At 66.1% G+C, this 55824-nt stretch carries 56 protein-coding genes, 1 tRNA gene and 2 pseudogenes (1 of these 59 only partly in view); 45 read left to right on the top strand and 14 right to left on the bottom strand.

The features are described from left to right. The 5 genes and pseudogenes from ACMVY4_RS16870 to ACMVY4_RS16850 all read left to right on the top strand — a co-directional run. A protein-coding gene (locus ACMVY4_RS16870) for a PQQ-binding-like beta-propeller repeat protein (RefSeq protein ID WP_416897150.1) crosses the window boundary here: on the top strand, positions 1 to 776 show its 3' portion. 517 nt of this gene lie to the left of the window's left edge; the window shows 776 of its 1293 coding nt (coding positions 518–1293); its start codon lies off the left edge, out of view; it ends in the stop codon at positions 774 to 776. Between the two features lie 10 nt (positions 777 to 786). Then, on the top strand, positions 787 to 2142 hold the full coding sequence (gene der / locus ACMVY4_RS16865) for a ribosome biogenesis GTPase Der (protein WP_416897149.1): 1356 nt from the start codon (positions 787 to 789) through the stop codon (positions 2140 to 2142). Next, positions 2139 to 3518 carry a cytochrome P450 gene (locus tag ACMVY4_RS16860; protein WP_416897148.1) on the top strand — a complete coding sequence of 460 codons (1380 nt, stop codon included), beginning with the start codon at positions 2139 to 2141 and terminating at the stop codon, positions 3516 to 3518. The genes der and ACMVY4_RS16860 overlap by 4 nt, the downstream gene beginning before the upstream one ends. Positions 3519 to 3546: 28 nt before the next feature. After that, positions 3547 to 4320 (top strand): annotated as a pseudogene (locus ACMVY4_RS16855) (CoA transferase); the annotation flags it as partial. Further along, on the top strand, positions 4217 to 4732 hold the full coding sequence (locus ACMVY4_RS16850; RefSeq protein ID WP_416897147.1) for a CoA transferase: 516 nt from the start codon (positions 4217 to 4219) through the stop codon (positions 4730 to 4732). The pseudogene ACMVY4_RS16855 and the gene ACMVY4_RS16850, both read left to right, overlap by 104 nt. 64 nt (positions 4733 to 4796) lie before the next feature. Here ACMVY4_RS16850 and ACMVY4_RS16845 read toward each other — a convergent pair whose 3' ends face one another. From ACMVY4_RS16845 to ACMVY4_RS16835, 3 genes and pseudogenes are all read right to left on the bottom strand, one after another. Continuing rightward, a complete protein-coding gene (locus ACMVY4_RS16845; RefSeq protein WP_416900338.1) occupies positions 4797 to 5900 on the bottom strand; it encodes a M48 family metallopeptidase in 1104 nt (367 codons plus the stop codon). A 2-nt stretch (positions 5901 to 5902) separates the two neighbouring features. Continuing rightward, positions 5903 to 6604 (bottom strand): DUF898 family protein, encoded by a 702-nt coding sequence (locus ACMVY4_RS16840; RefSeq protein WP_416900337.1) that lies wholly within the window; start codon positions 6602 to 6604, stop codon positions 5903 to 5905. Positions 6605 to 6674: 70 nt separating this feature from the next. Continuing rightward, positions 6675 to 7178: pseudogene (locus tag ACMVY4_RS16835) on the bottom strand (DUF898 family protein); the annotation flags it as partial. Between the two features lie 169 nt (positions 7179 to 7347). Between ACMVY4_RS16835 and ACMVY4_RS16830 the strand changes: the two are divergent. The 8 genes from ACMVY4_RS16830 (at position 7348) to ACMVY4_RS16795 (ending at position 14661) form a co-directional block, all read left to right on the top strand. Then, a complete protein-coding gene (locus tag ACMVY4_RS16830; protein ID WP_416897146.1) occupies positions 7348 to 8718 on the top strand; it encodes an aspartate aminotransferase family protein in 1371 nt (456 codons plus the stop codon). Beyond that, on the top strand, positions 8715 to 9425 hold the full coding sequence (locus ACMVY4_RS16825; protein ID WP_416897145.1) for an SDR family NAD(P)-dependent oxidoreductase: 711 nt from the start codon (positions 8715 to 8717) through the stop codon (positions 9423 to 9425). Before ACMVY4_RS16830 ends, ACMVY4_RS16825 begins: the two co-directional genes overlap by 4 nt. A 12-nt stretch (positions 9426 to 9437) precedes the next feature. Beyond that, entirely contained in the window at positions 9438 to 9677 is a 240-nt protein-coding gene (locus ACMVY4_RS16820; RefSeq protein WP_416897144.1) for a DUF6868 family protein, read from the top strand. 21 nt (positions 9678 to 9698) lie between these two features. Then, on the top strand, positions 9699 to 10142 hold the full coding sequence (locus tag ACMVY4_RS16815) for a nuclear transport factor 2 family protein (RefSeq protein WP_416897143.1): 444 nt from the start codon (positions 9699 to 9701) through the stop codon (positions 10140 to 10142). After that, positions 10139 to 10516, top strand: a complete 378-nt coding sequence (locus ACMVY4_RS16810; protein WP_416897142.1) for a VOC family protein — start codon at positions 10139 to 10141, stop codon at positions 10514 to 10516. Before ACMVY4_RS16815 ends, ACMVY4_RS16810 begins: the two co-directional genes overlap by 4 nt. A gap of 84 nt (positions 10517 to 10600) precedes the next feature. Then, entirely contained in the window at positions 10601 to 12208 is a 1608-nt protein-coding gene (locus tag ACMVY4_RS16805; RefSeq protein WP_416897141.1) for a carboxyl transferase domain-containing protein, read from the top strand. Between the two features lie 7 nt (positions 12209 to 12215). Then, positions 12216 to 14231 carry an acetyl-CoA carboxylase biotin carboxylase subunit gene (locus ACMVY4_RS16800; protein ID WP_416897140.1) on the top strand — a complete coding sequence of 672 codons (2016 nt, stop codon included), beginning with the start codon at positions 12216 to 12218 and terminating at the stop codon, positions 14229 to 14231. Positions 14232 to 14235: 4 nt separating this feature from the next. Continuing rightward, positions 14236 to 14661 (top strand): VOC family protein, encoded by a 426-nt coding sequence (locus ACMVY4_RS16795; protein WP_416897139.1) that lies wholly within the window; start codon positions 14236 to 14238, stop codon positions 14659 to 14661. Positions 14662 to 14668: 7 nt separating this feature from the next. Here the strand turns inward: ACMVY4_RS16795 and ACMVY4_RS16790 are convergent, their stop codons facing one another. Genes ACMVY4_RS16790 through ACMVY4_RS16780 form a run of 3 tightly spaced genes read right to left on the bottom strand, consistent with a single transcriptional unit; the run spans position 14669 to position 16045 of the window. Beyond that, positions 14669 to 14998, bottom strand: a complete 330-nt coding sequence (locus tag ACMVY4_RS16790) for a TraR/DksA family transcriptional regulator (protein WP_416897138.1) — start codon at positions 14996 to 14998, stop codon at positions 14669 to 14671. Between the two features lie 37 nt (positions 14999 to 15035). Further along, positions 15036 to 15770: a flagellar type III secretion system pore protein FliP gene (gene fliP / locus ACMVY4_RS16785; protein WP_416897137.1), complete on the bottom strand. Its 735-nt coding sequence runs from the start codon at positions 15768 to 15770 to the stop codon at positions 15036 to 15038. After that, a complete protein-coding gene (locus tag ACMVY4_RS16780; RefSeq protein ID WP_416897136.1) occupies positions 15767 to 16045 on the bottom strand; it encodes a FliO/MopB family protein in 279 nt (92 codons plus the stop codon). Before ACMVY4_RS16780 ends, fliP begins: the two co-directional genes overlap by 4 nt. Positions 16046 to 16258: 213 nt before the next feature. Here ACMVY4_RS16780 and flgB point away from each other — a divergent pair, with 213 nt between their 5' ends. The 8 genes from flgB to recA all read left to right on the top strand — a co-directional run bounded on the left by flgB (position 16259) and on the right by recA (position 22742). Continuing rightward, positions 16259 to 16672 (top strand): flagellar basal body rod protein FlgB, encoded by a 414-nt coding sequence (gene flgB, locus ACMVY4_RS16775; protein WP_416897135.1) that lies wholly within the window; start codon positions 16259 to 16261, stop codon positions 16670 to 16672. Positions 16673 to 16698: 26 nt separating this feature from the next. After that, positions 16699 to 17106, top strand: coding sequence for a flagellar basal body rod protein FlgC (flgC, locus tag ACMVY4_RS16770; protein WP_416897134.1), 408 nt, complete (start codon positions 16699 to 16701; stop codon positions 17104 to 17106). A 31-nt stretch (positions 17107 to 17137) separates the two neighbouring features. Then, positions 17138 to 17464: a flagellar hook-basal body complex protein FliE gene (locus tag ACMVY4_RS16765; RefSeq protein ID WP_416897133.1), complete on the top strand. Its 327-nt coding sequence runs from the start codon at positions 17138 to 17140 to the stop codon at positions 17462 to 17464. A 15-nt stretch (positions 17465 to 17479) separates the two neighbouring features. After that, entirely contained in the window at positions 17480 to 17758 is a 279-nt protein-coding gene (fliQ, locus tag ACMVY4_RS16760) for a flagellar biosynthesis protein FliQ (protein WP_416897132.1), read from the top strand. A 6-nt stretch (positions 17759 to 17764) separates the two neighbouring features. Continuing rightward, positions 17765 to 18529: a flagellar biosynthetic protein FliR gene (gene fliR, locus ACMVY4_RS16755; RefSeq protein ID WP_416897131.1), complete on the top strand. Its 765-nt coding sequence runs from the start codon at positions 17765 to 17767 to the stop codon at positions 18527 to 18529. Positions 18530 to 18532: 3 nt separating this feature from the next. Beyond that, positions 18533 to 19627 (top strand): flagellar biosynthesis protein FlhB, encoded by a 1095-nt coding sequence (gene flhB / locus ACMVY4_RS16750; RefSeq protein WP_416897130.1) that lies wholly within the window; start codon positions 18533 to 18535, stop codon positions 19625 to 19627. Continuing rightward, positions 19624 to 21480 (top strand): ATP-binding protein, encoded by a 1857-nt coding sequence (locus tag ACMVY4_RS16745; RefSeq protein WP_416897129.1) that lies wholly within the window; start codon positions 19624 to 19626, stop codon positions 21478 to 21480. Before flhB ends, ACMVY4_RS16745 begins: the two co-directional genes overlap by 4 nt. Positions 21481 to 21641: 161 nt before the next feature. Then, a complete protein-coding gene (gene recA / locus ACMVY4_RS16740) occupies positions 21642 to 22742 on the top strand; it encodes a recombinase RecA (RefSeq protein ID WP_416897128.1) in 1101 nt (366 codons plus the stop codon). 23 nt (positions 22743 to 22765) lie between these two features. On the opposite strand, the gene ACMVY4_RS16735 is transcribed toward recA, so the two are convergent. Further along, on the bottom strand, positions 22766 to 23671 hold the full coding sequence (locus ACMVY4_RS16735) for a class I SAM-dependent methyltransferase (protein WP_416897127.1): 906 nt from the start codon (positions 23669 to 23671) through the stop codon (positions 22766 to 22768). Between the two features lie 188 nt (positions 23672 to 23859). On the opposite strand from ACMVY4_RS16735, the gene alaS reads away from it, so the two are divergent. The 5 genes from alaS to ACMVY4_RS16710 all read left to right on the top strand — a co-directional run bounded on the left by alaS (position 23860) and on the right by ACMVY4_RS16710 (position 29218). Next, a complete protein-coding gene (gene alaS, locus ACMVY4_RS16730; protein ID WP_416897126.1) occupies positions 23860 to 26502 on the top strand; it encodes an alanine--tRNA ligase in 2643 nt (880 codons plus the stop codon). Between the two features lie 3 nt (positions 26503 to 26505). Beyond that, positions 26506 to 27681 (top strand): cyclic nucleotide-gated ion channel, encoded by a 1176-nt coding sequence (locus ACMVY4_RS16725; protein WP_416897125.1) that lies wholly within the window; start codon positions 26506 to 26508, stop codon positions 27679 to 27681. Continuing rightward, positions 27681 to 28073, top strand: coding sequence for a VOC family protein (locus tag ACMVY4_RS16720; protein ID WP_416900336.1), 393 nt, complete (start codon positions 27681 to 27683; stop codon positions 28071 to 28073). Before ACMVY4_RS16725 ends, ACMVY4_RS16720 begins: the two co-directional genes overlap by 1 nt. Beyond that, on the top strand, positions 28070 to 29038 hold the full coding sequence (locus ACMVY4_RS16715; protein ID WP_416897124.1) for a branched-chain amino acid ABC transporter permease: 969 nt from the start codon (positions 28070 to 28072) through the stop codon (positions 29036 to 29038). Before ACMVY4_RS16720 ends, ACMVY4_RS16715 begins: the two co-directional genes overlap by 4 nt. Positions 29039 to 29141: 103 nt before the next feature. Continuing rightward, a tRNA-Met gene (locus tag ACMVY4_RS16710) sits at positions 29142 to 29218 on the top strand. Positions 29219 to 29423: 205 nt separating this feature from the next. Here the strand turns inward: ACMVY4_RS16710 and ACMVY4_RS16705 are convergent. Beyond that, positions 29424 to 29570: a hypothetical protein gene (locus ACMVY4_RS16705; RefSeq protein ID WP_416897123.1), complete on the bottom strand. Its 147-nt coding sequence runs from the start codon at positions 29568 to 29570 to the stop codon at positions 29424 to 29426. A gap of 30 nt (positions 29571 to 29600) precedes the next feature. Between ACMVY4_RS16705 and ACMVY4_RS16700 the strand changes: the two genes are divergently transcribed. Further along, a complete protein-coding gene (locus ACMVY4_RS16700; RefSeq protein WP_416897122.1) occupies positions 29601 to 30035 on the top strand; it encodes a hypothetical protein in 435 nt (144 codons plus the stop codon). 366 nt (positions 30036 to 30401) lie between these two features. Here ACMVY4_RS16700 and ACMVY4_RS16695 read toward each other — a convergent pair whose 3' ends face one another. Next, complete coding sequence (locus tag ACMVY4_RS16695) at positions 30402 to 31802, bottom strand: helix-turn-helix domain-containing protein (RefSeq protein ID WP_416897121.1); 1401 nt, start codon at positions 31800 to 31802, stop codon at positions 30402 to 30404. 153 nt (positions 31803 to 31955) lie between these two features. On the opposite strand from ACMVY4_RS16695, the gene ACMVY4_RS16690 reads away from it, so the two are divergent. The 4 genes from ACMVY4_RS16690 to phbB are packed head-to-tail and all read left to right on the top strand — an operon-like array spanning position 31956 to position 35077. After that, the gene (locus ACMVY4_RS16690; protein ID WP_416897120.1) at positions 31956 to 32825 is read left to right on the top strand and encodes an FAS1-like dehydratase domain-containing protein; all 870 of its coding nucleotides are present in this window, start codon (positions 31956 to 31958) and stop codon (positions 32823 to 32825) included. Further along, a complete protein-coding gene (locus ACMVY4_RS16685; RefSeq protein WP_416897119.1) occupies positions 32822 to 34060 on the top strand; it encodes a CoA transferase in 1239 nt (412 codons plus the stop codon). Before ACMVY4_RS16690 ends, ACMVY4_RS16685 begins: the two co-directional genes overlap by 4 nt. A 43-nt stretch (positions 34061 to 34103) precedes the next feature. Beyond that, complete coding sequence (locus tag ACMVY4_RS16680) at positions 34104 to 34295, top strand: hypothetical protein (RefSeq protein ID WP_416897118.1); 192 nt, start codon at positions 34104 to 34106, stop codon at positions 34293 to 34295. Positions 34296 to 34354: 59 nt separating this feature from the next. Then, complete coding sequence (phbB, locus tag ACMVY4_RS16675) at positions 34355 to 35077, top strand: acetoacetyl-CoA reductase (protein WP_416897117.1); 723 nt, start codon at positions 34355 to 34357, stop codon at positions 35075 to 35077. 174 nt (positions 35078 to 35251) lie between these two features. On the opposite strand, the gene ACMVY4_RS16670 is transcribed toward phbB, so the two are convergent. Beyond that, complete coding sequence (locus ACMVY4_RS16670) at positions 35252 to 35920, bottom strand: SOUL family heme-binding protein (RefSeq protein WP_416897116.1); 669 nt, start codon at positions 35918 to 35920, stop codon at positions 35252 to 35254. 215 nt (positions 35921 to 36135) lie between these two features. Here ACMVY4_RS16670 and ACMVY4_RS16665 point away from each other — a divergent pair, with 215 nt between their 5' ends. Further along, a complete protein-coding gene (locus ACMVY4_RS16665) occupies positions 36136 to 36576 on the top strand; it encodes a fasciclin domain-containing protein (RefSeq protein ID WP_416900335.1) in 441 nt (146 codons plus the stop codon). A 199-nt stretch (positions 36577 to 36775) separates the two neighbouring features. Here the strand turns inward: ACMVY4_RS16665 and ACMVY4_RS16660 are convergent, their stop codons facing one another. The 3 genes from ACMVY4_RS16660 to ACMVY4_RS16650 form a co-directional block, all read right to left on the bottom strand. Then, on the bottom strand, positions 36776 to 38029 hold the full coding sequence (locus ACMVY4_RS16660) for an aromatic ring-hydroxylating oxygenase subunit alpha (RefSeq protein WP_416897115.1): 1254 nt from the start codon (positions 38027 to 38029) through the stop codon (positions 36776 to 36778). Between the two features lie 127 nt (positions 38030 to 38156). Next, positions 38157 to 38636 (bottom strand): RrF2 family transcriptional regulator, encoded by a 480-nt coding sequence (locus ACMVY4_RS16655; RefSeq protein ID WP_416897114.1) that lies wholly within the window; start codon positions 38634 to 38636, stop codon positions 38157 to 38159. A 157-nt stretch (positions 38637 to 38793) separates the two neighbouring features. Continuing rightward, the gene (locus ACMVY4_RS16650) at positions 38794 to 39993 is read right to left on the bottom strand and encodes an amidase (RefSeq protein WP_416897113.1); all 1200 of its coding nucleotides are present in this window, start codon (positions 39991 to 39993) and stop codon (positions 38794 to 38796) included. Positions 39994 to 40350: 357 nt separating this feature from the next. On the opposite strand from ACMVY4_RS16650, the gene ACMVY4_RS16645 reads away from it, so the two are divergent. The 12 genes from ACMVY4_RS16645 to ACMVY4_RS16590 all read left to right on the top strand — a co-directional run bounded on the left by ACMVY4_RS16645 (position 40351) and on the right by ACMVY4_RS16590 (position 53324). Further along, the gene (locus ACMVY4_RS16645; protein ID WP_416897112.1) at positions 40351 to 41340 is read left to right on the top strand and encodes a BMP family protein; all 990 of its coding nucleotides are present in this window, start codon (positions 40351 to 40353) and stop codon (positions 41338 to 41340) included. Between the two features lie 33 nt (positions 41341 to 41373). Further along, entirely contained in the window at positions 41374 to 42966 is a 1593-nt protein-coding gene (locus tag ACMVY4_RS16640) for an ABC transporter ATP-binding protein (protein WP_416897111.1), read from the top strand. Then, the gene (locus ACMVY4_RS16635; protein WP_416897110.1) at positions 42963 to 44060 is read left to right on the top strand and encodes an ABC transporter permease; all 1098 of its coding nucleotides are present in this window, start codon (positions 42963 to 42965) and stop codon (positions 44058 to 44060) included. Before ACMVY4_RS16640 ends, ACMVY4_RS16635 begins: the two co-directional genes overlap by 4 nt. Further along, positions 44057 to 44980 (top strand): ABC transporter permease, encoded by a 924-nt coding sequence (locus ACMVY4_RS16630; protein WP_416897109.1) that lies wholly within the window; start codon positions 44057 to 44059, stop codon positions 44978 to 44980. The genes ACMVY4_RS16635 and ACMVY4_RS16630 overlap by 4 nt, the downstream gene beginning before the upstream one ends. Positions 44981 to 45285: 305 nt before the next feature. Next, a complete protein-coding gene (locus ACMVY4_RS16625; protein ID WP_416897108.1) occupies positions 45286 to 45936 on the top strand; it encodes a TetR/AcrR family transcriptional regulator in 651 nt (216 codons plus the stop codon). A gap of 196 nt (positions 45937 to 46132) precedes the next feature. Next, entirely contained in the window at positions 46133 to 47194 is a 1062-nt protein-coding gene (locus ACMVY4_RS16620) for a BMP family ABC transporter substrate-binding protein (RefSeq protein WP_416897107.1), read from the top strand. Between the two features lie 40 nt (positions 47195 to 47234). Further along, on the top strand, positions 47235 to 48011 hold the full coding sequence (locus ACMVY4_RS16615) for a cysteine hydrolase family protein (RefSeq protein WP_416897106.1): 777 nt from the start codon (positions 47235 to 47237) through the stop codon (positions 48009 to 48011). Beyond that, complete coding sequence (locus tag ACMVY4_RS16610) at positions 48004 to 48498, top strand: RidA family protein (RefSeq protein WP_416897105.1); 495 nt, start codon at positions 48004 to 48006, stop codon at positions 48496 to 48498. Before ACMVY4_RS16615 ends, ACMVY4_RS16610 begins: the two co-directional genes overlap by 8 nt. Beyond that, positions 48498 to 50009, top strand: coding sequence for an ABC transporter ATP-binding protein (locus ACMVY4_RS16605; RefSeq protein ID WP_416897104.1), 1512 nt, complete (start codon positions 48498 to 48500; stop codon positions 50007 to 50009). The genes ACMVY4_RS16610 and ACMVY4_RS16605 overlap by 1 nt, the downstream gene beginning before the upstream one ends. Next, entirely contained in the window at positions 50000 to 51028 is a 1029-nt protein-coding gene (locus ACMVY4_RS16600) for an ABC transporter permease (protein ID WP_416897103.1), read from the top strand. The genes ACMVY4_RS16605 and ACMVY4_RS16600 overlap by 10 nt, the downstream gene beginning before the upstream one ends. Continuing rightward, positions 51021 to 51950 carry an ABC transporter permease gene (locus ACMVY4_RS16595; RefSeq protein ID WP_416897102.1) on the top strand — a complete coding sequence of 310 codons (930 nt, stop codon included), beginning with the start codon at positions 51021 to 51023 and terminating at the stop codon, positions 51948 to 51950. Before ACMVY4_RS16600 ends, ACMVY4_RS16595 begins: the two co-directional genes overlap by 8 nt. Before the next feature lie 165 nt (positions 51951 to 52115). Beyond that, entirely contained in the window at positions 52116 to 53324 is a 1209-nt protein-coding gene (locus ACMVY4_RS16590; RefSeq protein ID WP_416897101.1) for an MFS transporter, read from the top strand. Positions 53325 to 53477: 153 nt separating this feature from the next. Here ACMVY4_RS16590 and ACMVY4_RS16585 read toward each other — a convergent pair whose 3' ends face one another. Next, positions 53478 to 54818: an aspartate aminotransferase family protein gene (locus tag ACMVY4_RS16585; RefSeq protein WP_416897100.1), complete on the bottom strand. Its 1341-nt coding sequence runs from the start codon at positions 54816 to 54818 to the stop codon at positions 53478 to 53480. A 247-nt stretch (positions 54819 to 55065) separates the two neighbouring features. Between ACMVY4_RS16585 and ACMVY4_RS16580 the strand changes: the two genes are divergently transcribed. Beyond that, positions 55066 to 55731 carry a hypothetical protein gene (locus ACMVY4_RS16580; protein WP_416897099.1) on the top strand — a complete coding sequence of 222 codons (666 nt, stop codon included), beginning with the start codon at positions 55066 to 55068 and terminating at the stop codon, positions 55729 to 55731. The last annotated feature ends 93 nt before the right edge of the window (positions 55732 to 55824 follow it).

Here is a 55824-nt window from a genome sequence, read left to right as displayed (position 1 = left end):
TCTGGCGCATCGACGTCGACGGACCCATCCGCGGCGCACCGCTGGTCGCGAACGACCGTGTCTACGTTCTGGCGACCGAGAACCGGCTGATTGCGTATGACCTGCGCAACGGCGAGGAGATCTGGCAGCATCAGGGCCTGCTCGAGACTGCGGAACTGATGGGCGCTCCGGCGCCGACCGCGGCGGGGCCGTTCGTGCTGGCGCCCTATTCGTCAGGCGAGGTCTATGCGCTCCGCGCGGATACCGGCCAGTCGATCTGGTCGGACCAGCTGGTCCGCGCCCGCCGCATCACCCCGCTGGGCTCGATCAATGACATCAACGGCATGCCGGTGATCGACGAGGAACGTGTCTACGTTGTCAGCCAGGGCGGATATCTTGCGGCGCTGGACCTGCGGCGTGGCAACCGGGTCTGGGATCAGGAGCTTGCTGGAAGCGAGACGCCGTGGCTCTCGGGCGATTTCCTCTATTTGGTCACGTCGGAGGCCGAACTGGTCTGCGTCTCGACACTTGACGGCGGCGTCCGCTGGGTGACGCAGATGCCGAAGTTCGAGAACAACGAGGACCGCGGGAACCGCGTCATCTGGGTGGGACCTGTGCTGGCAGGGGACCGCCTGATCCTGGGCAGCAGCCAGGGGCAGGTTCACACCCTTTCGCCCTATGACGGGCGCGCGCTCGGCCGGATCGATGTCGGTGCGGGTGTCTCCGTGCCGCCGATCGTGGTCGACAACACGCTCTACATCGTCACCGACGACGCCGAACTGATCGCCTTCCGCTGAAGGACCGCGCGTGAGCCTTACCGTTGCCATTCTGGGCCGACCCAATGTCGGCAAGTCGACGCTGTTCAACCGGCTGGTGGGCAAGCGCATGGCGCTGGTCGACGACCTGCCGGGCGTGACCCGCGACCGCCGCGAGGGCGAGGGGCGTATCGGGACGCTGCAGTTCCGCGTCATCGACACGGCCGGGCTGGAAGAAGCTTTCGACGACAGCCTCGAGGCCCGCATGCGCCGCCAGACGGAAGCCGCGCTGGCCGAGGCGGATGTGGCGCTGATGCTGATCGACGCCCGCGCCGGCGTGACGCCCCTGGACAAGCATTTCGCGGGCTGGCTGCGCGAACAGCCGACGCCGGTGATCGTCTGCGCCAACAAGTGCGAGGGCAAGGCGGGCGAGGCCGGGCGGCTGGAGGCCTTCGAACTCGGTCTGGGCGAACCCCTCGGAATTTCCGCCGAACATGGTGAGGGGCTGATCGACATGGCCGACGCCATCATCGCGGCTGTGCCGGAGGGCGGCAGGTCCACAGACGGTGAGGCGGAGACCGTGAAGCCGCTGATGCTGGCCGTGGTCGGGCGTCCGAATGCCGGAAAGTCGACGCTGATCAACCGCCTGATCGGCCAGGACCGGCTGCTGACAGGGCCCGAGGCCGGGATCACACGCGATTCCATCTCGATCAACTGGACGTGGCGCGACCGTGCCATCCGCCTGTTCGACACCGCCGGCATGCGCCGCCGGGCGAAGGTCGAGCAGAAACTGGAAAAGTTGGCCGTCGCGGACGGCCGCCGCGCACTGGACTTCGCCGAGGTCGTCATACTGCTGGTCGATGCGATGCAGGCGCTGGAGAAGCAGGACCTGGCGATCGCGCGCCAGACCCTGGACGAGGGCCGGGCGCTCGTCATCGCCATCAACAAGTGGGATCTGGTCGAAGACGGGGCCGAGGTGCTGTCCGGCGTCCGCTACCGGCTGGAGCATCAACTGGCCCAGGCCCGCGGCGTCCCCATCGTGACGCTCTCGGCGGTCACCGGACGTGGCATCGACCGCCTGATGCCGGCGGTGCTGAAGGCCGAAGAAGCCTGGAACCTCCGGGTTCCCACGGCGAGGCTCAACGCGTGGCTGGAAGAGATGACGGCCCGGCATCCGCCGCCGCTGGTCGGCGGCCGCCGTTTCCGCATCCGCTACATCACCCAGGCCAAGGCCCGCCCGCCCACCTTCGCGCTGTTCACCTCGTCCGGCGGCTCGCTGCCTGAAAGCTACGAACGCTATCTCGTGAACGGGCTGCGGGACACATTCGGGCTGAAAGGCGTGCCGGTCCGCATTAACCTGCGCAAGAGCAACAATCCCTACGAAGGAAAGGCGCAGCGCCGCAGATGAGCGTCACCGACAGCGAGCGGCCCGTCTTCCGTCACCGCGGCCCCGAGCGGCGGCTGGGTCTGGTCGAGAGCCTGCGGGTCATGCAGGACAATGTGGTCGATCTCTACCCGCCCTACATCTTCGACAAGGACTGGTCGGTCCGCCGTTTCGCCTTCCAGACCTTCATCATTCTGAACCGCCCGGACCTGATCAAGGAGATGCTGGTCGACAAGACCGACATCTACTCAAAAGGTCGCCTCAACCGCCAGATTCTGGGGCCGGCCCTTGGCAACGGGCTGCTGACGTCCGAAGGCGATTTCTGGAAACGGCAGCGCCGCATCGCCGCGCCGGCGTTCCACTTCCGCAAGCTGCAGGTGCTGGCCGACATCATGGTCGACTGCGCCGAAGCGCTGAACGAGCGCTGGGAAGAACACGCCGACACCGATCGTCATGTCGACATCGCCCACGAGATGATGCGGATGACCATGGAGATCGTGGCGCGGACGCTGTTCTCCTCCGACATCGTGCGCGACATCGACCGGCTGGGCGACGCCATCGGCATCCTGATCGGAAATCTGGGCCGGCTCTCGACGATCGACCTGCTCGGCCTGCCCGAGTGGATGCCGCGGTTCCGCGATCCCCGGGTCAAGGAGGCGCTCCGCACGTTGGATGAGATGATCCTCGGGATGATCGAGAACCGCCGCGGCGAAGGCGAGGGCGCGCGCGAGGACCTGCTGCAGATGCTGCTGGACGCCCGGGATCCGGAGAACGGGGAAGGCATGTCCGACAGGCAGCTTCGCGACGAGGTGCTGACCCTGTTCGCCGCCGGTCACGAGACCACGGCGCAGGCTCTGACCTGGGCGTTCTATCTGCTGTCGCAGCATCCGGAGGAAGAGGCGAAGTTTCACGCGGAGCTGGATGCTGAACTCGGCGACCGCCGGCAGGGCTTCGACGACATCCGCGACCTGCAGCGGACGCGGATGATCTTCGAGGAGACGCTGAGGCTCTTCCCGCCGGCCTTCTCCATCAGCCGCACGGCCGAGAAGGCCGACCGTCTTGGGGGCGAACTGGCCGTGCCCAAGGGCGCCATCGTCTCCGCGTCCCCCTACATCACGCACCGCAATCCCAAGCTCTGGCCGAATTCGGAACTGTTCGATCCGGAACGTTTCGCCGATCACGAGGTCCACGGGCGTCACAAGCACGCCTATTTTCCCTTCGGCGCCGGCCAGCGCATCTGCATCGGATCGGGCTTCGCCCAGATCGAGGGACAGCTGGCTCTGGCGGTGATCGGGCGGAAATACCGTCTGCGTCTGAAGCAGGGCCACCCTGTGCACCCGCAGGGACGCGTGACGTTGCGCCCGCGCTTCGGTATGAGAATGCGGATCGAGAAAAGATAGACGGCATTCACTTCGGGGGAGGGAGACAATGTCGGGAGTGCTCAGCGGCTACCGGGTTCTGGATTTCGGCCGTTACATCGCAGGACCTTACTGCGCCACACTGTTGGCGGAATTCGGTGCGGACGTGATCCGCATCGAGAAGCTGGCCGGGTCCGAGGACCGCTGGACCACGCCGGTCAACGATGACGGCATCGGTGCCCTGTTCCTGCAGATCAACCGCAACAAGCGCGGCATGACGCTCAATCCGATGAAGCCGGAAGGCCAGGAGATCGTGCGCAAGCTGGTGGCCACGGCGGATGTCGTCGTCGCCAACCTGCCGCCACAGGGCCTGAAGGCGATGAAGCTGGATCTGGAGAGCCTGCGCGAGGTCAAGCCGGACATCATCCTGACCACAGGTTCGGCCTATGGCCATGGCGGCCCCTACAGCGACCGTGTCGGCTTCGACGGCATCGGACAGGTCATGTCGGGATCGACATACATGTCCGGCTCCGAAGAGCAGCCGGTTAAGTTTGCGGGTCCGTGGGTGGATTTCACCACGGCCATGTCGTCGGCCATCGGCACGCTGGTTGCGCTGATGCACCGCGACAAGACCGGCCAGGGGCAGATGGTCGAGGCTGCGCTGGTGCGCTCGGCGCTGACCATCGGCAACGCCACGCTGATCGAGCAGGCGATCACCGGCATCGGCCAGCAAGCCGACCATGAACCGCGGCCAGACCGCGGGTCCCTCCGATATAATCCCGACCAAGGATGGCTGGATCATCGTGCAGGTGATCGGCGCGCCGCTGTTCAAGCGCTGGTGCGAGATGGTTGGCCGGCCGGAGCTGGTCGACGATCCACGCTTCAAGGACGATCTGGCGCGCGGCGACAATGGCGAGATTCTCTGCGACATCGCCCGCGAGCACGCGAAGGACAAGACCACCGACGAGGTGCTGAAGCTCTATGCCGCCGCCTCGGTGCCGTCGAGCGCGCTGCTCAGCCCGCAGCAGGCGCTGGACGATCCGCACATCCAGGCCATGGGCTTCCTGCAGGATGTCGACTACCCGAACCTGCCGAAGCCGGCGCCGGTCGCGTCGGCGCCGATCAACCTCTCGGAAACACCCGGCGGCATCCGCCACCGCGCTCCGACGCTGGGCGAGCACACCGACGAGATCATGGCCGAACTCGGCTACGACGCCGCGTCGCTGGCCGATCTGCGCGAGAAGCGGGTGATCTGAAACATCTCTGTCGCCCCCGGGTCTGACCCGGGGGCCTCAGGGTCAATGCAGACCGCCGCATCGATCATTGCGGCGATGGCCGCTCCGCCTGCCCGCAGATCCCCTTCAGCGCCTGCCATTCGGCGTCCGTGAGGATGCGCCCCTCGCCCTGACTCTCGGCGCGGATGGTGGCGGCGCGTTCGCCGGAGGCGGGGTGGCTGACCAGATAGCGGAAGGCGCCGGCCTCGTCCTCGCCTTCGTCGCCGTGATCGGGCGCGCGCTCGAAAAAGGCGGCCATGCCGCCGGCGGTGACGCCGATCCGGTTCAGGGTCTCGATGGCGTAACCGTCGGCTTCCCGTTCGGCATCGCGGTTGTAGGACTGCGAGACGAGGATCGTGCCGGCGGTCCGGCCGATCGAGCCGAACTCGCCCGGCGTCACGATGCTGATCAGGGCGTCGATGGCCTGGCCCTGCAGCAGCCGCTGCATGCCGTGGCGGTACTGCGCGTGGCCGATCTCATGCGCAATCACGCCGGCAACCTCCTCGGCGCTCTCCGCCTCCTTCAGCAGTTCCTCGAAGACGATCACCGTCCCGCCGGGCAGGGCCAGGGCGTTGACGATGTCGACCGGCGCGACGCGGACATCGACCGGAATGCGCAGTTCGCGGCCGTCGATCAGTTTCGCGGTCATCTTTTCCAGCGCGGCGAGCCCTTCAGGCTCTTCGCAGCGATCTCCCGCCTTCTCGAAGAACGCGGTCAGCGTGCCCATGGTCTCCTCGCCAAGTTCCTTCTCGTAGGAGAGCGGGACAAGGGCCACCGCCAACGTTGTGAGCGCGGGCAGGCTGAAGAAGATCAGCGCGATCACGCCGATGGTCGCGCCGCCGATCATGGCGACGCGCCGCAGGTCGAGACCCAGCCGGTCCCGCGACTTCGCCATCACCCCGGGCATCAGCGATTTCAGCTCGGTATCCGCCACCACGCTGTCGAAGACCAGCCGCGCCTCGCCATAACTGTCATGGGCCATGCGTGGGACGCCGCCGACCCGCTCGACCAGAAGCAGGCCCGATACCGGCCAGACATGGTGTTTGCCGTCGGCGTCGAAGCTCAGCCCGTCGGCGGTCGCCTGCACCTGGACGCGATGCTCCCTGGCTGTGACGCCATCTGTGTAGCGGGCGGAAAGCGGTGTGGACACGATCAGGCCTCGCCGAAACCGGCGTCGAAGACCATGCCGAAGCCCTCGCCCTGGCGCATGCGGGCGATCTCGGCCTGGCGGATGCTGCCGACGTCGATGGTCCCGGTCACGGTCGTGGCCTGCACCCGCGCCTTCCAGAGGCCGTGCACGATGATGATGTTGCGCACGAAGCCGAAGGCGATGAAGGCGAGGAAAGCCAGCACGAAAGGCCCCGCCGGTCCGAGGACGACCACCAGAAACACCCCGGGAATGCCGACGATCACCGCCGTCAGCAGAACGGCCCGGACATAGGCGGACAGGAAACTCTGCCATCGGATGGCCCCGTGAAACCGGAGGTCCTCCAGCGAGATGCCGCTGACGTTGACATTGAACAGCCGAGCCCGGAAGACGGCATAGGCGACGAACAGCAAGATGTAGGCGACCGGCAGGGTGATTCCGGCCGCCATCCAGATCCAGTTGCTCTCGCCTTCCTGGAACATGCCCTTCAGAGGATTTTCGCCCTGCAGCGCCGCGAGGATGCCGAAGGTCGCCAGGCCCGCGAACGGAATGACGATGGCCAGCAGGCCGATCAGCCAGACGGGTAGCCACCCCTTCAGAAGGTCGCGCGCCGACGCCCTGAAACGGAACTGGCGGTCGCCGACGTAGCTCTGGTTGTAGGCGTAGCCTTCTGTGCTGATCAGCAGCCAGGGATAGGCGAGTCCCAGTGTGGCAAGAGTTCAGCGCCGCGCGCGGAATGGCGAGCTTCAGGAGGGTTCCACGCCGGCCGCCCTGCCGCAGCCGGATGCCACGCCACGACGTCATCGCCAGCCAGTAGCGGCGCACGGACCAGGTGATGTAGGCGAAGAATGTCAGATAGACGATCATGAACAGGATCGTGCCGATGCCGCCGATGATCATGGCGGTGGTGCTGGGTTCCTCGCCGAACGCCCGCTGGATCAGCAGGCCCTGGACCTGATCGTTCACCAGATTGATGATCGAGAAGATCACCGTGATGATGATGAAGCCGAGGAAGATCTGGCCGCCAGTGCCGTGATACTCCAGCGGCGAGCCGTTCACCCTGGTGTGCGACCAGAGATATTTCCGGATCCGCGTCCGGCCCCAGAAGGAATAGATGCCCAGCGTGATCAGGCTCAGGAACGCGTTGGTCAGCGCCAGCCGGCCGATATCCTGCCAGCGGCCCTCATAGGACAGCGAAACGGTTTCAGGACCCTGTTCGGGCGGTTCGGTGTCCGGGACGGTCGGCGGACGGGGCGGCGCATCCGGATCCTGCTGGATCATGCCGTTCGACAAATCGGGGCCGTCGTCATCCGTCATCGAACGGGTCTGCCATGCTGTACCGAACCGAGGGCAACCATGCCGGGAAGCGGGTGGAAGGTTCAACCCCGTAACCGTCTCGCATTCGGCTCCGCGCGCGCTATTCTCTCGCCCGACGCTGAGGGAGGCCGACATGAACGACCACACGCCGCGGCATGGCCGCAACGAACCGTCGTCGATGTTCTTCTGGCCCACCGCCGACCGTCCGGTCGCGGTGAAGGGCGACGGGATCTACATCTGGGACGATGACGGACGGCGCTATGTCGACGCATCCTGCGGACCGCAGACCACCAATATCGGCCACAACAACCGCGCCGTGGTCGAGGCCATGCGGGCGCAGATGGACGACATCTGCTTCGCCTTCCGCAGCCATTTCAAGAACGGCCCGGCGGAGCGGCTGGCCGACCGGCTGGCCGTACTTGGGGCGCCCAAAGGGCTGACGCGTGCCTTCTTCTGCTCCGGCGGTTCCGAGGCCGTGGAGGGCGCGATCAAGCTGGCGCGCCAGTACGCCATCGCGAAGGGCGAGGCCACCCGCTACAAGATCATCTCCCGGCTGCCCTCCTATCACGGCTCGACGCTGGGCGCGCTCTCGCTCACCGGCGATCCGCAGATGTTCGCGCCCTTCGCGCCGATGATGCAGACCCAGCCGAAGATCCCCGCGCCCTTCGTCGTGGAACGGCCAGAGCACGAGAGCGAGGACGAGGCCGCACTCCGCTACGCCAACATGCTGGAAGACCAGATCATTGCTCAGGGGCCGTCCACGGTGCTCGCCTTCATCGTCGAGCCGATCGGCGGCGCGGCGACCGGGGCGCTGACCCCGCCGGATGTCTACTACGCCCGGGTTCGGGAAATCTGCGACCGCTACGGGCTGCTGCTGATCTATGACGAGGTGATGTGCGGCTCCGGGCGGACGGGAAGGTATCTCGCGGGCGAACACTGGCTGGCGAACCCGGACATTGTCGCCATGGCCAAGGGGCTCGCCGCCGGCTACGTGCCGCTGGGCGCGGTGATGGCGCGCGGCGACATCGTCCAGACCGTCGAGGACGCCGGCGGCTACGCACACGGCCATACCTATTCGGCCGGGCCGCTTGCCTGCGCCGCGGGGCTGGCGGTGCTCGACGTGCTGATGGACAACGACCTTGTCGCCAATGCGGCCGAAAAGGGCGCTGTCCTGAAGGCCAGGCTGGAGGGCCTGATGGACGAGTTTCCCTTCATCGGCGAGGTCCGGGGCAAGGGCCTGATGCTTGGCTTCGACGTCATGGCCGACCGCCAGCAGCGCATTCCGCTGCCGCCCTCGCTCGACGCCGGCAGCGCCATCGCGCAGGCCTGCTACGACCGAGGTCTGATCATCTATTCCCGGCGCATGCTGGATGGCGTCCGCGGCGACCACTTCCTCGTCACGCCGCCCTTGAATGTCACCTCGGAGGAAATCGATTTGATCGTCGAGCTTCTTCGGCAGGGCCTGTCCGATTTCGCGCCGAAGGCGGCGGCGGTGATGGCGTGAGCGTGCAGGGGAAGATCATCGTTATCACCGGCGCGGCAAGCGGGATCGGGCGCGCCATCGCCGAGGGCTTTCACGCCGACGGCGCTGTCGTTCTCGGCGCTGATGTGGCCGGGATGGACGGCGACTGGCCGTTCGAGATGGTCCGCTGCGACGTCGCCGACGAGGCCCAGGTCAAGGCGCTCATCGATGGCGCGGCAGAGCGGCACGGGCGGCTGGACGTGCTGTTCAACAATGCCGGGCTCGGCTTCCGGGTGCCGGTCGGCGAGCATGCGCCGGGGCAGTTCGAGAAGCTGATCGCGGTGAACCTGTTCGGTCCCTATTACGGCATCCGCGCCGCGCTGCCGGTTATGAAGGCGCAGGGCGGCGGGCATATCGTCAACACGCTGTCACGGGCTGCCGAGGTCGGCGGCAAGGGCTTCGCGGCCTATGGCGCTTCCAAGGGCGGACTCTACACCCTGACTCGTTCGGCGGCGCGCGAGGCGCTGGACGACGGCATTCTGGTCAACGGGCTGATCCCGGGTCCGACGAAGTCCGGCATGAACCCCAACGCACCGCAGGACCCTGCGGACGTCTACCCGACGGCGCGATGGCTCGCCGGCTTCGGGCCGGGCGATCCGACGGGCCGCGTCTTCTGGAACGAGCAGGAATACCGGATCTACGACGAGGCCAACGTGGCGTTCGACCGGGAGATCCGGCCATCCGGTTAGGGAGGAGCCGCCATGACGCAGGATCAGTGGACCGAGTTGCTGGGATGGTGTCTGGTCGTCAACTACGCCGTGCTGCTGATCTCGACGGTCTATCTGGCGGCGTTCCGGGAGGCCGGACTGCGGCTCCACAGCCGCCTGTTCGGGCTGCCGGAAACGCGCATCATGGAGGTCAGCTTCCAGTATCTCGCCGCCTACAAGGTGCTGGTGCTGGTGTTCAATCTGGCGCCGTGGCTGGCGCTGCAGATCATGTGACAGGCCGGGGAGGGCCGACGGATGAACGACATGGACCGCATGCTGATCGAGCGCGCCTGCGAACGGCTGATGATCGAATACTGCCATTTCGTCGATCACGGCGAGGCCTCGAGGATCGCCGGACAGTTCACCGATGACGGCGTCTGGACCTCGCCGGAGAACACCATGTCCGGCAAGGCGGAAATCGAGGCCGGGTTCAGGCGGCGCGAGGCCGCGACCCACAGGCGCTCGCGCCATGTCTGCAGCACGGCCCTGGTCGATGTGATCGACGAGAACAACGCGACGGGGGTCGTCTACCTGACGCTTCACCGTCATGACGACAAGGACCGGCCGGAGCGGGTCCGTCCCTCCGATGTGCCGGACATCGTTGGCGAATACCGCGACACCTTCGTGCGCACCGATGCGGGTTGGCGCTTCAGCAGACGCGAGATTGCGGTCGACTTCGCGCGCGGCGCGAAACCTTGATCGATCACGTCTCGGTCCAGGTTCGCGATCTGAAGCGGGCGGCGGATTTCTACCGGAAGGTCTTCGCGCCGATGGGGTTCGAGGTGCTGGCAGACCGGCCGGCGACCGTCGGCTTCGGCAAGCGCTACCCGGAATTCTGGCTCAATGCGCGTCCCGATTCGGCGGGCGTCGCCGCCGACACCGGCTATCACGTGTGTCTCAGGGCTCGGGACCGGGAGACGGTCGACGCCTTTCACCGGATCGCGCTGGCCGAAGGCGCTGTCGATGACGGCGCGCCGGGCGAGCGTCAGGGGCAGATGACCGTGTATTACGGGGCCTTCATCCGCGACCCTGACGGCAACCGGATCGAGGTCGTGACCTTCCCGCGGGACTGAGTCCCGCGCGACACGGCTTTTCCGCCGCGTCCAAACATGCTCAATATCGGGCCAATCAAGAACGGGGCAGGGGAGACGTGCCGCATGCCGGTGCTGAAATCCGAGATCAACACGCGGTCGGACGCCTTCAAGGGCAACGCGGAATTCTGGCGCGGCGAGGTCGGCCGCCTGAAGGAGCGGGTGGCCGAGATCAAGCAGGGCGGCGGCGAGCGCGCCCGCAAGCGTCATCTCGAGCGGGGCAAGATGCTGCCGCGGGAGCGTATCCGGGCGCTTGTCGATCCCGGTGCGCCGTTCCTGGAATTCAGCCAGCTGGCCGCTTTCGGGCAATATGACGGTGAGGTCCCCTCGGGCGGCGTGATCACCGGCATCGGCCGGGTCTCGGGGCTGGAATGCGTCATCGTCTGCAACGACGCGACGGTGAAGGGCGGCACCTACTACCGCGAGACCGTGAAGAAGCACATCCGGGCGCAGGAAGTGGCGCTGGAGAACAACCTCCCCTGCGTCTACCTGGTCGATTCCGGAGGCGCGAACCTGCCGCAGTGGCCCGATGTCTTCCCTGACAAGGAGCATTTCGGCCGCATCTTCTTCAATCAGGCCAACATGTCGGCGGCCGGCATTCCGCAGATCGCGGTGGTCATGGGATCCTGCACCGCCGGCGGCGCCTATGTCCCCGCCATGTCCGACGACGCCATCATCGTCCGCCAGCAGGGCACCATCTTCCTGGGCGGCCCGCCGCTGGTGAAGGCGGCCACGGGCGAGGTCGTCTCAGCCGAGGATCTCGGCGGCGCCGACGTGCATTCGCGCACATCGGGCGTCACCGACCATTACGCCATGAACGACGCCCACGCGCTGGCCATCGCGCGGAACATCGTCGCCAATCTCAACCGGACCAAGCCGGGCTCGATCACCGTCCGCGAACCGCAGGCTCCGGCCTACGATCCGGAGGAACTCTACGGCGTGCTGCCCAAGGATGTGCGGCAGCCCTATGACGTCCGCGAACTGATCGCGCGCATGGTCGACGGCTCGGAATTCGACGAGTTCAAGAAGCTCTACGGTCAGACGCTGGTCTGCGGATTCGCCCGCCTGCTCGGCTATCCGGTCGGCATCGTCGCCAACAACGGCATCCTGTTCTCCGAGTCCGCCATGAAGGGCGCGCACTTCATCGAGCTCTGCAGCCAGCGGCACATTCCTCTGATTTTCCTGCAGAACATCTCCGGCTTCATGGTCGGCCGGAAGTACGAGGCCGGCGGCATCGCCAAGGACGGTGCCAAGCTGGTGACCGCGGTCTCCACGACAAAGGTGCCGAAGTTCACCATGGTCGTCGGCGGCTCCTACGGCGCAGGCAATTACGGCATGTGCGGGCGCGCCTACGGGCCGCGCTTCCTGTGGATGTGGCCCAGCGCCCGGCTGGCGCTGATGGGACCGGAGCAGGCGGCGGGCGTGCTGGCGACGGTTACCCGCGCCAACTACGAACGCCAAGGCAAGGAATGGTCGGCGGCCGATGAGGCGGCCTTCAAGCAGCCCATCATCGACCAGTTCGAGGAACAATCGGACCCGTATTTCGCGACCTCGCGCCTTTGGGACGACGGGCTGGTCGATCCGGTCGACGCCCGAATGACCCTCGGGCTCGCGATCTCGGCGGCGCTGAACCGGCCCGTTGAGGATACGAAATTCGGCGTCTTCAGGATGTGAGGCGGACATGGCCCTTTTCGACAAGATCCTGATTGCGAACCGCGGCGAGATCGCCTGCCGCGTGATCAAGACCGCCCGGCGCATGGGTATCCGTACCGTCGCCGTGCATTCCGACGCCGACGCCAATGCCATGCATGTGCAAATGGCCGACGAGGCCTGCCGCATCGGCGAGGCCGAGGTGACGAAGAGCTATCTGCTCGGCGATGTCATCCTGGAGGCGGCGAAGCGCACCGGCGCGGGCGCCATCCATCCGGGTTACGGCTTCCTCTCCGAGAACGCCGGCTTCGCCGAGGCGGTGGAGAAGGCCGGACTGACCTTCATCGGCCCGACCGCCGATTCCATCCGCAAGATGGGGCTGAAGGACGCCGCCAAGGCGATCATGGAAAAGGCCGGCGTGCCGGTCGTGCCCGGCTATCACGGCGACGGTCAGGACCCGGACGATCTCGCGGCCGAGGCCGAGCGGATCGGCTATCCGGTGCTCATCAAGGCGGTCGCCGGCGGCGGCGGCAAGGGCATGCGGCGCGTCGACAAGGCGAAGGACTTCGCCAAAGCGCTCGAAGGCGCGAAACGCGAGGCGAAGAACGCCTTCGGCGACGAGCGCGTGCTGATCGAGAAGTTCCTGGTCAAGCCACGCCACATTGAGGTGCAGGTCTTCGGCGATACCCATGGCAACGCGGTGCATCTGTTCGAGCGCGACTGCTCGATCCAGCGCCGCCACCAGAAGGTGATCGAGGAGGCGCCGGCGCCGGGCATGCCGGTGGCCATGCGCCGCGCCATGGGCGAGGCGGCGGTAGCTGCGGCGAAGGCCATCGACTACCGCGGCGCGGGCACCATCGAGTTCATTGCGGACGTGTCGGAGGGGCTGAAGCCGGACCGCTTCTACTTCATGGAAATGAACACGCGCCTGCAGGTGGAGCATCCGGTGACGGAACTGATCACCGGTCGCGATCTGGTGGAGTGGCAGATCCGCGTCGCAGCCGGTGAGGCGCTGCCGGCCGGACAGGATGCGCTGTCGATCCACGGCCACGCCATGGAAGCGCGCCTCTATGCCGAGAACCCGGCGCGGATGTTCCTTCCCGCGACGGGCCGCCTCGACATGCTGCGCTTCCCCGAGGAAGGCGAGGGCGTGCGGATCGACACCGGCGTCCGCGAGGGCGACAGCGTCACGCCGTTCTACGATCCGATGATCGCCAAGGTGATCGCGCACGGAAAGGACAGGGCGGAGGCCGCGCGCAAGCTGGCCGGCATGCTGGAACGGACGCGCGTGGTCGGGCTGACGACCAACGTCTTCTTCCTGCACCGGACCGTGACACACCACGCCTTCGACGCCGCGGATCTCGATACCGGCTTCATCGAGCGGTTCCAGAAGGATCTGGTGCCCGCGGCGCGCGGACCGGAAGCGGCCGACATGGCGCTTGCCGCGCTTGCCGTTCTGGCCCAGCGCGCCGCCGACCGGCGCAGTGCTCATGATGCGGACCCGTTCAGCCCGTGGGACCAGACCGGTGGCTGGCGGCTGAACGATGACGGGCACGAGATCGTGCACCTGCGCCATGGCGAGGACGAGACCGAGGTTGCGGTGCGCTATCAACGCGGCGGCGGTATCCGGATCGAGGCGGCTGGCGAAAGCTTCCAGTCGAGCTATGTCATGGAAGCGCCGGGCGAACTGGTGGCCACCCTCAACGGCGACCGCTCCGGCGTCTCGTTCCTGCGCAAGGGGCAGGCGCTGACGCTGGTGCGTGAGGGCGCATCGATCGCATTCGAGATCGTCGATCCGATGGAAGCCGATCTCTCCGACGAGGGCGCGGGCGGCGCGATCACGGCGCCGCTGCCGGGCAAGATCATCAAGCTGACGACCGAGACCGGTGCGAAGGTGAAGAAGGGCGACGCCCTGATGATCCTGGAGGCGATGAAAATGGAGCACACCATCTCCGCGTCTGCCGCCGGCACGGTCGCCGAGGTGAACTACGGCGAGGGCGACCAGGTCGAGGAAGGCGCGGTGCTGATCGCGCTGGAGACCGAATAGGGCGGTGGAGCAACGCTTCACCCTGTTGACGCTCGGCGTGGCCGATCTCGGCCGCAGCATTGCCTTCTACGAGGCGCTGGGCTGGAAGCGGTCGATGAAGGGGGTGAACGGCGTCGCCTTCTTCCAGTGCAACGGCGTCGCCTTCGGCCTCTATCCGCGCGGGGACCTGGTTTCCGACACCGGTCTCGAGGACGGCGGCGCGGGGTTCCGAGGCGTTTCAATTGCCTTCAACACCCGCACGAGGAACGAGGTCGCCACCGTTCTCGACGAAGCTGTGTCGGCTGGCGGAACGCTGATCAAGGCGGGTCAAGACACGCCCTGGGGCGGCCATGTCGGCTATTTCGCCGATCCTGACGGGCATCTGTGGGAAGTGGCCTGGAACCCGGCCTTCCCACTCGACGAAGCGGGGAATGTGACGCTGCCGGACTGACGCCCGTTCAGGCGTTGGCGCAGTCGATACAGCGGGGCGTGGCCGGATCGACCTCCAGCCGCTTTTCGGAGATCTCCTCGCCGCAATCGAGGCAATAGCCGAACTCGCCTTCGTCGATCCGCGCAAGCGCCGCATCGATGCGGCGAAGTTCGGCGGCGCGTTTCTGCTCCGAGGCCTTGGCCATTTCCTGCTGCTGCATCGCGTCCATGCGGCTGAGGCGCCCGACCTTGGTCTGGTCCAGCTCGACGGCGCGCCGGGAGTCGGAGGACATCCGGCTGAGTTCGGCGATCGCCTCGCGCCGCTCCGTCAGCACCTTCAGATAGTGTTTCGTATCCATGGACGGATTGGACACGGCAAGGCGGGACGCCGCAACCCTAGCCGCCGCCAGTGAAACTCCTGACCAGACTGACCGCGACGAGGTTCCAGCCGTCGACCAGCACGAAGAAGATCAGCTTGAAGGGCAGGGAGATGATGATTGGCGGCAGCATCATCATGCCCATCGACATCAGCACGCTGGCGACGACCATGTCGATCACCAGAAACGGGATGAAGAGCAGGAAGCCGATCTCGAAGGCGCGTCTCAGTTCCGAGATCATGAAGGCCGGCACGAGCGCCTGAAGCGGCGTCTGCTCCGGCGTCAGGCCGTCTGTGTTGATGCGGCCAAGTTCCAGGAACAGCGACAGATCCTTCTCGCGGACATGGGTCAGCATGAAGTCGCGAAGCGGTCCGGAGGCGCGGTCGAAGGCCTCGCGCTCCTCGATCTCACCGTTCAGCAGCGGCTCGATGCCCCGGTCCCAGGCGGCCTCGAAGGTCGGCGCCATGATGAAGGCGGTCAGGAACAGCGCCAGCGAGATGATCACCACGTTGGGCGGCGTCGTCTGCACGCCGAGCGCCGAACGCAGCAGCGACAGCACGATGACGATGCGGGTGAAGGAAGTGACGACAACCAGGATGGCCGGCGCCAGGCTGAGCACCGTCATCAGGGCGATCAGCTGCAGCACGCGGCCGGTGAAGTCGCCGCCCTCGCCGAGGTCGATGTTCACTTCCTGCGCGCCGGCGCCGGCCGGCAGCAGCAGGAGCGTCAGGATGAAAAGAGGTCGCCAGATCATGCCGCGCCGGGCTCCCGGGGCTCGATGCCGCTCTCGATGACGGTCTCGGCGGTCGGGCTGATGATCAGCAGATGCTCGCGGTCGTCGCGGCGGATCAGAACCAGCTTCCGGCGCGTATCGACCGCCTGGACGGCGACGACGGCGAGGCGGCCGCCGCCCGCGCCGCTGACCTTCGGCGCCAGGCCGAACCGTCGGGCCGCCCATGCCGCGCCGGCGATCAGGCCGACCACGACGGCGAGCGCCGCCAAAAATCTGAGATAGTCGAGGGTTTCCATTCGTGCGCCGGCCTTCTGCCAATCCGTGATCGATGACGGGGAGATTCTCTCCCGCGGACGGGCCCAACCTGACGGCTCATGGTTAAGGATCGGATAACGCGGCGCGGCGCCAACCCGGCGATCCTTACCCATTGTTAATCATTTCAGCGGAAAGTCGGCGATATCGGCAGGGCGGATTCCGCCCGGCGTCATTCGGACAGGTTCGGCACAGGCATGTTTCTGAAAGACATCTCCATATTCAATGCGCTGACGCGGAACATGGAATGGCTGTCTGCGCGCCAGAAGGTGCTGTCGCGCAACATCGCCAATGCCGACACCCCGGGCTTCGTTGCACGGGACCTGGAAAAGCTGTCGTTCCGGGATCTGGTGCACCAGCCGAACAACAACATGCGCACGGCCAGGACCAGCGGCATGCATATCGCGCCGAACAACGAGGCGACGGACGGTTTCCGCCGCGAGAAGGTCGGCACGCTGGAGACGACCCCGAACGAGAACACCGTGGTGCTCGAGGACGAGATCATGAAGGTCAACGAGAACCGTATGGCATACGACCTCGCTGCCTCGATCTACCGCAAGCACGTGCAGATGCTGAAGATGGCCATCGGCGGTCGTGGCGGCGGCGGATAATGGCGCCGGGCTGGCAGGAGTAGACAATGGATCTTGATCGCGCACTGGTGACATCGGCCTCGGGCATGCGGGTGCAATCCGCACGCATGCGGCTGATAGCCGAGAACATCGCCAACGCCAATTCCAGCTCGACGGTGCCGGGTCAGGACCCGTTCCGGCGCAAGGTGATGACCTTCCGCCAGGCGTTGGACGGCGTCAGCGGCGCCGAGACGGTCGAGATCCACAAGATCACCAGCGACAAGTCGCCCTTCCGCGAGAAATACGATCCCGGCAACCCTGCCTCGAACGCCCAGGGCTACGTGAAGCTGCCCAACGTGAACCCGCTGATCGAGATGGCCGACATGCGGGAGGCCCAGCGCAGCTACCAGGCCAATCTGACGGTCATCGAGACCGCCAAGCACATGATTTCCCGCACGGTGGACCTGCTCCGCTGATGCGCTGCGGACCTGACAAGGAGAACGCAAGATGGACGTGACGCTGCAGAATGCGGCCATGGCCTATGGCAAGGCCGTTTCCAGGGGTGGCGACGCCGCGCCGGAGGCCTTGCCGGGCGCGGAGAATGCCGGAACGACCACGACTTCATTCGCAGACATGCTGAAGGCAGCCGGCGAGAGCGCCTCGGGCGCCATTCAGCAGGCCGAACAGGTCGGCATCCGCTCGAACGTCGAGAAGGTCGAACTGACCGACGTCGTTCAGGCGGTGAACAATGCCGAGATCGCCCTGCAGACGGTCGTCGCCGTCCGCGACCGGGTGGTCGAGGCCTACCAGCAGATCATCCGCATGCCGATCTGACCGGGAGGTCCCGCCATGACCCCCGTGGAAGTCGTCGATATCGGCCGGGAGGCCATCTGGGTGCTGTTGAAGACGGCCGCGCCCGTCATGTTGATCGCGCTCGGCGTCGGCCTGCTGGTCTCGCTGTTCCAGGCCCTGACGCAGATGCAGGAGATGACGCTGGCCTTCGTGCCGAAGATCATCGCCATCTTCATCGCGCTGGTCGTGCTCTCGCCCTACATGATCGGCGAGCTGACCGGCTTCATGGAGCAGATTTCCTTCCGGATCGCCGATATCGGCCCCGGCAGCGGGTAACCTCCCGTGCTGACGGAACTTCTGCCGGCGCTGACCTTCGCCTACCTGCTGGTCTTCGCGCGCGTCGGCGCCATCCTCATGGTGATGCCCGGCTTCGGCGAGCCCTACATCTCGCCGCGGGTCCGGCTGGTCATTGCGCTGGCCCTCGCGGTGATCGTGCAGCCGGTTGTCGGTCCCACGCTGCCGGCGGTGCCGCCACAGCCTGTGGAGCTTCTGCCCCTGATCGGCGGCGAGGTCCTGATCGGCGTCTTCATCGGCGGCGCCATGCGCCTGCTGGTCTCGGCGCTGCATGTCGCCGGCATCGTGATCTCCTTCCAGTCCAGTCTTGGTTTCGCGCAGTTCTTCGATCCGGCCCAGGGCAGCCAGGGCGCGTTGCTGGGCAGCTTCCTGACGATCATGGGCATGACCCTGATCTTCATGTCCGACATGCACCATCTGATGCTGGCGGCGGTCACGGACAGCTATGTGATATTCCCGGCGGCCACGATTCCGCCGATGGACGATTTCGCCCGGATGGCCACCCAGGCCGTGGCGGGCAGCTTTCTGGTCGGCATCCAGATTTCGGCGCCTTTCATCGCCTACGCGCTGATCCTCTATATCGGCATGGGCCTGGTGAACCGGCTGATGCCGCAGATGCAGGTCTTCTTCATCGTCATGCCGATGCAGATCACGCTGGGCCTGCTGCTGTTCATGATCACGCTGGGCGCCATGGGCATCTGGTTCCTCGAGCACTTCGAGGAAGGCGTGATGCAGTTCATCGTGGGAGGCTGACGGATGGCTGATTCCGATCAGGATCCCTCGCAAAAGACAGAAGAGCCGACAGACAAGCGAAAAGCGGATGCCCTGAAGAAGGGTCAGGTCGCCAAGTCGCAGGAAGTCGGTCACTGGTTCATGATGCTGGGTATCGCCGGCACGCTGATGATCCTGATCGGCCATGCCGGCAGCACCATGCTCGGCGGGTTGAGTGCCTTCGTGGCCAGCCCGGACCAGATCGCGATCTCGTCGGGCGGCCTGCAGAACCTGCTGATCGTCGTGCTGGAGCAGCTGGCGGTCGGGATCCTGCCGATCCTGCTGGTGCTGGCGCTGGTGGCTGCTGTCGGTTCGATGATCCAGCATCCGCCGATCTTCACCACCGAGAAGCTGAAACCGCAGCTGTCCAAGATCTCGCCCATCGCGGGCTTCAAGCGGCTGTTCTCGTCCCGGTCGCTGATGGAGTTCGCCAAGGGCATCGCCAAGCTGGCTCTGGTGGCTCTGGTCGCCTTCTCGCTGATCTGGCCGGACATGAACGCGCTGCCGCAGCTGATGGCGGTCGAACCGCTTCAGGTCATGGAGTTCGTCCGGGACAAGTCGGTGATCATGGTCGGCGGCGTGATGGCGGTGATGACCGTCGTCGCCGCCCTGGACTTCGCCTACCAGAAATACAAGACCCACCAGGACATGAAGATGTCCCGCAAGGAGATCAAGGACGAGCAGAAGGAGTCGGACGGCGATCCGATGATCAAGCAACGCATCCGCCAGCTTCGGCAGGAACGGGCGCGCCGGCGGATGATGGCGGCCGTGCCCACGGCGGACGTGATCATCGCCAACCCGACCCACTTTGCCGTGGCGCTTAAATACGACATGGACACCATGGCTGCGCCGGCCTGCGTGGCCAAGGGCGTGGACGCCGTCGCGCTGAAGATCAGGGAAGTCGGCGAGGAGAACGGCGTGCCGGTCATCGAGAATCCGCCGCTGGCCCGCGCCCTGCACGCCACGGTGGAACTGGACGAGCCGATCCCCGTGGAGCACTATCGCGCCGTGGCCGAAGTCATCAGCTACGTCATGCAGTTGAAGAACCGCTACAGCGCGGGCGGAGCCGGAACCCGATGAGCCAGCGAACGGAATCGGCATTCGAGGGACGGGAGGTCTCCGGCAGCGGCCGCGGGACCGGACTGGGCGTCGTGATAGGTCTGGCCGTCCTCATCGCCGGGTCGCTGGCCGTACTGGCCGGCTGGATCGCGCTGCGTCCGTTGACAGTCGGCGGCATCGGACTGGCGGCGGCAGTGCTGATACTTGTTTCCTTCCTGCTGGGACGCGCCCGCGCCGCACGCCCCGCTGCGGCGGTCGCGCCGCCGGCGCCCGCGCCGGCCGCGCCCGAGCCTGTGGTGGCCGCACCCGCCGAAGCGGACCGCATCGCCGAGCTGGAAACCGCCGCCCGCGATCTTGCCGAGGCGCTCGACCATGACCGGCGGCTGGCGGAGCAGGTGCGGGAAAACGCGCCGTTCGGTCTCGTCCATGTCGACGCCAAGGGCGAGATCGTCCGTGCCAACGCCGCCGCCCAGCGGATTCTCGGCTACCGGGAAGAACTGGTCGGCCGGCCCTTCACGGGGCTGTTCTCGCCCGATGTGCGGTCGCAGGCCCAGGCGGCGCTTTCGGCCTCGATCGGAGGCAAGGGCGATCAGGCGTCGACCGATCTCGCCATTTCCGGCGGGGGCCGGATCGCGCTGGTGCATGGCGCGCCGCTCAAGGGACTGGGCGATGATCTCCGCGCCGTCTTCTTCATCACCGACGCCACTGATCAGCGCAGCATGGAGGCCCAGTTCTCGCAGGGTCAGCGTATGCAGGCGGTCGGTCAGCTGGCCGGCGGCGTCGCGCACGACTTCAACAACCTCCTCACGGCGATGATCGGCTTTGCAGATCTGCTGCTGATGCGGCACCCGCCGGGCGACCCGTCCTACACCGACATCGTCCACATCAAGCAGAACGCCAACCGCGCGGCGGCGCTGGTCCGGCAACTGCTCGCCTTCTCCCGCCGCCAGACCCTGCGCCCGAAGGTGCTCAATCTCACCGACGTTCTGACCGATATCTCCGAACTGCTGCGCCGCCTGATCGGCGAGCACCTCAATCTGCGCCTGGTGCATGAGCGCGACCTCTGGTTCGTCAAGGCGGACCAGGGCCAGATCGAGCAGGTGGTCACCAACCTGGTCGTGAACGCGCGGGACGCCATGGACGCCGGCGGGACGGTTTCGATCAACACCGCCAACATCACCCTGACGCAGGAACGCCGCGCCGGCGACGAGACCGTGCCGCCCGGCGATTATGTCGAGATCACGGTCGCCGACACCGGCACCGGCATCACCGACGAGAACCTGTCGAAGATCTTCGAGCCCTTCTTCACCACCAAGTCGATCGGTCACGGGACCGGGCTGGGGCTGGCCACCGTCTACGGCATCGTCCGTCAGACCGGCGGCTTCGTGGATGTCGAAAGCGAGCTTGGAGTCGGCACCACCTTCCGCATCTTCCTGCCGCGGGTCGATGACGACAGCTCCCGCGGGGCCGAGCGCACGCGCCGGAACGCTGTCGATCTGACCGGCAGCGGGACCATCCTGCTGGTCGAGGACGAGGACGCCGTGCGTCTGTTCGCGGCCCGCGCCCTGCGCAACAAGGGCTACGAGCTGATCGAGGCCGAGAGCGGCGAGGCGGCGCTGGAAATCATCGAGAGCCGCGCCGAGGAGATCGACCTCATGATCTCCGACGTGGTGATGCCGAACATGGACGGGCCGACCCTGGTCCGCCACGCCCGGGAACGGCGTCCCGATATCCGGGCTGTCTTCATCTCCGGCTATGCCGAGGAAGCCTTCCGGCGCAGCCTCGGCGATGACCTGCAGGATGTCGATCTTCTGCCCAAGCCGTTCAGCCTCAAGCAACTCGCCGCGAAGGTGAAGGATCAGCTCGAAGGCTGATTCGGGCGGGCGGGGGCGCCCGTGTTGCGGAACATCGCCGAAACATTTCCGGATTTCATCGCGATTTCATGGGCTTGCAGACTGCTTGCAACATGAGAACAAAAATCGTACATTGGCCGAGTTGCACAGGGCGCACGGGCTGTGAATGATGGGAGTTCAGCATGTCGCAATCGGCTCTACGGCTAATCGAGAAGGGGACTTCGGACGTGGGTGAAAAATCGAAGGCGCTCGACGCCGCTCTCGCACAGATCGAACGCGCCTTCGGCAAGGGTTCCGTCATGCGGCTGGGGCAGCAGGAGGCGATGAGCATCGCCTCGATCTCCACCGGTTCGCTCGGCCTGGACATTGCGCTGGGCATCGGCGGCCTGCCCAAGGGCCGCGTGGTCGAGATCTACGGGCCGGAGAGCTCGGGCAAGACGACGCTGACCCTGCACGTGATCGCCGAGGCCCAGAAGAAGGGCGGCGTCTGCGCCTTCGTCGACGCCGAACACGCGCTGGATCCGTCCTATGCGAAGAAGCTGGGCGTCAATATCGACGAACTGATCATCTCCCAGCCCGACACCGGCGAGCAGGCGCTGGAGATCGCCGACACCCTGGTGCGCTCGGGCGCCATCGACGTGGTGGTGATCGATTCGGTCGCCGCGCTGGTGCCACAGGCGGAGCTGGAAGGCGAGATGGGCGACAGCCATGTCGGCCTGCAGGCGCGGCTGATGAGCCAGGCGCTGCGCAAGCTGACCGCCTCGATCAACCGCTCCAACTGCATGGTCATCTTCATCAACCAGATCCGTCTGAAGATCGGCGTCATGTTCGGCAGCCCGGAGACGACCTCGGGCGGCAATGCGCTGAAGTTCTACGCTTCGGTGCGTCTGGATATCCGCCGCATCGGCGCGATCAAGAACCGCGACGAGGTGGTCGGCAACCAGACGCGGGTCAAGGTGGTGAAGAACAAGGTCGCGCCACCGTTCAAGGTGGTCGAGTTCGACATCATGTACGGCGCGGGCATCTCCAAGACCGGCGAACTGCTGGACCATGGGGTGCGCATCGGCGTCGTCGACAAGGCGGGATCCTGGTTTTCCTACGGCGATCAGCGGATCGGGCAGGGGCGTGAGGCGGCGCGGCAGTTCCTGGCCGAGAACGTCGATGTCGCCGAGGCGATCGAGGCCGAGATCCGCCGCAATGCCGGCCTGCTGCAGGATGCGATGACCACCGGGCCGGACGCCGATGATGACGGCGATGACGCCGGAGAGGCCGCCGCCGGCTGACCGGACCCGGCGCGCCGCAGCGCTCAGTTCAGTTCGTTGCGGCGCTTCTCGACCTGAAGCCGGCAGACCAGCAGGTCGCCGGACTTCATCAGGTTGATGCGGGACTGCCAGTGCTCGACCAGCGCCAGCAGCGCCTGCAGCATTCGGGGCTGCTGTTCGTAGCGGGCAATGCGTTCCACAAGCTCCTTCCAGACCGAGAAGCGCTCGGTCAGTTGGGTGAGCATCCGCTCCGTCAGATCCTCCATCAGGACCGGAATGAGGCCCAATTCGGTGAGCATCCGCTGTTCCTCGGCCAGCGAGGAAAGATGCGGCAGGTCGGGTTCCATCGTTGACTTCATCTGCCGTGCCACCTCGTCGCGGGCCTTTTCGTCGGCGACAAGGAACTGGGTCGGGATGAACTGCCCGCCGCGGCGCAGGGCGCGCTCGAACTTGCGGTAGAGGAATTCGCGCTCGTCAAAGCGGTGCAGGATCAGCCGCGCGAGAACCAGATGATACTTGTTCGGCGACAATTCGACGTTGGCCACGTCGACGGGGCCGATCCGCGCGGGTTTCAGATCGGGCGTGTCGCGCAGCAACTGGTCGCCCGCGGCCGCCCGCCGGCGGTCCGGCTCCAGCGCCGTCAGCTGCACCGAATATTTCTGGACGAGTTCGACCACCGGCGCCCCGGTCTCGACGCCGAGCAACAACGTCACCATGCCGAACGGGTTCTCGACCGGCTGGGCGAAGCCGCCAAGGGGATCGGCCTCCATCGGCAGGGTCCGGCCCTCGCCGAAGATCAGATGGCTGACCTCGACATCGGGCTCGTAGCGGCACTTGAGCGTCCGGCGCACGGTGTTGCGCTCGGTGGTCTCTGCGCGCCGGTCCGACGGCTCGATCTCATAGCCTTCCCACCAGGCCTTGAATCTGTGTTTGAAACTGGCGGCCGCCATGCCTGTCCTGTCCGGGGTCCGTAAGCGCTTGCGGGCACAACCTACCCGCGACCGGGCTAATGTGAGGTTAACCGCTACCCCTTACCGGGCCGGAATCTTTGACACTATCGGCCGCCGAACGCAGATTGGCCGCGCTCCGGCCACCGGCAATCCGCGGGCCGTTCCTTCGCCAGTAGAAGAGGTGTTCCGTGCCTGGCGGCAACGATATCCGCAAGACGTTCGTCGATTATTTCGCGGCCAACGGCCATACCCATGTGCCGTCGTCCCCGCTCGTGCCGCATCAGGATCCGACCCTGATGTTCACCAATGCCGGCATGGTTCAGTTCAAGAACGTGTTCACGGGGCAGGAGAAGCGGGATTACAGCCGCGCCGTCACGTCGCAGAAATGCGTCCGGGCCGGCGGCAAGCACAACGATCTGGACAATGTCGGCTACACGGCCCGGCATCACACCTTCTTCGAGATGCTCGGCAATTTTTCCTTCGGTGACTACTTCAAGGACCGCGCGATCGAGCTGGCCTGGAACCTGGTGACGAAAGAGTTCGGCCTGCCCGAAGAGAAGCTGCTGGTCACCGTCTATTCCGAAGACGATCAGGCCTTCGATCTCTGGAAGAAGATCGCCGGACTGCCCGAAAGCCGGATCATTCGCATTCCGACCTCGGACAATTTCTGGTCGATGGGCGATACGGGCCCCTGCGGTCCGTGCTCGGAGATATTCTACGACCATGGCGACCACATTCCCGGCGGACCGCCGGGCAGCCCGGACGAGGATGGTGACCGGTTCATCGAGATATGGAACCTGGTCTTCATGCAGTTCGAGCAGCGTTCGCCGGACGATCGCGTCGACCTGCCGCGCCCGTCGATCGATACCGGCATGGGGCTGGAGCGGATCACCGCGACACTGAACGGGACCCATGACAACTACGCGACCGACCTGCTGCGCCGCCTGATCGAGCAGTCGGCGCATGTTTCCAACACCGACCCGGACGGTCCCGGCGCCGCGCATCACCGCGTCATCGCCGACCATCTGCGCGCCAGTTCCTTCCTGATCGCGGACGGCGTGCTGCCTTCGAACGAGGGCCGGGGCTACGTGCTGCGCCGGATCATGCGCCGCGGCATGCGGCATGCCCACATGCTGGGCTGCCAGGATCCCATGATGTACCGCCTGGTGCCGGAACTGGTGTCCATGATGGGCGGCACATTCGAGGAACTGGTGCGGGCCGAGGCGCTGATCTCCGAGACGCTGAAACTGGAGGAGGGCCGCTTCAAGCAGACTCTGGAGCGCGGCCTCAAGCTGCTGGAAGACGAGACCGGCAAGCTTGGCGAGAAGGAGCCGCTGGCCGGCGAGGTCGCCTTCCGTCTCTACGACACCTTCGGATTTCCGCTCGATCTGACCCAGGACATTCTGCGCAACCAGGGCCGGGGCGTCGACACTGACGGGTTCGACACGGCGATGGCGCGGCAACGCGCGGAAGCCCGCAAGAACTGGGCGGGTTCGGGCGAAAAGGCGACCGAGGCGGTCTGGTTCGACGTCCGCGAACAGGCCGGCGCCAGCGAGTTCCTCGGCTACACTTCCGATACGGCCGAGGCGGTGGTCCGGGCGGTGCTGGTCGATGGCGTGCCGGTGGACCGGGCCGAGCCCGGCTGCGAGGTCCAGGTCGTGCTGAACCAGACGCCGTTCTATGGCGAATCCGGCGGTCAGATGGGCGATATCGGCACCATTCGCTCGGAGAAGGGCGCAGTCGTGACCGTCACCGACACACAGAAGCGGGCCGGTGACGTTCATGTTCATTTCGGAACGCTCGACGGCGGTCCGCTCTCGATCGGCGAAGTCGTCTCGGCGGGCATCGACCGCAGCTATCGCGACCGCCTCCGGGCCAACCACTCGGCGACGCACCTGCTGCACCGCGCCCTGCGCATCCGGCTCGGCGATCATGTCGTCCAGAAGGGTTCGCTGGTCTCGCCGGAACGCCTGCGTTTCGACATCTCTCATCCGAAACCGATGGCGCCGGAGGAACTGGCCGCCGTCGAGGCCGACGTCAACGGCATGATCCGCGGCAACGGCGAGGTCTCCACCCGGCTGATGGCGCCGGAAGAGGCAGTCAAGGCCGGCGCGCTGGCGCTGTTCGGGGAGAAATACGGCGACGAGGTCCGCGTGGTCTCCATGGGCGGAATCATGGACCCGAACTGGTCGACCGAACTCTGCGGCGGCACCCATGTGCGCCGTACCGGCGATATCGGGGCCTTCCACATCGTCTCCGAAGGTGCGGTGGCGGCCGGTGTGCGGCGCATCGAGGCGCTGACCGGACAGGCGGCGATCGATCACCTCTCGGCGCAGGAAGAGGCGCTGCGTCAGGTCGCGGGCGCGCTGAAGACGACGCCGCAGGAAGCGGCGGCGCGTGTGGCCCAACTGGTGGAGGAGCGCCGCAAGCTGGAGAAGGAACTGGCCGAGGCGCGCAAGAAGGCGGCCATGGGCGGCGCCGCCGCTGCCGGACCCGCGGCGCGTGAGATCAACGGCATCCGCTTCGTCGGCCAGGTGGCCGATGGCGTGCCGCCGAAACAGCTCAAGGGCATGATCGACGAGATGCGCGGCGCAGGCGGCCCCGGCGTCTATGCGCTGGTCGGCGTCAATGACGGCAAGGCCGCCCTGGTGGTCGGCGTATCGGAGGAACTGCTGGACCGCACCAATGCGGTCGATCTGGTCCGCGCCGGCGTGGGCGCGATCGGGGGCAAGGGCGGCGGCGGTCGTCCCGACATGGCCCAGGGCGGCGGTCCGGACGGGGCCCAGGCAGCGGAGGCGATTGCCGCCGTCGAAGCCGCTTTGGCCGGATAGCGCATGCTGCGCCGGGCGTCGGAGGAAAAGTCGGTCCGGCGGCGTATTTTCGAGATCGTCGAGGAGGCGGCGCCGGGCGACCGGCCCAGCGCCATCTTCGACTGGTTCCTGATCACGCTGATCTCGATCAACATCGCGGCGGTGGTGCTGGAAACGGTGCCCTCGATCCACGACGAGTACGAGATCGACTTCCTGATCGTCGAATGGGTCTCGGTGATCATCTTCACGGTGGAATACCTCTTGCGGCTCTGGGTGGCGCCGGAACATCCCTCGTTGCGGCGCCTGGGACCGGTTCGCAGCCGCCTGCGCTACGCCATCAGCTTCCAGGCGCTGGTCGATCTCGCGGCCGTGCTGCCGTTCTATCTCTCCCACGTCTTCGGCATCGATCTCAGGATCCTGCGCGTGCTGCGTCTGCTGCGCTTCCTGAAGCTGATGCGGTATTCGTCTGCGATGATGACCATGCAGCGCGTCATTTACGACGAGCGCCGGGCCCTGCTGGCCTCGTTGCTGATCATGCTGGGCCTGCTGATCATGGCCTCCACGGCGATGTACTACGCCGAGCACAATGCCCAGCCCGAGGTGTTCGGTTCGATACCGGCGGCCATGTGGTGGGGCTTGGCGACGCTGACCACCGTGGGCTACGGCGATCTGGTCCCCCACACGCTGGCCGGCAAGATGATCGGCGGGGTCGTCATGCTCATCGGTCTCGGCATGTTCGCACTGCCGATCGGCATTCTGGCCACCGGCTTCACCCAGGAAGTCCATCGCCGCGAATTCGTCGTAACCCGCAGCATGGTCGGACGGATCGCCCTGTTTGCCGATTTGCCGCCGGGCGAGATCGCCCGGCTGACGCGGTTGTTCCGCGCCGTCCGCTTTGAGATCGGCACCGCCATCGAACGCCGCGGCGAGGCGGTCGACGAGATCCACTTCATCGCGGTCGGCGAGGTCGAGGTCGTGATGGGCGAAAGCAGTTTCCGGCTGGGGGAGGGTGACGTGTTCGGGGAGAGCGCCCTGCTGAAGCGGGTCGAGGACGACCTGACGGCCATCACCAGCAGCCAGTGCCTGATCATGTCGCTGGACCTTCGCGACATCAATGCGCTGATCACCCGGGAGCCGTCGATCGGCGAGAAACTCGGCGAGATCGCCGCCCGGCGCATCCCGATCGAGACCGACCAGTGATCGCCATAGAAAGACTGGATCATCTGGTGTTGACCGTCGTTTCCATCGAGCGGACGACCGCGTTCTACAACCGGGTCCTGGGCATGGAGGCGATCACCTTCGGCCCGGGGCGGACCGCGCTGCGGTTCGGCCGTCAGAAGATCAACCTGCACGAGGCGGGGCGGGAGTTCGAGCCGAAGGCCGCCCGTCCGACGCCCGGTTCGGCGGACCTCTGTTTCATGGCCGGGACGCCGATGGAAGACATCGTCCGGCACCTGTCGGCCTGCGGGGTCGCGGTGGAGGAGGGGCCCGTGCCGCGCACCGGCGCGGAGCAGCCCGTTCTCTCGGTCTATTTCCGCGATCCGGACGGCAACCTGATCGAAGTCTCCAACACCGTCGACCGCAACGAATGATCCGGCCTGCCTACATGATCGGGCTGGCGCTTGTCGCCGGCGGGTGTGTCCTGCCGTTCGTGACGGAAGGCTACACGATCTATTCGATGACGCGGTTGCTTGCGCTGGCCATCGCGATCGCCGGAGTGAACCTGCTGACGGGCGTTGCCGGCCTCTTCTCCATCGGCCAGAGCGCCTTCTTCGCCCTCGGAGCCTATGCGGTGGGGATCGGCGGCCAGCAGCTCGGGCTCAGCCCCTATCTGTGCCTGCCGCTGGCGGCGCTCTGGGGCGGGTTGCTCGGTTTCGGCTTCGGCTGGCCCGCGGCGCGGCTGAGCGCGGTGCATCTTGCGCTGCTGACGTGGGGGCTGGCGATCAGCCTGCCGAGAGTGCTCAAGTCGACCTGGCTGGAAGACTGGACCGGCGGCGTTCAGGGGCTCTACCTGGAGCGGCCCGGCGCACCCGTCTGGACCGGGCTCACCGACGACCAGTGGTGGTGGTTCGTCACCCTGGCAATCACCCTGGCGGTCTTCGTGATGCTGGACAATGTGCTGCGCAGCCGCTGGGGACGGGCCTTCCGCGCCGCCCGCGACCAGCCCCTGGCCGCCAGTTCCATGGGCGTGCATGTCGGCTACTACCGCGCCCTGGCGTTTGCCGTCTCCGGCGCGGTGACGGCGGTCGCCGGCGCGATCACCGGGCTGCTCGACGACTTCGTCGCGCCCGACGCCTATTCGGTGTTCTTCTCGATCACGCTTCTGGTTGGCGCGGTGGCCGGCGGCATTCACAGTCTTGCCGGTGCGCTGGTGGGGGCGGTGATGCTCGCGGTGCTCTCGTCGCTGTCGCAGGGCCTCTCGCAATACATCGCCTTTCCGATCTACGGCTTCGTTCTGATCGGCCTGATCATGCTGGCGCCGCGGGGCGTGACGCCACAGTTCGAACGCCTTCTGCGATGGCTCTCCGGGCGGTTGACGCAGGGTCGCCGCGGCTGAGGCCGGCGCCTGATACGGGCTGTCACGACAGAGTCATATTTTTCTTTCGGCGGGGGTTCACAAGCACCGGGACAGGGTCTATATCGGCGCTCCGCACCACTGACGCGGGGTGGAGCAGTCCGGTAGCTCGTCAGGCTCATAACCTGAAGGTCGCAGGTTCAAATCCTGCCCCCGCAACCACCAAGACCCTACCGCCGTCTCCCCTGGAGGCGGCGGTTCTGGTTTCCGTGCATGCGTATTCCAGAATGCTTGCCAAGGCTCCGACAAGGACGACGTCCGGCTTGCCGCGCTTCACACCCTTGTGAACCTCGATGTGGTCAATCAGCGAGCGGATAATCTCCATCGCCTATGGGCGTGTCGCTTCGTTGGTGAGCAGATGGCTCTGTTACGTCACCTTGCGGCGATACAGTTCGGCGACGTTCGGGTGGACATGGATCCTCGCCTCGGAACCAGCCTGTTCAAGCTGAACTTCCAATGCCTTCTTCCGGTTCTGCAGTTCCGAGAGTGAGTCGCTGAAATTGCCCTTGCCCATCATGGACTCCTTGCCTCAAGATTAGGGAAGATGGCATCTGCAAACCAGCGGGCTATTCAGATCGCCGGGTTGGCCTATCTTGATATGGTTTGTTCGGGCGTAGGCGATTGTGATTCGGAGGATGCCGGAGTGAAGCTCTTTATTCTGGCGGCTTTGGCCGTCTTGCTTCTGGCGAACTGTTCGGGAAATTCCATGAGTGGAACCGGTCCCAACAGCACTGGCGGAACGTCTTCCGGAACCATCAAGGCCCGTTCGGACGGCAGCTACGCGCTCATTGTCACCGTGAAAGATGGAGTGTGTTCGGCCATCTACAGCAACCCGAAACCAGGTGGCAGCGAACTGCGCCCTCTTGCCTGCAGCAAGGGTCAAACCGGAAATGCGACGGTTCGCTATGATGATGCTGGCGTTCCGGCAACCGCAACGTACGGCGGGTTCAGCATCGGCAGCGGAACCATCACGTTCTGACGTCGGCGGCGCAGGCGTGACGCTGGATCGACGACTACGATCGTCACCGCCCGTACTCGAGCCTCGAATTGCTCACTCCGCGGAAGTACCGTTTGATCGATGTGGAACGCGAACTGCCAGCAGCATCCGCGCCCTAGCGCGCGCCGCAGCCCATCTCGCATCTGCGCTCTCTGATTGAGCGGGACGTCGATTGAACCCGTCGGCTGCGCCCTGTGTGGTCCTTCGTCTGGAGGTGGAGCCCCATCAAGCAATTTGACTGAGGTGGCGTCACGCAGGTTCAGGGATCGGCGTGTTGGTCAGGCGGAAGCCGGTGATCGCGGCGTCCAGCCGCCTGCCCACAATTGCGGCCCGGCGCTCCCGGCGCCGTCAGCTTTCGTAGCGGGTTGCGCCGCGCAGGTTTGTGTCGACGGGGCCTGCCGTAGTGAGTGCGGGCTGGGCGCGCTGGTCGCAGTGCCGCCGCGGACAGATCCGGCAATTGATACCGATCTCGGTCGCATGGGCGGCGGGGAGGTGCATCTCGTCGGCATAGCCGATCTCGCCGGCATGTTCGATCGGGCAGCCGATCGCGATCGCCAGGCGGTTGTCCTGTGCAAGGCGTGTGAAGCTGGGCCGGTCGACGGTGCGCGCGAACACCACGAACTTGCTGGCGTCCGGCATTTCCACCAGCTGCGGCACGATGCGTCCGGGCGTCCGGAAGCATCCATGCACCTCAAGCCGTGGGCAGGAGCCGCCATGCTCGGCCAGATGGAACTTGGTCGAGTTGAAGCGTTTGGTCACGTTTCCGGCCCGGTCGACGCGGAGAAAGAAGAAGGGCACGCCGGTCGCGCCCGGGCGGCGCAGGGTGGCCGCGCGGTGACAGGCCTGTTCGAAGCTGACGCCGAAGCGGGTCGCGAGGTGATCGAAGTCGTATTTCGACCCGCGCGCCTCCGCCAGGAACGCGTCATAGGGCATCAGGGCCGCGGCGGCGAAATAGTTGGCGAGTTCCACCCTGCAACGCGCCTGGCCGCGTTCGTCCTCGATCCCAAACTCCGCCAGCAATTCGTCGAGCAGGCCTTCGTGCTGGACCAGGCAGACGATGTGGAACAGCTGGAAGACACGGTTGGGGTGATCCAGCGCCTCCGACAGCAGCACCTGCCTGCGCTGTGCGTCGTAGCGTCGTAGCGTCTGCGGCAGGTCGCCGGTCGGCGCCAGTTGCACCGCGATCCCGAGATCGTCCCGCAGCTTGCGCTTGATCCAGCTGTAGATCTCGTCGGGCGGGAACATGTCGCCGGCGGTCAGGGCCCGGGCCGCGTCTTCGAGTGGCTCGAAGTGGTTGTCGCGGCGCCGGAAGAACGCATGAACCGATGCTTCGGGCGACAGGTTCACCATGTCCGGCGCGGCGCCGGCCTCGGCGAGGGTCAGGAAGTGCTCGCTGACCGACTGGTATGCGCCGTGGAGCCGCAGGAAGCAGGCCGCCAGATCGGGACTGTGCGCCAGCGCGGCGCGGAGCTGCTGCAGATCGGGGCGGTCCTGCTCGAACAGCGGATCCTGCAAGGCCGCGCGCAGGTCGGCGAGTTGCGTGGCCTGATCGTCTTCGGTGATGTCGCGCCAGTCGACGCGGTACACCTCCAGCAGCTTCAGCAGGACGGAGACGGACACCGAGCGCTCGTTGTTCTCGAGCAGGTTCACATACGACGTGGAGATGCCCAGCAACCGAGCCATCTCGGCCTGGGTCTGGTTGCGCTGCTGTCTGAGGCGCCGGAGCCTGGGACCGATATAGGTTTTCATTCGCCTAGCTTAGTCGATTTTACAATTTTACTGAAATTGAAATCTGTAAAATCCGGCCTTTACAGGCGCACCCGAAATCCCTGGGATTCCAGGTTTACGTATGGGAAGGATCGTCTCCGGCCAACCGGCTGAACCGTTTCAGGGAGGAGACGCGTGAACGCCCATTCCGAGATCGAGGCTTCGACGACCAGGGACCTCAGCGCATGGATCGGAGCGACCGAGACGCGCGAAGGGCGGTTGAACGAGGAGCTTGCTGGGATGCTTGCCGCCGCGACGGGGCATGCCCGGTCGCGCACCGCCGATTGCGGGTCCGGTGAGGCGATGCCAGCGCTCTGGCACTGGGCGGCTTTCCCCGAATTCTCCGCGATGAGCGAACTCGGCGACGACGGTCACCCCCGGCGCGGCGGCTTCCTGCCGCCGGTTCCCTTGCCCCGCCGGATGTGGGCGGGCGGCGAGCTGCGCTTCGATGGTGCGCTGAAGATCGGCGAACCTCTCCAGCGTTCGTCCCGGATCGAGGCGGTCGACGCCAACGAGGGCGGGGCCGGTCCGATGTACTTCGTGCGCGTGCGTCACCGGATCGAAGGCGCGGACGGTCAGATCGACGAACGCCAGGACATCGTCTACCTGAACATCCCGGACCGGTTCCGGGCGCCTAAGGCACTTGTGCCGCCCGCCGCACCGGCTTTCGAGGAACATGTCGAGGCGAGTCCTCAGCGTCTCTTCCGGTTCTCGGCCGCGACGTTCAACACGCACCGGATCCACTACGACCGCACCTATGCGATCGAAGTGGAGAAGTATCCGGCGCTCGTCGTTCACGGCCCTCTGCAGGCCATCCTGCTGATGGAGGCGGCCACGCGTCACGCCGGCGCCGCGCCACGATCTTTCCGCTTCAAGGGAGTGCATCCGATGTTCGATACCGAACCCCTGCGCCTGCTCGGCGTCCGAGACGGAGATGCCTACGATCTCTGCACCGCCACTTCGGATCATCAGGGCCTGGTGGCCCGGATGGAGTGGGTGCAATGAGCGGCGTCCTTCAGGGGATGCGCGTTGTCGAGAGCTCGGCTTTCGTCGCCGTTCCGCTTGCCGGCATGACGCTGGCCCAGATGGGTGCGGACGTGATCCGCATCGATCGTCTCGAGGGCGGGCTCGACATGACGCGCTGGCCCGTCACCCCATCCGGTCACAGCCACTTCTGGGCGGGCATGAACAAGGGCAAGCGCTCGATCGCGATCGACATGAGAGACGCCCGCGCGCGGGAGATCGTGACCGAGATCATCTGCGCACCGGGCCGGGATTCGGGTCTGTTCATGACCAATCTCGCCGTGAAGGGCTGGACGGACTACGAGACCCTGCGGGCACACCGTCCGGACCTGTGCATGGCGGTGCTGAAAGGCGATCGGCACGGACGCCCGGCCGTCGACTACACGGTCAATCCGGCTGTCGGCTTCCCGATGGTGACGGGTCCCGAAGAATCTTCCGAACCGGTTGCGCACGCGCTTCCCGCTTGGGACTGCATCGCCGGCAACATGATCGTCTCAGCGCTGCTGGCGGCGGAACGTCACCGGCTGCGGACGGGTGAGGGCCAGTATGCCGAGTTCTCCCTGAAGGATGTCGCGGCGGCGATGATCGGACATCTGGGCATCATCGGCGAAGTCTCGGTGAACGGGACCAGCCGCGCCAGGGCGGGCAATGCGCTCTACGGCGCCTACGGCCAGGATTTTCCCTGCTACGACGGTCAGCGTGTCATGGTGGTCGGGCTGACCGAACGCCAGTGGGCCAATCTGCTGAAGGTCACCGATACGACCGACAGAATGCAGGCGCTCGCCTCGGAGCTTGGCGTCGATCTGTCCGACGAGGGCGAACGCTGGAAGGCGCGCAAGGCGATTACCGCGATACTTGCGCCCTGGTTCGCGGCCCGGCGTGTCAGGGAAATCGGTCCGATGTTCGACAAGGCCGGCGTGACCTGGTCCGTGTTCCGGACATTCGCCGAAGCGCTGGATCAGGACGATGATTTCTCGACCGCCAATCCGATGTTCAGCGTGATCGACCAGCCCGGCGCCGGACACCACCTGGCGCCTGCATCGCCGGTCACCTTCTCGGGTTCCGAACGTCGGCCGGCATGTCCGGCACCGCGCCTGGGCGAGCATACCGAGGAGATCCTGGCGGACATCGCCGGACTCTCCGACCGGCAGATCGGTTCCCTGTTCGATGCGGGCCTCGTATCGAGCCCGGAAACCGAAATCCGGATGGCGTCGTAGAGGCGCCGCATCCAGCAAGCGGCCGGAACCGGGGAGATTTCGAATGCCGAAGTACAACAGCAGCTTCGATCTCGATCCCGAGGACATGGATCTGATCGAGACGGCGCTTCGGTCCATGCAGTCCCGAACCATCGACGATCCGGCCGAGGGGCACCGGATCAGCGCGCTGCTGGGCCGCCTGCACAACCAGAAGATTTTCTATCGACCGGCGCAGGGCGTCTACGTCGGCGGCTGATTCCGGAAACCTGAAGGCAGGATTGACGCCCCGAAAAATGGGGCGCGTTGGGGGGAGACATGGAACGAACGGCGCTGGTTACTGGCGGCACGCGCGGAATCGGCGCGGCCATATCGGTCGCGCTCGGGGCGGCAGGCTACAAGGTGGCCGCGAACTACGCCGGCAATGACGAGGTTGCGGCGCGTTTTCACGATGAAACCGGCATTCCCGTCTTCAAGTGGTCCGTTGCGCACTATGACGAATGCGTGGCGGGGATCGCGGACGTGGAATCCGCTGTCGGTCCCGTCGATATCCTGGTCAACAATGCCGGGATCACGCGCGACAGCATGTTCCATCGCATGACACCCGCCCAGTGGCGCGACGTGATGGGTACGAATCTGGACGGCCTTTTCAACATGACCCATCCCGTCTGGCCCGGCATGCGGGAACGCGGATTCGGACGGGTCATCAGCATCAGCTCCATCAATGGCCAGAAGGGGCAGATAGGGCAGGCCAACTACTCCGCCGCCAAGGCCGGCGATCTCGGCTTCACGAAGGCGCTGGCTCAGGAGGGCGCGGCGAAGGGGATCACCGTCAACGCCATCTGCCCGGGCTATGTCGGCACCGACATGGTGATGGCTGTGCCGGAGAAGGTCCGGGAGAGCATCATCGCGCAGATCCCGGTCGGGCGACTCGGAACGCCCGAGGAGATCGGCCGCTGCGTCGTCTTTCTGGCCTCCGACGAGGCCGGCTTCATCACCGGGTCGACGATCACGGCCAACGGCGGCCAGTTCGTGGTCTGACCCGATCCGCGTCCGATGAAAGTTTTGAGGTCGGTTCCGCCGCGACCTGATCGACGGCACGATGTTGCCGCCCGCGCCGATGCAGGTCGCGCTGCCGGTTGTTTAGATTGCCGGCCTGAGCCTCACCTGCAGGCCGATGCCCAGATCGGCCCGGGTTCTGACGTCGCGGAGGAGTTAACGTTGCCGAGCTTCGGGCCCAGGTTCGACGGGCACGACGGCTTCGTTGCGGCGCAGGAAGGGCAAGGTCCAGGGCGGATCGTAGTGGAAGGCTGACGGCGGCCCGGCTGCTCGCCATCCCGACCCTTCAAGCCGGTCGAGCAGCCTGGCCTGGTGTTCGCGCGTCCGTTCGTCATCCCGTAACCCGCTGAAGCGCAGCGCTGCGATCGACTGTGTCGGCAACTCGCGCAGCCGGACCGCCTCATCCAGCGGCAGCGGTGCGGTCTCCAGGTCGAAGCCGGCGGGAAGAAAGAAGCGCATGTGCACCGAACCGTCAGGCTGCGGACGCACATCGACAGGGCCAGCCATGCCGCTATCGGCGGCGGCCGGCTGCATCTCGACCGGCGCCGTCATCGCGATCTCCGTCCCGGACCGGTTTCTGCCGAAGATGTAGGCGGCGAGCGTCCGGAACGCCGAATTGGCGCCGTCGCGATCCGTTACCTCTGCGGCCACCCGGGGCGGATACTGCCGGATCTCGACACCGTCGCCGAGGTCGCCGATCACATCATAGTGAATCTGTCCGGTTCCCGAACGGTCGCCGACGACCGAGCAGCCGGCGAGGAACGCCGTCAATGCGAGAACGCCAAGGATTCCGCGGAACAGGCGGGATGGGTGAGCAGGTCTCATGACCATACTACGGACGCGCGGCCGATCGGATGACAGGCAGGCTGCCAATGATCCGGGCAATGGAGGCGGCCGTAGCAATCGCGATTTCGGGCGAACGACAGTCCGCCCGGATCGTCCCTCAAGGTGCGCACCGGCGGGGCTTCGACTGTCAGTCCCAATGGAGTCTTGAAATGTCGTTTCGTAATCTTCTCGCCGCGTCCGTGGCCGTTCCCCTGATGCTGTTCTCTGCAGCTGCTTCGGCCAAGGACATCGTCGACACCGCCGTGTCGGCTGGTTCCTTCAACACACTCGTCGCCGCGGTGCAGGCCGCAGGTCTGGTCGACACCCTGAAAGGCGACGGCCCGTTCACGGTCTTCGCACCGACCGATGAGGCCTTCTCGAAGCTGCCCGAGGGTACGGTGGAGAACCTCCTGAAGCCCGAGAACAAGGATCAGTTGGTTGCAGTGCTGACCTACCATGTCCTGCCCGGAAAGGTCATGAGCGGCGACATCGCCGGCAAGACGGCGAGCCCGACGACCGTGCAGGGCTCGGCTGTCGCCATCGACGCCACTGGCGCGGCGGTGACCGTCGACGACGCCACGGTCGTCCAGGCCGATATCGGGGCGGACAACGGCGTGATCCATGTAATCGACACGGTCATCCTTCCGAAGATGTAGGCCGGACGGGGCGTCGCCGATCATCCGGCGCCCCGTTCCCTGCCGTTCGGGAATATCCGGATTCGGCAAACGAAAACCGCGACGGGCCGTCCTCTCTTTGAGGGCGGCCCGTCTGCTTTCGTGCCCAAGCCTGAAGGTGACAGGAATTCCAGATCGGCCCGGTTGGTGCGGCCCGCAGGGTATGTCGGGCGGGCGACGGCTATTCTGCCGCGACCTGCATCTGCGGGTCACGAAGCCGGTCGGCGTGGGCGCGGTAGCGCAGGGCCAGCCAGCGGTTGAAGTCGGCCAGCGTCTCCTCGAGGTAGCAGAGCCGGCCGCGGGGCGCGTAGCGGGAGTGCTTGGCCGCCTGCATCGCGATGTTGACCGTTGTGTCCTGGACGCCGAGCTGGGCCGAGCCTTCCATCAGCTTGCCGGCGCGGGCGTCGAAGTCCGGCAGCGCCGCGGTTGATTTCGGAACGCACCACCCGCCGGCGGTGAAGAGACCGCCGCCCACCGTCAGGCTGGACGGCGTCAGCGGGTAGATCAGGCCATAGCAGAGCATGTCCGGTGTGAAGATGATGTTCATGGTCGGCGGGACCATGCCGAAGCCGACCCGGTTCCGCTGCTTCTCGGACAGCGACGGAATGACCGGAAAGGATGCCGGCGCCTGCCAGCCGCGTTCGGTGAGCCCGCCATCCGGCTCCAGAAAAGGCACATAGCGGACGATCACATTGTCGTTGTCGCCCTGCCAGGGGTCGAACTCGACACCGGTGCTCGGGGCGAAGTCGTGGATGATCGGGTGCACGAACTGGGTGTGATAGGGCTCGATGTAGTTCTCGAGCAGCATCTTCCAGTTCCACGGTATTGGGTTCCGTTCGAACTTCGGCGGGATGGTGACCATCTCGTCGAGGTCGTAGCCCGCCATGTAGGGTTCCAGCTTGCTGAGCGTCGGCGCCAGGGAATCGGCCTCGGGGTCGAAGTTCACGAAGATGAACCCGTGCCAGATCTCCACCTTCAGCTGCGGCAGGGTGGATTCGTCGCGCAGCGTGTTCATCTCCACCGTCTTGCCCATGTGCGGGGCGCCGAGGAGTCTGCCGTCGATATCGTAGGTCCAGGCGTGGTAGGGGCAGGTGAAGCGCTTGGCGTTGCCCGTGCACTGGGTCTTGAGCGGATGGCCGCGGTGACGGCAGAGCGCGGACATCGCCCGAATGTCGCCGTCCTTGGTGCGGGTGACCAGAATGGGTTCGCCGGCCAATGTCATCGCCATGTAGTCGCCGGTGTTCGGCAGTTGCTGGACGCGGCCGACACAGAGCCAGGACCGCATGAAGACGGCCTCCTTCTCGAACTCGAAGAAGGCGTCGGACGTGTAGGCAGCGGTCGGCAGGACACGTGCTTCCTCGACGGGGCGGGCGCTGATGTCGAGGCCGTCGATCACGCTGGCCACGTCGGGATGGAGATGGCTGTAGTCGGTCATGGTGACGAGGGCTCCTCTCGTGACGGTCTCATACGCATCGCGGTGATCGGGCTCGCGGCCCTTTCATGCGCTCCGCCTGTTCATAGACGCATATAATATGCCACTTTGAGTGTCGCGACGTGACGGCTCAGGGGAGCAGAGGAACGTCCCCGTGGAGCGGGCGGCCCTGGCCCGATTCCGGATACAGCGCCGCGTTGAGCAATGGCCGCGTGACCAGCAGATCCTGCAACGTGAACTTGTCGAGCGCGGCGAAGAAGGCGCTGAGCGCGGTGGCCAGGGCAGGACGGAGCATGCAGGCGGAATCGATCTGGCAGCGGCCGCCTTCCTCGAAGCAGCCGACCAGGGAGAAGTCCTTCTCGGTCATGCGGACGACGTCGCCGACGTTGATTTCCGCGGGAGACATGGCCAGCCGAAGGCCGCCGCCATTGCCGCGGACCGCCTCGACATATCCGCCGACGCTCAATTGCTGCGCGACCTTGGTCAGATGGTTTTTGGAAATCCCGAAGGAAGTGGCGATCTCACCGATGGTGACCAGCCGGTTGTCCGGCTGCAGGCCGAGCTGGATCAGCATCCTGAGCGCGTAGTCCGTATACATGGTCAGTCGCATGTCTGGCTCCCCCGGGACTGTCGATCATCGCCTCCCCTGCGACCCATCGGCATTTCTGATTCAGCTATCCTCTGCCGATCCGGCTCGGGTAACAAGCATTGCTGATGCATATATAACGTGCAACCGGTGCCCAAATCGAAGGCTTTCCCGCGCCTGTTCACGGCGCGGCCGCGGGCTGTCTGCCGGCGAGAAGCTGCGCCATCGCGCCGCCGAGTGCGATCAGCGCACGGTCGCTCCCGCGGCGCCCGATCAGTGACAGGCCGACCGGCAGGCCGCCGATCTCGATACCCGGTATGCTCACCTGGGGCAGCCCGCCGAGACCTGCGATGCAGGTCATCCGGAAGGTGCGCTGCCGCATCGCCTCGATCTCGGCCGGAGACGCGTTCAGTGGAATCGCCGGCCCGGCAGCCGACGGCAGGAGGGCGACGTCGCCCTCCGCCAGGATGGCGTCGAGCCCGCGGGCGATCGCCGTCCGCGCCGCGCGCTCGGGTGACAGGTCGCGGCTGGCCATTTCCCTGGCGATATCGAAACGTGCGGCGATGGCCGGGGAAAATCCGGGCCGGGTCTTCTCGATCCATTCGCCATGCTGTTCCCAGGCCTCGGCCGCGGAGAGGGCGAGGTAGATCTGGCGCCACGACTCCAGGCCATGGTCGCTGATCGTGAGCCGTCGGATCGGACCGTGTTGCGCCTCGATACCGGTTATGGCCTCCTTGAATGCCTCCCTGCCCGGGATGTCGAGTTCCGCCATCGCGTCCTCCAGAAGGACAAGGCCGCGGTGGGCCTCCGGCTGCGATTGCGGCAGCAATACATCGCCGACGGCGGCGAATGTCGCGCTATCGCGGGCGAGCCAGGTCAGCGTGTCGAACCCCGGCATAAGCGGCACAATGCCGTCCATCGGTATCGCGCCGTGGGTCGTCCGCAGGCCGAAGAGCCCGCAATAGCTGGCAGGCACGCGCGTCGAACCGCCGGTGTCGGTCGCCAGCGCGAAATCGCGAAGACCGGCCGCGACAGCGGCGGCCGAACCGCTTGAAGAGCCGCCGGGGGTCCGGCCCGGCGCGCGGGGGTTGACCGGGGTCCCGTAATGGATGTTGTCGCCGTTGATGCTGTAGGCCAGTTCGTCGGTGATCGACTTGCCGATTGCCGTCGCGCCCGCGTCGAGAAGTTTCCGAACGCATGAGGCGCTGTGGTCCGGGACGGGATGGGATGCAAGCCATGCCGGCGAGCCGGCGCCGGTCGGTATGCCTTCGACGTCGATCAGATCCTTCACGGCGAAGGTCATGCCGGCCAGCGGTCCGTCGGTGGCGCCGCGAAGGACGAATTTTCCATGTCCGCAGAATGCGCCGACTGTGTCTTCCAAGGTTCCGCTCCTAACCGGCTTCGCGTTCAGCCCCTGAAAGATGCATGTGATAGGCCACATTGAGGATCCAGCTGTCCGGTCTGCCGGTGATGAAGGCCGGCCTGGTTGCCTGGAATTGAGCCTTGGCCGCAGGCAGTTGCTGAAAAACCGGGCAGAATCTGGCGCCGCCTCCAACGCATGGCCGGTGCAGATCCGGTCTCGAATCGATGGAATCCGAGCCTCGCACCATGCTTCGTCAAAGAGGTATCAATTTTGTTACTTTGGCATGGAACATGCGAGTTGGACCGCGTCGAACACCGCCACGCGGTCGAGCAGGCTCGCTGGCGGCGATCACTTCGTCACTAACAGGAGGACGAGATGCTTGACTTGAGGCGGGTACTAAAAAGGACCGGATCGGCCATCGCTGCCGGCATATTGGCGCTGACCGCGACATCGGCGCTTGCGGCGGACAATTACCGTGTGGGCGTGCTCATTCCGGGCTCGGCAGCCGACAGCGGATTCATGGAATCCGGGATGCAGGGGGTCGAGGCGATCCGCGCCAGGTATGGCGACAAGGTCACCGTTCAGTTGATCGAGAATATCAACTACGCGGACATGGAGCAGGTCATCACCGCGCTTGCCTCGCAGAACGATTTCGTGGCCGCGGTCAGCGGCGCGTCCCAGAACGCCATGGCGAAGGTCGCCAAGCGGTTCCCGGGCAAGAAGTTCGCGCTTGTCGCCGGAGCAACGCTGGGTCCTGACGCGCCCGCCAACATGTCCCAGTACGACGTCGGCCAGGCGCAGATCGCCTTCCTGTCGGGCGCCGCCATGGCGATGATGTCCAAGACCGGCAAGATCAACTATGTCGGCGGGCTGGAGATTCCGGGCATCGTGAATTCCGGCAAGGAGCTGGAGCGCGGCGCCAGGCATGTGAAGCCCGAGACGGAGGTCATCCAGACCTTCACCGGCAGCTTCGACGACGTCGCCAAGGCCAAGGAGGCCACGCTGGCCGCCGTCGCCCAAGGCGCCGACATGCACTACCACATCCTCAATCTCGGCCTTAAGGGCATGGAGCAGGCTGCGCGTGAGACATCGACCGTCATCGTCGGCGGCATCACCGCACGGTGCGGCGAGGACCCGATCTACACGGCCTATTCGATCACCGGCGTCGGGCACCTGCTCGAGCTTGCCGTTACCCGCTACATCGAGGGCACCTGGGAACCCGGTTCGCATGTCTTCGGACTGGCGGCGGGGCCGGAGGCCTCCGGCTTCAAGATCTGCGGCGATGTCGATCCGGCGATCACGCAGAAGCTTGACGAGATCAAGCAGCAACTCATCGACGGCACGATCACCACGGCACGGGGCTGACGCCGAGCCCCGTCAGGCGCGGGCTGAAAGACCGTGAACGTGACCATCCAGGGGAAAGATGGCGCCGGAGCGCAAACGGGGACGCCGCTGCTCGATTTCAGCGGCGTTTCCCGTTCCTTCGGCAAGGTCAGGGCGCTGGACGACGTCTCGCTGACGCTCCGTGGCGGCGAGGTGCATTGCCTTCTGGGCGAGAACGGGGCCGGCAAGTCCACGCTCTGCAACCTCGCCTACGGCCTCTACCCCCCAACCGGTGGAGCGCTGGAGATCAGGGGCAAGCCCTTCCAGCCCCGCAGCGCCAGGGACGCGCTGGCGTCCGGGGTGGCGATGGTGCACCAGCATTTCAGCCTGGTGCCCACCCTTACCGTGATCGACAATCTTCTGCTCGGCCGGTCCGGGCCGGTGCTCGATCGGCGGCGGGCGCGACGGAAGATCACCGAACTGGCCGGGAGTTTCGGTCTGGATATCGATCCCGATGCGGTCGTCGGCAGCATGTCGGTCGGCCAACGCCAGAGGGTCGAGATTGTCAAATGCCTCATCAACGAGCCGGACGTCCTCATCCTGGACGAACCGACAGCCGTTCTCTCGCCCGACGAGATTCAGGGCTTTCTGGCCACGGTCAGGGAGATTGCCGCGAATGGCCGGGCGGTCCTGCTGGTCACCCACAAGCTGGCGGAAGTCGCCGCTGCTGCGGACCGGGCGACGGTGCTCAGGCTTGGCTGCAAGGTCGCGGAGAGCGAGGAGCCGTCGGCGGATGTCGATGGTCTGGTCCGCGCGATGATCGGCGAAAGCCTGAGCCGGCTGGATCCGGCCGCGTCATCCACGCTGGGAATTGAAGGCGCAGGCGGAGGGGTATCCCGGACCGGAGAGACGACACAGGTGAGCGACCGCCGCAGCGCGCTCACGATCGACGGACTGACGGTCGAGGGGCGGCCCGGTATCGACCGGCTGAGCCTGATCGTGCGCCGTGGCGAGACTGTGGGTGTTGCCGGAGTCGAGGGCAACGGACAGCGTGAGCTCGAATGGGCCCTCTCGGGCATCGCCCCGGTCAGGCGCGGGCGTTTTCATGTCGGCGAGACGGAACTGACGCATGCGAAGCCACGGGCGATCGCGCGGGCCGGTGTTGCCGTGATCCCCGAGGATCGCCACGCGCTCGCCTGCGTGACGGAGATGAGTCTGGCCCACAACCTTCACCTCGACCGGCTCGCCCGCGTCAGCCGCTGGGGCTTTCTGGACCGGCGGCGGCTGGCGCGATCGAGTGTCGACATGATCGAGCGCTTCGACATCCGCGCCGGCGGGGAAGGCATGGCCTTTTCCACGCTTTCGGGCGGCAATCAGCAGAAGGCCGTTCTGGCACGCGAACTGAGCCGCGAGAACCTGAATTTCGTGCTCGCTTCCCAGCCGACCCGGGGTCTCGATGTCGGCGCCGTCGCGGCGGTCTATGCCCGGCTGCGGGAAGCCTGCAACGCCGGGGCAGGGGTGCTTCTGATCTCGAGCGAACTGGACGAACTGCTCGCCGTCGCGGACCGCATCGTCGTCATCTACAGGGGGCGCCTCGTCGGTGAGTTCCCGCGCGCCTCGGCTGACCGCGGCCGGATCGGCGCCCTGATGTCCGGGCAGGCCGCATGAGTCAGCAGACGGCAGAATGGATGGCGCTGTTCCAGCGCCCGCGCACGGCCAGGCTCGGGGCGTGGCTGGTTCCCTTCGCCGCCATCGCCGCGGCGCTGGTGGTCGGAGTCGGTCTGGTCGCGGCCACGTCGTCGGATCCGCTGCGCGCGGTGTCGGCCTTCGTCGACGGGGCTTTCGGCTCTTCCTACGCGATCGCCGCATCCCTCAACCGGTCCACCGCCTTCATGCTGGTCTCGGTCGGGTTCCTGTTCGCCTTCCGGGCCCGGCTGACCAATGTCGGCGGCGAGGGTCAGCTGGCGGTCGGCGGCGTGCTGGCAACGGCCTTTGCGCTGGAATGGGGCGCAGACACCCTGCCGGGCGGGCTGGCCGTCGCGGTTCCGCTCGCAGCGGCCGCCGTGGCGGGCGGCCTCTGGGGCGCCATCGCGGGCGCGCTCAAGGTCTGGCGGGGCGCCAACGAGGTCATCACGACCCTGATGCTGACCTTCATCGGGCTCTGGCTGCTCTACTGGGTGACCCACTCGGTCAGTCTCCTCCGTCAGCCCATGACGGACGCCACGTCGCTGCCGGAATCCGCCACACTGCCGGTCTCGACCCACATGCCTGTCATGGCGATGGACAGCTCCGGGATCCTGCATGCCGGCCTTGTCGTGGCTCTCGTTCTTGCCGCCATCGTCGCCGTCGTGCTCTCGCGCACGGTCATCGGGGTCTGGCTCGAGGCGGTTGGCCTGAACCCGCAGGCCAGCCGGCGGGCAGGGCTGCCGAACGGTCTGATCGTCGTGCTCGGGTTGAGCGTCGCGGGCGCGCTGTCGGGTCTGGCCGGCGGCATGATGATCCAGGGCGACCAGCACAATCTGAAGGCCGAGTTCCCGTCAGGCTACGGCTTCGACGGCCTCGTCATCGGGTTGCTGGCGCGTCAGTCGGTGACGCTCGCGGTGCTTTTCTCTCTCTTCTTCGGGTTCCTCCGCTCCGGCGGGATCTACATGGAGATCGTGGCCGGAGTGCCCTCGGCGGTGGTGCATGTGATGCAGGGCGTTGTGGTGCTCACAGTCGCCGGTTCGGCGTGGTTCGCCCGCCGTGTGGAGGCGTCGGCATGACCGAGGAACTGGCGGTCATCTTCCTCGCCTCGACCGTCCGTCTGGCCATGCCGATCCTGCTGGCCGCGCTCGGCGAACTGGTGAGCGAGCGCGCCGGCGTCCTGAACCTGAGCCTGGAGGGCATCATGCTCTCTGCGGCCTTCGCCGCCGTTGTCGCCGCGCACGCCACCGGCAGCCCGGTGATAGGCCTTGTCGCCGCGCTGGCCACGGGGGCCTTGTGCGGTCTCTTCCAGGCCTGGCTCAGCGTGACGGTGCAGGCCGACCAGATCGTCACCGGCCTCGGCTTCAACATCCTCGCCTTCGGTCTCACGACCCTGTTTAACCGGGAACTCTTCGGTCTGCGCTCGGCGCTCGAGGTGCCGGGTATCGAAAAGGTGGCCGTGCCGTTGCTGGTCGACATTCCGCTGATCGGGCCGGCGCTCTTCAATCAGACCTGGCTGGTCTATCTGGGGTTGCTGTCGGTGCCTGCGATGTACTGGATGCTCCGCAACACGTCCTTCGGGCTCGCGGTCGAGGCCGCCGGAACCGATCCGCTGGCCGGCGACAAGACGGGCGTGAGCATCGTCGCGACCCGGTATCGGGCCGTCGTCATTGCAGGCGCTTTCGCCGGCGCCGGCGGCGCGTTCATCTCTATCGGCGACATTCACACCTTCACCGAAGGCATGACCAACGGTATCGGCTTCATCGCGCTGGCCGCCGTCATCTTCGGCAACTGGCGGGTCTGGTGGGTTCTGGGCGCAAGTCTGGTCTTCGGCTTCGCGACCGCGATGCAGTTCCAGCTTCCGGCGATGGGCGTCGATGCGCCGGTGGCCCTGCTGGTGATGCTGCCCTACGTGCTGGCCCTGCTGGCGGTTGCCGGCGTGGTCGGACGTCAGTCGGCGCCGCCGGCGCTGACACTGCCGTTCAGGCGGATGAACTGAGTTCCCCGAGAGGGCCGGATGAAAGGTTGCTACCGGATCAGTCGGAACACGCGTCTCGGCTCTGGATGGCCTTTCACCAGGCGCCGCCGTGCCACCGCAATGCGCGATTGTCCAAAACCCGCTTCGTTCCCCGTCGGTCTGGCACTAGGCTGGACGCTGGCCGGGTCGGAAGGTTGGTTCGCACATGACGCATGCAGTCGGGATTTCTGAGCTCTCGGGCGGGACCGGAATGCATGCCCGGATGGCGAAGCCGTCTTGATTTTCCCGGGGTGCTATCTCGGCGTGCCGCTCGGATCGAGGCGGCCATGACGGTCGATACGTCGAACGGGACGACCCGACGGAACCCTGAAGAGACCCGGCGGCGGATCCTCGAGGCTGCGACGGCGGAGTTTGCCCGTGTCGGGTTCGAAGGGGGACGCATCGACCGGATCGCGCGCGGCGCCCGCGCCAACCAGCGGATGATCTACCATTACTTCGGCGACAAGGCCGGTCTCTACATCGCGGTGCTCGAGCAGGCGCTGGGCGAGTTGCGTGCGGAAGAACTGAGACTCGACGTGGATGCAGGATCGCCGCGGGAAGGGGTACTGCAACTCTTCGACTTCATTTCCGCCCATTTCGAGGGGCATCCGGAACTGGTCAAGCTGCTGTCCGGCGAGAACCTTCTCGAAGCCGCGCACCTGAAACGCTCCGACGATACGCCGGTCATCTCCTCACCGATCCTTGCCCTTGTCGAGGATCTGCTTCGGCGCGGTGCACAAGACAGTTCGGTGCGGGCCGACATCGATCCCTTGCATCTCTATGTCGCCATGGTGGGACTCAGCTATTTCCACCTGTCGAACGCCTGGACGCTTTCGGTGATCTTCAAGCAGGACCTGCAGACCACCGGCTGGCGGTCGGCGCATCGACGGATGGCGCGCGCCATGCTTTCCGAGTACCTCGAACCGCCCAAGCATTAGGCAATCTTTGTGACGGTGGCGAAATTGTCATCAGCGTGGTGTGGCGTGTCAGATGTCGATGATGCCGAACCTGACATAACGCCTTCATATTGATGATTGATTTCGTCGTAAGGGCTTCTGGCATGCTTCCTGTAAGCAAGTAAGTGTTTACTTACTTATGCCCGGCGTCGAAGGCGCGGGCGACAAGGAGGCGGCTATGAAGAGACTTCTGGGAACGGCCCTGGCAGCAGCCCTCGGCGTGGCGGCGTCGGGCGCTGTGGCGGACGACAAGATCGGCTTCATCTATGTCGGTCCGGCGGCCGACTACGGCTACAACATGTCCATGGACCTGGGCCGCGAACATGTGGCCGCGACCATCGACGGCGTCGAGACCACGGCATTCGAGGCCATACCGGAATCGGCCGAGGTCGAGCGGGTGATGGAGCGCCTGATCAACACGGGCCACGAGATCATCTTCGCGACCAGCTACGGCTATCTGGATCACGCCATCAAGGTGGGCGAGAAATACCCCGAAGTGGCCTTCCTGCACGCGGGCGGACTGAAGACGTCGAAGAACGTCGGCACCTACTGGGCCGATTCCGATGACGGCATGTATCTGGCCGGCGTGGTTGCCGGATCGGTGACCAAGACGAACAAGCTGGGCTTCGTCGGCGCCTTCCAGATCCCGCAGCTTCTCCGCTCGATCAACGCCTTCACGTTGGGCGCGCAGTCGGTGAACCCCGACGTCACCACGACGGTTGTCTGGACCGGCGGCTGGTGGGAGCCGCAGAAGGAAGCGGAGGCGACCAACGCCTTTGCCGACGAGGGGATTGACGTGATCGCCGAACAGGTGGACAGCCCGATCACCATCGCCCAGACCGCCGAGAAGCGCGGCGTCTACATCATTGGCAAGGACGTCGACATTTCCGACCGCGCGCCGAATGCGTGGCTGACGGGCGTGTCATGGAACTGGGGCCCGATGATGGTCGACATGGTGAAGGAGATCAAAGCCGGCACCTGGAAGCCCGGTCATGTCCGCGGCGACCTGGCCAGCGGTCACGCCGTGCTCGATCCCTTCGGCAAGAACGTGCCCGAGTTTGTCCAGACGAAGGTGCTGGCGATGAAGGAGGATATCATTGCCGGCAAGATGAACATCTGGACCGGGCCCATCGTGAAGCAGGATGGCACCACTGTCGTCGGGGCCGGCGAGGCAATGACGATGGAGCAGATCGAGACCACCGACTTTCTGGTCAAGGGCGTGATCGGTTCGACGAACTGACGGTGCGCCGGCACGGAGAGCAAAGGCAACGGAGACGGATATGACAACGCCCAAGACCATGGGCGCCGTCGAGGGCCAGAGCTGGAAGGTCACGCCGGAGCGGGTCGACATGACCCGCCCGGCGCGGCCCGAACGCCGGGTCGCCATCGACGCCGAACCCCAGGACATCATCGTCGACGCCAACAAGTCGGCCCTGATGATCGTCGACATGCAGAACGACTTCTGCACCAAGGGCGGCTGGCTGCACAGCCGCGGCATCGACATCACGCCGAACAAGGCGCCGATACAGCCGCTGCGGCGTCTGGTCGACGGTTTCCGGGCAGCGGACGTGCCGGTGATCTGGGTGAACTGGGGCGTCCGGAAGGATCTGCTGAACATCCACCCGTCGCTTCTGCATTCGCACAATCCCTCGGGGACCGAAACCGACCTCGGTCATCCGGTGGCGGGGACGCGATCCGAGGTGCTCCGGAAAGGCAGCTGGGGGGCGGAAGTCGTCGATGAACTGAACCCCGGCAAGTCCGACATCCAGATCATCAAGCACCGCTTCAGCGCCTTCTGGGACACGGAAACCGACGCAGTGCTCCGCAATCTCGGCGTCAGGACGCTGTTCATCGGCGGGGTGAACATGGATCAGTGCGTCATGACCACGCTGGAGGACGCCAGTTTCCTCGGGTACGACACCATCCTGGTCGAGGACGGTACATCGACAACCTCGCCGGACTACTGCGTCCAGTCGGTGCTCTACAACGTCAAGCTTCTCTACGGTTTCGTCACGGGATCGGAAGCGGTGCTTTCGGGATTGTCCGCGGATGGCTGACGCGGATTCGGGCCACCGTGCAACATTCAGCGGCCGTGCGGCGGAACTCGGTATCGAACTGCCCAATGTGCCGGTTCCGATCGCAAATTTCCGGCCCTTCCGCGTTTGCGGCAGCATGGCCTTCATGGCCGGCCAGACCTGCGAATGGAATGGCGAAATGACACTCAAGGGCAAGATCGGACTGGATCATGACATCCCGGCGGGTCAGCAGGCGGCCCGGATCTGCGGACTGAACCTGATCGCCGCCCTGTCGCAGGCCTGCGACGACGATCTCGGCCGTGTCGAGGCCTGTATCAGGCTGGGCGGTTTCGTGAATGCGCCGGCCGATTTCGAGTTCGTGCCGAAGGTGATCAACGGGGCATCCGACCTGATGCATGAATTCTTCGGCGACATCGGGGCGCATGCGCGTACCGCTGTCGGCGTCGAGACGCTGCCCCAGCGGGCGGCGGTCGAGGTGGACGCGATCTTCATGCTGCGCTTGAGCTGATGGCCGCAAGGCGGATCGAGCTGAGGGGGCTGGTCAAGCGCTTCGGCGCGCTGATCGCCAACGACAATGTCGATCTGACCATCGAGCCCGGCGCCTGCCTTGCCCTTCTCGGCGAGAATGGCGCCGGGAAGTCGACCCTCATGAAGATCCTCTATGGCTTCCAGCCCCCGGACGCCGGTGAGATCAGGATAGATGGCGAACCGGTCAGGTTCCAGTCGCCTGCCGACGCCATGGCAGCGGGCATCGGGATGGTGTTCCAGAATTTCTCGCTGGTCCCGGCCCTGACGGTCCGCGAGAACCTGTTGCTGACCAGCCCGGGGGCACCGTGGCTCCAGACCGGCCGGTCGGCCGCGGAACGCAAGCTCCTCGATGTCATGCAACGGCTAGCTCCGGACATCGATCCCGGTCGCCGCGTTGCCGATCTCGCGGTTGGCGAGCGCCAGCTGGTTGAGCTGGCCAAGGTGCTCAACCTGGATGCCGACACGATCATTCTGGATGAGCCGACGTCGGTGCTCACGCCGTCGGAGACCGAACGGCTCTACGGCTTCGTGCGAACCCTGCGGTCGGAGGGCAGGGCGGTCGTGCTGATCACGCACAAGCTGGCCGACGTCGAGGCCTGTGCGGACAGGATCGCCATCATGCGCCGCGGCAGGCTGATCCATGACGGTCCCTCGGACGGTGTCGGGCAGGGCGACATGGTGCGGATGATGGTGGGGGACGGTGCGCCGGCAGGCGCTGAAGCCCCGCCGCTACCGTCGGGCCGGACACCGAAGGTGATCGTGAAGGATCTCAGTGCGGAGGCCGAGACCGGCGGCGTGCGGGACATCTCGCTTGAGGTGGCGGCGGGCGAACTTCTCGGTGTAGCGGGCGTTGTCGGCAACGGTCAGACCGTTCTGGCCGATGCGCTTGTCGGTCTTCACCCGTTGAGCGCAGGCGATGTCACCGTCGGTGGCGTCTCCTTTGCCTGGAAAAGCAGGCCGCCCCGGCCGGACGGCACGATCGCCTATGTGCCCGAACGGCCGCTCGACAATGGCGTGGTGCCGCAACTCGGTCTTGCCGACAATCTCGATGTCAGGAGCGCCGCGACTCGCTCGTTCTGGCAGTTCGGCCGCGATGGCGCACGGCAGGCCGCCAGAAGCCGGCTCGAGGACGCCGATGTCCGCCCGCCGGAGCCCTACAGGCAGGCCCGGACGCTCTCCGGCGGCAATCTGCAGAAACTCGTCCTCGGCCGCGAACTGGCGGGCCGGCCCGAACTGATCGTCGCCTGCTACCCGACAATGGGGCTCGACGTTGCCGCATCCCGGACTGTCTACCGTCGGCTGTTCGCCCATCTGGAACGCGGTGCCGCCATCATCTGGATTTCCGAGGAACTGGACGACCTGCTGGCCTATGCGCACCGGATCGCGGTGCTGCACGGCGGCCGGATCGCCGGAATTCGGGATCGCGACGCTGCCGACCGGAACGAGATCGGCGAGCTGATGCTTCGCGGAACCCGGGCGCGATGCGCCTGATGCGTGTCCGCTGGCTGGAACCGCTGGCCGGCGGCGCCGGATTCATTCTGGTGGCCATGGCCTTCTTCGCCTTCATCGGCGAACCCCCGGTCGGGACATTGCTGGCGATGGTCGAATACGCCGTCGGCGACGCGTATTCGCTGTCCGAGTCGCTGGTGAAGACAACGCCGATCCTGCTGTGCGCCCTGGCCGCGATCGTGCCGGCGCGTCTCGGTCTGATCTCTGTGGGCGCCGAGGGACAGCTCTATTTCGGAGCGCTCATCGGGACCGCCCTTGTCCTGGCCGTGGTGCCGGGCGGCGGCTGGATGATGCTGCCGCTTGTGCTGCTGGCCGGCGCGGCCGGCGGTGCGGCCTGGGGCTGGCTGCCCGGAATCCTGCGGGCGCGGCTCTCGGTCAACGAGACCATTTCGACTTTGCTGCTCAACTACATCGCGGTCCTGCTCGTCAGCGCGGCGGTCTACGGGCCGTGGAAGGATCCGGGCAATCTGGGCTGGCCGGCGACCATCGCCTTCCCGGACTGGGCCGTCGCGCCGCAGCTGTTCGGCACGCGGGTTCATGCCGGGCTGCTGATTGGCGTGGCCGCCGCGGTGATGCTGCAGCTCCTGTTCAGCTACAGCCGCTGGGGCCAGGCGCTGGAGGTCTTGAAGGGCAATCCCCGTGTGGGGCGCATGGTCGGACTCGACTATCAGCGCCAGGCCATCCTGGTGATGGCGCTGGGGGGCGCCATGGCCGGGCTGGCAGGCATCACCGAGACCGGGGCGATCCAGGGGCGGCTGCAGCCAGGTATCTCGGTTGGCTACGGGCTGACGGGCTTTCTCGTCGCCTGGCTGGCCGGGCACAACGCGCTGCTGGCCGTGCCGATCTCCTTCATGATCGGCGGGTTGATTGCGGCGGGTGACACGCTGCAGCTCTTCAACAAGGTTCCGGCGGCAAGCGCGACCGTGCTTCAGGGGCTGCTGTTCGCGACGGCTCTCGCCGTGCCCGGCCTCATCGCATTATGGCGGGCGCGCCGTGGATGAGGCGACGCTGATCGTTCTGGGCGGCTGGTTCGCTGCCATCCTCCGCGGCGCCACGCCGTTGCTGTTCGTCACGCTCGGCGAGACGCTGAGCCAGCGCGTCGGTGTCATCAATCTGGGCGTCGAGGGAGAAATGCTCGCGGGCGCCTGTTTCGGCTTCGCCGTCGCTGCGACGACCGGAGATCCTCTGCTCGGCCTCCTCGCCGGCGGTGGCGCCGGCCTGCTGCTCTCGAGCGTTCACGCCGGCCTCTGCGTCGGGCTCGGCGCGAACCAGTTCGGCAGCGGTCTGGCCGTCTGGATGATCGGTCTCGGGATCACATCCTTCTTCGGGCGGGAGTTTGTCGGCGCGCAGGTTCAACCGGCGTCGACGCTGGGCGGCGACTGGTCCGCCGGCATCCCCTTCCTGTCGCAACTGCTGGACAATCTCAGCTGGACGGCGCCGCTGGCCATCGGGACCGTCGCGCTCGCCGGTTTCGCCCTCTACCGGACGCGGCCCGGTCTGGCGTGGCGCACGGTCGGCGAGGCGCCGGACGCCGCCCGCGCGGCCGGCCTGTCGGTGCCGCGCATCCAGACGCTCGGCGTGCTCGCTGGCGGCTTTCTCGCCGGCATAGGCGGCGCCGTGCTGTCGGTCGACTATACCCAGACCTGGGCGCAGGAGATGACCAAGGGCAGGGGGCTCGTCGCCGTCGGTCTGGTCATCGTCGCGCGCTGGAACCCGTGGCTGGTGCTGCCCGTCGTGCTGGTCTTCGGCGCCGCCGAGGCGGCCGTGCTGCGGTTGCAGGCGGGGGGGCTCGAGGTGTCGTCGCACCTGCTGGCCACGTTGCCCTACGTCGTGGCGCTCGCCGTGGTCGTGGGCGCCTACGCCTTCGGCAAGCGCAAGGGCGGCATGCCCGAAGGCCTGCGGCTGGTCTTCGGCAAGGACTGACAATCGCCGTCAGGCGTGACCCGCATGCTTCTGCGACGGCAAGGCTGCTCCCTGCCTCGATCCCGCCGGCGGTGGAATGACTGCACTGCGCGACGAGTGTTCGATTTGCAGTGCATGGAGCGCTATCTCTCCGGGGACGACGGGCGCGGCGGGGAGGGAAGCGCGATGACGGCAAACGGGGAGCGGGCGGCGACGCCTCGGATCCTGCCGCTGCTGATGCTGCTGTTCGCCATCGGCGATCTGTCGACATCGCTGCTGGTGCCGAGCCTGCCGGGTATCGCCCGGGAGTTCGGCACGCCCGATGTCACCGCCCAGCTTGCGGTCTCGGGCTTTGCGATGGCGTTCGGCCTCGGCCAGTTGCTCATGGGGCCGCTTTCCGACGCCTTCGGCCGCCGGCCGGTGCTGATCGGCGGCCTGGTGCTGTTCGGCACGGGTTCCGTGCTGGCGGCGCTCGCCCCCGGGATCGAGGCGCTGATCGCCGGCCGCGTGGTTCAGGGCGCGGGCGCCAGCGCCGGCTATGTGCTGGCCCCCGCCGTGGTACGCGACGTCGCGACCGACGACCGCCAGACCGCCCGGATGATGGCGCCGCTCTTCATCGCCAGCGGCTCGATCATGATCTTCAGCCCGCTGATCGGCGAGGCGTTGATGCCCGTGGGTGGCTGGCAGGCAGCGATCCTCGCCGGCCTGCTGGTCGCCTGCATTGCCTTCGTCTGGGTGGTCTCGAGCTTCCGGGAGACGTTGCGGGAGCGGGTGACGGGCGGGCTGAACCCGGTCCGCATGGCCCGGACCTATGCCGGGCTGTTCGTCCATGGCCGCTATTTCGCCTATCTGATCACGCACTGCTGCGCCTATGGCGCGTCCTATACCTTCATCGCCAACGCGCCGTTCATCGACCTCGCCAACGGCAAGGGCGGGCCGCTGGGCGTTGGTATCAGCGTGGGCGTCGTGATGGCCGGGTTCCTGACCGGTCTGCTGATCGCCCGCCGGCTGACGGCCACGGTCGGCGTGCCGCAGGGCGCGCATTACTTCATCGTCGCGTCGATCCTTCCCGTGCTCGTGCAGATTGCGCTGCATGAGGCGGGACTGCTGCACCAGTACACCTACCTGGCGCTGGAGTTCCTCATCATCGCCCTGATCGGCGGCATGGCGCCGTTCACCGCTGCAGGCGTGGTGATCGAGGCGCCGGGACGTGCCGGATCGGGCGCCGCGCTGCTCGGCGCGTCGCAGATGCTGACGGCCGCAGGGGTCATCGTCATCGTCGGCTTCCTCAACGACGGCACGATGCTGCCGCTCGCGCTGATGCAGGTCGTCCTGCTGGTCATTGCGGTCGCCGGCTTCCGCCTGACCTACGGACCGATGCCGAAATCGGCCTAGATCCCGTCCTCGCGGACGGGATTCGATCTTGCGGGTTCGGTCGATTGCACACAGGAAGACATCGCCGGAGGGCCGGAAGATCCACTTGTCTTTTGAGAGCGGTATGAATTCCCGCAATCAACTGTTTGCCGACTCGAGCCCTGTCGAGATGTCTCAGGCTGCATCCTGAGCCGCCTGGATCGCGCGATCGATCGAGGTCGCAAGCATGTCCACCAGAAAGGCGATCTCGTCATCTGAAATGATGAAGGCGGGAGCGAGCAGGACGTGATCGCCGAGACGGCCGTCGACCGTGCCGCCGCCGGGATAACAGATCAGGCCGGCCTGCTGCGCCAGCTTCTTGACCCGTCCGTTGATGCCGAGCGCCGGGTCGAAGGGCGTCTTTGTCTCCCGGTCCTGGACAATCTCCAGCCCGCGCAACAGGCCGCGGCCCCGGATGTCGCCGATATGCGGGTGCTGGCCGAAGCGGTCCGTCAGCGCCGCAGCGAACTTCTCCCCCTTGCTCTGGACATCGTCCACCAGGCCGTCGTCGATCAGGCGCGACAGCACGGCGCCGGCCGCCGCCGCCGCCGCCGGATGACCCATGTAGGTGTGACCGTGCTGGAAGAAGCCCGAGCCGGCGGCGAAGGCCTCGTATATCCGGCTGGAACAGATCGTGGCGCCGATGGGCTGATAGCCGGCGCCGAGTCCCTTGGCGACAGCGATGATATCCGGCGTGACGCCTTCCTGGGCCGAGGTGAAGAGCGCTCCGCAACGGCCCATGCCGCACATCACCTCGTCGGATATGAACAGGACGCCGTGTTCGTCGCAGATCTCGCGGATGCGGCGGAAATAGCCTTCGACCGCAGGAACCGCGCCCAACGTCGCTCCGACAACGGGCTCGGCGATGAAAGCGGCGACGGACTCCGGACCCAGCCGCCGGATCTCGGCGTCGAGCTCGTCGGCGACGCGGCGTCCGAAATCGGCCTCGCTTTCGCCTTCTTCGCGCAGGCGATAGGCGTAGCAGGGCGAGATGTGGGACATGTTGACCAGAAGCGGCTCGTACAACGCCCGCCGCGAGCGGTTGCCGCCGGCCGACAGCGCGCCCAGCGTGTTGCCGTGATAGCTCTGCCAGCGCGCGATGACATGATGCCGGCCCGGCTGACCGATCTCGATGAAGTACTGCCGCGCCATCTTGATGGCGGCCTCGACAGCTTCCGAGCCGCCGGAGACCAGAAAGACCCGGTCGAGATCGCCCGGCGCTTCCGCGGCCAGCCGGTCGGCCACCGCCTCGGCCGCCTCGGATGTGAAGAAGCCTGTATGGGCGAAGGCCAGGGCGTCCATCTGCGCCTTCACCGCCTCGATCACCTTGCGGTCCGAATGGCCGAGACAGGACACCGCGGCGCCGCCGGAGCCGTCCAGGTAGCGCTTGCCCTCGCTGTCGATCAACCAGCAGCCGTCGCCCGCCACGGCGACAGGCGGAGATGTTTTCGTGTGGCGCAGAAAGACGTGGTTCATGGCAACCTTCCTCTGTGGCGGAACGGTGTCGTTCTGAACGACAGCAGCCTGCAGGCGTTGACGATAGCGCAGACAGCGTCGCCGGTGTTGCGGAAGCGCGGGGTGGAGCAACTGTCCGTTCGATGGTGCCGGAGACCAAGAGCCGGAGTGCGTCTCCCTGACGGCAGTTGTGTGGCCGGCGCCTGCGCGTCATATCTGGGTTGTTGGAGGGGAGGGAGCCGCAATGGCGCTGCGAAGCGATGCCGTCATGGTGCTGTTCTACGATATCGACGGCGACCACGCAGATCACGACGACTGGCACAGCAACGAGCATTTTGCCGAACGGCTCGGGGTTCCGGGCTTCATTCGGGCCACCCGATGGGTCGCGACCCGCGCCGCCACTCGGTATCTGGTGACCTACGAGGTTGCCGATGTCGATGTTGCGACCTCGGCCGGCTATCTCGAACGGCTGAACCAGCCTTCGCCCTGGACCAGCCGGATGATGCCGCGGTTCCGCGGCATGACGCGCGGCTTCTGCAACGTCCTGCGAAGCGAAGGTTTCGGGCTGGGCGCCGCCGCCGCAGTGCTTCGCTTCACGCCGGGAGAGGGGTCCGAGGCAGATCTGACCGACTGGATCGGAACCGATATCCTGCCGGCCCTTGCCGAGCGGAGGGAGGTGGCGGGGGCACATCTGCTCCGGCCCGCCCCGCCGCCGCCCATGACCCGGGAACAGTCGCTGCGCGGGGCGGACAACCCGATGTCCTGGCTGGTGCTGGCGACCGCCTGTGATGCTGCTGCCCTCGAAAAGGCCGTCGACGAACTGCTCGATAACGCAGCGTTCCGGCAGCACGGCGCCGCCCAGGTAATGACGCCGGGATTCTACGGGCTGCATCAAACGGCGACGGCGGAGGAGGTGCGGGCAGTACGGGTCTGAGTGATCTGCGAGATCAGGCACGGCGTAATGCATCGCGAAGGCACAAGCGTTGAAACCGTTGTCTGCCGGCTTCGAACCCTGCATCGCCATATG

Source organism: Minwuia sp. (assembly GCF_048007105.1).
Classification (GTDB): domain Bacteria; phylum Pseudomonadota; class Alphaproteobacteria; order Minwuiales; family Minwuiaceae; genus Minwuia.
The sequence above is the reverse complement of the archived record's forward strand: the minus strand, read 5'-3'. Positions and strand labels throughout refer to the sequence as shown.

Excerpts from the sequence above, each read along its gene's own strand:
- ACMVY4_RS16630 (WP_416897109.1), top strand. The coding sequence starts at position 44,057 with ATGACCGAGGAACTGGCGGTCATCTTCCTCGCCTCGACCGTCCGTCTG.
- ACMVY4_RS16615 (WP_416897106.1), top strand. The coding sequence starts at position 47,235 with ATGACAACGCCCAAGACCATGGGCGCCGTCGAGGGCCAGAGCTGGAAG.
- ACMVY4_RS16780 (WP_416897136.1), bottom strand. The coding sequence starts at position 16,045 with ATGGAAACCCTCGACTATCTCAGATTTTTGGCGGCGCTCGCCGTCGTG.
- ACMVY4_RS16610 (WP_416897105.1), top strand. The coding sequence starts at position 48,004 with ATGGCTGACGCGGATTCGGGCCACCGTGCAACATTCAGCGGCCGTGCG.
- ACMVY4_RS16790 (WP_416897138.1), bottom strand. The coding sequence starts at position 14,998 with ATGGATACGAAACACTATCTGAAGGTGCTGACGGAGCGGCGCGAGGCG.
- ACMVY4_RS16735 (WP_416897127.1), bottom strand. The coding sequence starts at position 23,671 with ATGGCGGCCGCCAGTTTCAAACACAGATTCAAGGCCTGGTGGGAAGGC.
- ACMVY4_RS16725 (WP_416897125.1), top strand. The coding sequence starts at position 26,506 with ATGCTGCGCCGGGCGTCGGAGGAAAAGTCGGTCCGGCGGCGTATTTTC.
- flgB (WP_416897135.1), top strand. The coding sequence starts at position 16,259 with ATGTTTCTGAAAGACATCTCCATATTCAATGCGCTGACGCGGAACATG.
- ACMVY4_RS16705 (WP_416897123.1), bottom strand. The coding sequence starts at position 29,570 with ATGGGCAAGGGCAATTTCAGCGACTCACTCTCGGAACTGCAGAACCGG.
- ACMVY4_RS16625 (WP_416897108.1), top strand. The coding sequence starts at position 45,286 with ATGACGGTCGATACGTCGAACGGGACGACCCGACGGAACCCTGAAGAG.
- fliP (WP_416897137.1), bottom strand. The coding sequence starts at position 15,770 with ATGATCTGGCGACCTCTTTTCATCCTGACGCTCCTGCTGCTGCCGGCC.
- ACMVY4_RS16715 (WP_416897124.1), top strand. The coding sequence starts at position 28,070 with ATGATCCGGCCTGCCTACATGATCGGGCTGGCGCTTGTCGCCGGCGGG.
- ACMVY4_RS16860 (WP_416897148.1), top strand. The coding sequence starts at position 2,139 with ATGAGCGTCACCGACAGCGAGCGGCCCGTCTTCCGTCACCGCGGCCCC.
- ACMVY4_RS16655 (WP_416897114.1), bottom strand. The coding sequence starts at position 38,636 with ATGCGACTGACCATGTATACGGACTACGCGCTCAGGATGCTGATCCAG.
- ACMVY4_RS16585 (WP_416897100.1), bottom strand. The coding sequence starts at position 54,818 with ATGAACCACGTCTTTCTGCGCCACACGAAAACATCTCCGCCTGTCGCC.
- ACMVY4_RS16830 (WP_416897146.1), top strand. The coding sequence starts at position 7,348 with ATGAACGACCACACGCCGCGGCATGGCCGCAACGAACCGTCGTCGATG.
- ACMVY4_RS16700 (WP_416897122.1), top strand. The coding sequence starts at position 29,601 with ATGGCATCTGCAAACCAGCGGGCTATTCAGATCGCCGGGTTGGCCTAT.
- ACMVY4_RS16800 (WP_416897140.1), top strand. The coding sequence starts at position 12,216 with ATGGCCCTTTTCGACAAGATCCTGATTGCGAACCGCGGCGAGATCGCC.
- ACMVY4_RS16600 (WP_416897103.1), top strand. The coding sequence starts at position 50,000 with ATGCGCCTGATGCGTGTCCGCTGGCTGGAACCGCTGGCCGGCGGCGCC.
- fliQ (WP_416897132.1), top strand. The coding sequence starts at position 17,480 with ATGACCCCCGTGGAAGTCGTCGATATCGGCCGGGAGGCCATCTGGGTG.
- flgC (WP_416897134.1), top strand. The coding sequence starts at position 16,699 with ATGGATCTTGATCGCGCACTGGTGACATCGGCCTCGGGCATGCGGGTG.
- ACMVY4_RS16580 (WP_416897099.1), top strand. The coding sequence starts at position 55,066 with ATGGTGCTGTTCTACGATATCGACGGCGACCACGCAGATCACGACGAC.
- recA (WP_416897128.1), top strand. The coding sequence starts at position 21,642 with ATGTCGCAATCGGCTCTACGGCTAATCGAGAAGGGGACTTCGGACGTG.
- ACMVY4_RS16695 (WP_416897121.1), bottom strand. The coding sequence starts at position 31,802 with ATGAAAACCTATATCGGTCCCAGGCTCCGGCGCCTCAGACAGCAGCGC.
- ACMVY4_RS16665 (WP_416900335.1), top strand. The coding sequence starts at position 36,136 with ATGCTGTTCTCTGCAGCTGCTTCGGCCAAGGACATCGTCGACACCGCC.
- ACMVY4_RS16590 (WP_416897101.1), top strand. The coding sequence starts at position 52,116 with ATGACGGCAAACGGGGAGCGGGCGGCGACGCCTCGGATCCTGCCGCTG.
- phbB (WP_416897117.1), top strand. The coding sequence starts at position 34,355 with ATGGAACGAACGGCGCTGGTTACTGGCGGCACGCGCGGAATCGGCGCG.
- ACMVY4_RS16635 (WP_416897110.1), top strand. The coding sequence starts at position 42,963 with ATGAGTCAGCAGACGGCAGAATGGATGGCGCTGTTCCAGCGCCCGCGC.
- ACMVY4_RS16850 (WP_416897147.1), top strand. The coding sequence starts at position 4,217 with ATGAACCGCGGCCAGACCGCGGGTCCCTCCGATATAATCCCGACCAAG.
- ACMVY4_RS16765 (WP_416897133.1), top strand. The coding sequence starts at position 17,138 with ATGGACGTGACGCTGCAGAATGCGGCCATGGCCTATGGCAAGGCCGTT.
- ACMVY4_RS16820 (WP_416897144.1), top strand. The coding sequence starts at position 9,438 with ATGACGCAGGATCAGTGGACCGAGTTGCTGGGATGGTGTCTGGTCGTC.
- ACMVY4_RS16745 (WP_416897129.1), top strand. The coding sequence starts at position 19,624 with ATGAGCCAGCGAACGGAATCGGCATTCGAGGGACGGGAGGTCTCCGGC.
- ACMVY4_RS16645 (WP_416897112.1), top strand. The coding sequence starts at position 40,351 with ATGCTTGACTTGAGGCGGGTACTAAAAAGGACCGGATCGGCCATCGCT.
- ACMVY4_RS16670 (WP_416897116.1), bottom strand. The coding sequence starts at position 35,920 with ATGAGACCTGCTCACCCATCCCGCCTGTTCCGCGGAATCCTTGGCGTT.
- ACMVY4_RS16805 (WP_416897141.1), top strand. The coding sequence starts at position 10,601 with ATGCCGGTGCTGAAATCCGAGATCAACACGCGGTCGGACGCCTTCAAG.
- ACMVY4_RS16680 (WP_416897118.1), top strand. The coding sequence starts at position 34,104 with ATGCCGAAGTACAACAGCAGCTTCGATCTCGATCCCGAGGACATGGAT.
- ACMVY4_RS16620 (WP_416897107.1), top strand. The coding sequence starts at position 46,133 with ATGAAGAGACTTCTGGGAACGGCCCTGGCAGCAGCCCTCGGCGTGGCG.
- ACMVY4_RS16685 (WP_416897119.1), top strand. The coding sequence starts at position 32,822 with ATGAGCGGCGTCCTTCAGGGGATGCGCGTTGTCGAGAGCTCGGCTTTC.
- ACMVY4_RS16605 (WP_416897104.1), top strand. The coding sequence starts at position 48,498 with ATGGCCGCAAGGCGGATCGAGCTGAGGGGGCTGGTCAAGCGCTTCGGC.
- ACMVY4_RS16660 (WP_416897115.1), bottom strand. The coding sequence starts at position 38,029 with ATGACCGACTACAGCCATCTCCATCCCGACGTGGCCAGCGTGATCGAC.
- flhB (WP_416897130.1), top strand. The coding sequence starts at position 18,533 with ATGGCTGATTCCGATCAGGATCCCTCGCAAAAGACAGAAGAGCCGACA.
- ACMVY4_RS16815 (WP_416897143.1), top strand. The coding sequence starts at position 9,699 with ATGAACGACATGGACCGCATGCTGATCGAGCGCGCCTGCGAACGGCTG.